This is a genomic window from Mesorhizobium sp. B4-1-1 (assembly GCF_006439375.1).
In the GTDB taxonomy this organism is placed as follows: domain Bacteria; phylum Pseudomonadota; class Alphaproteobacteria; order Rhizobiales; family Rhizobiaceae; genus Mesorhizobium.
In genome coordinates this window covers 168499-224044 of record NZ_VFTH01000007.1, presented here as the reverse complement: position 1 = coordinate 224044, position 55546 = coordinate 168499, and the positions used below count along the sequence as shown (strand labels likewise).

Genomic DNA, 55546 nt, shown 5'->3' with positions numbered 1-55546 from the left:
ATCGACCAGGCGAAGCCCTGGTTGAAGCCGAGCAGCGCGTTGGCGGCGACGATCCAGCCCCAGCTCGGTGCTGAGATGATGATGAACGGCACCGGCAGGCCGAACAGCCAGCCGAGGATCAGCACGCGCTTGCGGCCCCATCTGTCGGCGAGCTGGCCGGAGACGAGATTGGCGCATGCCTTGACCACGCCGAAGCTGACGATGAAGGACACGACCAGCGTGGTCGAGGCAACGCCGAACTCCTCCGCGCCGATCAGTGGCACCACGGTCCGCTCGATGCCGACCATGCCGCCGACGAAGGCGTTGATCAGCACCAGCAGCGAAAACTGCTTCCAGTTGGCCTTGAGGCCAAGCGCGACGGCGGGCGCCGCTGTGCTCAAGATTTCACCCCGGCGTTGACGGCCCGGGTCCGCGCTGCCTGCGGCGGCGGAGGAGGGATGTCGGCGGTCATGGCGGCCACGAACTCATCCTCGTCCTCGATGCGGAAGGCCTTGTTGAAGCGCCGTTCGAAGCCGATGGTCGATGTCGGCTTGCCGCTCAGCGAGCGGCCGCAGACAGAACCGGAATAGGCACCGGGCAGCACCTCGATGTGATCGGGCAATTCCTTCAGGCGGCGCACGCTGGCGTAGAGCGCGCGGGCGCCGTCCTCGGCGCTTGAAGCAAGCTCGGTGCGGCCGAGATCGCCGACCATCAGCGTGTGCCCGGTGAGCACGAACCAGGGTTCGGTCGATCGCGTCCGGTCGGTGACCAAAAGGCTCAAATGTTCCGGCGTGTGGCCCGGCGTATGCATGACGGTCGCCGTCACATTGCCAAGCTCCAGCACCTCGCCGTCCTTGACGCGCCGGAATGGGAAGTCGGCCGCAGCGCCTTCGAACAGCACGTATTCGGCGCCGGTCGCTTCGGCAAGCGTACGCCCCACCGAGATATGGTCGGCGTGGATATGCGTGTCGACGACATAGAGGATGCGCATGCCGGTCGCGCGCGCCGCCTCGACATAGGGCGCGATGTCGCCGAGCGGATCTACCACGGCCGCGGAAGCCTTGCCGCCGCAGCCGAACAGGTAGGAGGCGGCAACCGGGTCGCTATGCAGGAACTGTCTGAGAATCATCGCTTTTTCCTCCGAGCAGGCGAACGGCCGGGCAGCGTGCCCTGCTTGACAGTCCGAGCTGAAACTGTCATTCAATAATTCTATTGAATGACGATGCGTTAGTAAAAAGGCGATGTCAATCCGCAATCCGAAGCTGGCGCTGTACGAGCAGTTCGCGATCGTCGCCAAGGCGCTCGGCCATCCGCTGCGCCTGGAAATGATCGAGCATCTGGCGCAGGGCGCGCGCAGCGTCGAGGCGCTGGCGATCAAGCTGGGCCAGCCTGTCGCCAACATCTCCCAGCATCTGCAGGCGCTGCGCCGCGCCGGCATCGTCTCGGCCGAGCGCGACGGCAAGTTTGTCCGCTACGCACTCGCGGATGAAAGCGTGCTCTCCGCTTTCGCCTCGGTGCGCGGCGTCGCCGAGCGGCATCTTGCCGAGGTCGACCGCATCGTGCGCGGCTATTTCGACGCGCGCGACGACATGCGGCCGGTCACGCGCGAGGAGCTTCAGACGCTGATGCGCGATGGGCTGGTGACGCTGGTCGACGTTCGCCCGGCCGATGAATTCGCGCTCGGCCATGTCCCGGGCGCAATCAATGTGCCGTTGGGGGAAGTCAGGGCGTGGTCTGCCACCGTCGCTCCCGACCGGGAGGTCGTCGCCTATTGCCGCGGCCCGTGGTGTGTGATGTCCTTCGAGGCTGTCGCGGCGTTGCGCTCGCTCGGCCATTCCGCGCGCCGGCTGGAGGACGGCATGCCGGAATGGAGAGCTGCCGGCCTGCCGGTGGAAGTGGCGGCCTGATCGTGACCAATTGGACAGCGCGGAATGCTCGCAAGCGGATAGGCCGCTGAGCACCAATTGCAGACGCTTGGTGACAACATGGCGAATGCCTTGAGCGGGGCCGTGAGCCGATTAAGCAGGTCTCCGCCCTTTTCCGGGCAAACCATCTCGACCGCTTAGTAGGTGATCTTCGGGTACCAGCCGGTCCCGCGACCTTCCGGCGTCCAGTCCAGGACGTTCCACAGCATCATCAAGTCCGGCTCGGTTGTCGGGTCTTTGCCCGGATCGGCTGACTCGAAACCCAGCTCCGCGCCCCAGAAGTGCCGAATGGTTCCGTCGCGTCGGGTGAAGACGTTTTCGGCGGCGGTATCGGTCCCATCGTCCATGATCGCGTGGTAGTCCCGGCTAAAATTCCCGTTGACGTCGGCGTAGAAAGGCAGGTTCTTCCAGCCACGCTCTACCTTGAAGGCGATCTGCCGCTCGATGACCGAAAGGCCGACGACGGCGAGGGCGATTCGCTGGCGGAGGTGGTCGGCGTTGCCATCCAGGCAACTCAGGAGCGCGGTGCACATTGGGCAAGGGCGCTGGCGCTTGGGGCCATACATCCAGTTGTAGACGAACAGAGTGTCCTTATCGCCGAAGAGCTCCTCGAAGCCGACGGGATTGGCGCCGGCCACGCTACTGGCTTCGCCAATGAACTGATAGTCGCCCTTCACCTCGCCGCCAGGCGGCAAGGCGCGACGCTGGGCGGCGACGCGCGCGATGTGGCGGTTGAGTTCGATCTCCTCGATCAACAAGGCCTCGCGCGCCTTGCGGTACTCGACGCTCTCGTTCGGCTGGCGGGCGCGGTTCTTGTGAGCGATCGCAGCGGCGGGTTGCAAGGTGGAACCGTCGGCCATGACGTGTCTCCTTTCCAATCCCTTTCAACTGGTCACCCGCCTTGGGGTTCCGCCTGGATCGCTGCTGCGCGCGATACGCAGGCTGTCGTATTAAGCGGTACTTTATTGCGCTTCGTAGAGTTCCAACGGCAGTCCATCCGGGTCGCTAAAGAAGGTGAAGCGCCGATCCGTATATGGGTCGATCCGGATTGGCTCTACGGCAACGCCGGCGGCTTCCAGGCGCACAATCACGAGGTCGATGTTCCCCACAGCAAATGCCAGGTGCCGCAGCCCTGTCGCCTCTGGATAAGACGGCCGCGGCACCGGGTCAGGGAAGGAGAATAATTCCAACTGGGCGGATCCGATCCGCAGGTCGGCCTTCCAAGACTGCCGGTCCTCCCGATAGACCTCGCGGATCAGGTCCAGGCCTAGGAGCTCGACATAGAATCGTCGCGACCGATCGTAGTCGGTGCAGATAAGCGCGACGTGGTGAATGGCGTCCAGCATCTTTCGAACTCTAGCCAAGCCGGGCTTTTGGGCCAAGGTCAGAGCTGCCGCGCGGGGAAGTGCCATGTCCGCTTTTCGAGCGCAACATTTGCCCGAGGTAAACGTACGGCGCCTTTCAGGATTGGCTCGCGGTCGTTGCACGGCGACATTTGAGCGCGGCTGCCCTTCACGTCGCGGCAAATGTAAATTCGCTTCGGTCAGGGCCTGACATCCAGACGGCGGACAACCGTACCATGGCCCGCTTGGTCGCGGGCGGGCCATGGCGGTTGGGCTGCTGTGAAACTGCGGACTCTCAGTCCTTGGCGCGCTCGACATAGGAGCCGTCGGCGGTCATCACCACCACGCGCGTGCCGGCGGAGATATGCGGCGGCACGGCGGTGCGCACGCCGTTGGAGAGCATTGCCGGCTTGTAGGACGAAGACGCCGTCTGGCCCTTGGTGACCGGCTCGGTGTCGACCACCTCGAAGGTGGCGCGCTGCGGCAGCACCAGCGAGATCGGCACGCCGTTGAACTGCGCGAGCTGCACGGCCATGCCTTCCTGCAGATAGGGCGCCATATCACCGACCACGGCTTCCGAGGCCACGACCTGATCGTAGCTTTCCGGGTTCATGAAGTGAAAACCTTCGCCGTCGGAATAGAGGAAGGTGTGCTCGCGCTCCTCGACATAGGCGCGCTCGACCATTTCGGTCGTGCGGTAGCGCTCCGAGACCTTCACTCCGTCGCCGATGCGGCGCATGTCGAGCTGGGTCACCGGTGTGCCCTTGCCAGGGTGGATGTTTTCGGCAAAGAGGATGACATAGAGCTTGCCGTCCTTATCGACGACGTTGCCTTTGCGTAAGGAACTGGCGATGACCTTGACCACGGTATTCGATCCCATTCGAGTTTGTCGGCCTGCGGGCGTCGATTTCCGCGAAGCGGCGACGGCGGCCATCGCCTGCGCCCTAGCGCATCTTGCGCTGAACCGCCAGCCTGCCGAGCGATTTTCCTGCCCATGACCGCCGCCTCGCCCTGGTGGACGCCGCATATCCATGCCGACCGCCGGCCACGGCTGATGGCGCGCAATGCCATCGCCGCCGCCCTTCGCGGCTGGTTCGCGCAACGCGATTTCGTCGAGGTGACGACCTCGGCGCTGCAGGTTTCACCGGGCAACGAGGCGCACCTTGCCGCCTTCGCCACCGAGGCGATCGGGCCCGACACATTGCGCCGGCCGCTTTATCTCCACACGTCGCCCGAATTCGCCTGCAAGAAGCTGCTCGCCGCCGGCGAGGAACGCATCTTCAGCCTCGGCCCCGTCTGGCGCAACCGCGAGCGCGGGCCGCTGCATCACCCTGAATTCACCATGCTCGAATGGTACCGCGTCGGCGATCCGGTTGAACGCCTGATGGACGATTGCGCCGACTTCCTGGCGCTCGCCGCGGAAAAAGCCGGCGCCACAAGCTTCCGTTTCCGCGGTCGCGAGGCCGACCCGTTCGCCGAGCCGGAGCGGCTGAGCGTGGCCGAAGCCTTTACTCGATATGCAGGCATCGACCTTCTTGCGACCGTGTCGGTCGACGGCAGCACCGACCGCGACGCGCTTCACGAAGCGCTGGTCCGAGCCGGACTGCGCACCGCGCCCGACGACAACTGGGCCGACCTGTTCAGCCGGGTGATGGTCGAAAAGATCGAGCCGGCGCTGGGGCAGGGGCGCGCCACCGTCCTTTACGGCTATCCGATTTCGGAAGCGGCACTCGCCCGGCCGAGCGCCGAGGATCCGCGCGTCGCCGAGCGCTTCGAGCTCTATTGCTGCGGCGTCGAGCTCGCCAACGCCTTCGGCGAGCTCACCGACCCTGCCGAGCAACGTCGCCGCTTCATCGCCGAGATGGACGAGAAGGAGCGTGTCTATGGCGAGCGCTATCCGCTGGATGAGGATTTCCTCGCCGCCTTGGCCAACATGCCGCAAGCCAGCGGCTCGGCCCTCGGCTTCGATCGGCTGGTGATGCTGGCGACGGGGGCCGCAAGGATCGACGACGTGATCTGGGCGCCGGTGGCGTGATGTCAGCCGCCGTTGGCCTTTGAGTCAGGTCCGGATTTTCCCCGACTCTGCGAGGCCAGGAATTGTTTGTAACCTTTGCGCCCCATGCGGGCGCGCAAAGCCTCGCGCGTCTCGGCTTCTCCGCATGCCGCCAGGATCTCGTCGAAGTGATCGGCCAAAATATCCTGAATTGCAGGGTCGTTGAAATATGCGTTCAACGGAACCCCATCCGGCACGCTGGGGGCATCCATCAGGGTCCAGAAAGCACGTCCGTGGGTCGAGACAAAATCCCGGGCGCGTGAAGCCAGTTCGCGCACGATGGCGCTTCGCCGCGCGCACGAGCGCTGATGGGCGGCTTTGCTGAATGTCCTCAGGCCCGGCATGGAGGGCTGCGCGCCATGCACGTTGCTTCCGTGAATTCGGTACGCCGAAAGCGGAAGATCTATACAGGCCGAACCAGCCAAGGCATGCACGAACGGCATGAAATAATTGTCGGTCGCGGCATTGCCGACAACGGCCCGAGATGGCTTGCATCGGGCAAGGTAATGCCGCTTGTACATGTTCGCCGTTCCAGGCGACCAGTGCCAGCCGGGCTCGTGCGGTTCTATCACCGTGGACTGTTGCCAGAGCAGCTCGCGCTCTCGTCCTCCCAAGATCATGTGATCTGAATTTGAGCGATCGGGATTGAAGGGCCTGCCCACCCTGCGGTGCAGCAGCCATGCAAAACCGGAAGACAGCGGCCGCCCGGCATGATCGGTTTCAAGAACGCCGCTCGATGTTGCCGCGATCGTCGGGCAGTCGCGATGAAGCTGGGCATGGAAGGCCGCGAAGGTCGCGAACAGGAAATCGTCGGCGTCCATGATACAGACCAATTCCCCCGCCAGGCGATCCACGACGTCAAGGAACGCGCCCATCTGGTGCAGGTTGCTGTCCAGATATTCGAACGCCAGCCTGGGGTCGGTGTTCTCGAACCCCGCGATGACATCGCGGCTGTCGTCGGTCGAGGCGTTGTCGACGACGAGGCATTCGAAATCGTCATAAGTTTGCGACAGAACGCTCGATATCGCTTGGCCGACATAGCGCCCGTAATTGTGATTGATGATGAGGAAGCTGATTTTCGGCGCGGTCATTATCGTTTCGGCTTCCTCTTCAGGAAGGCGCGGAGATCGCGGGACAACGTTTTGCGAAGGACGCGCATCGGAATTCGGCCTCCGAAACCGGCTCTGAGAATAGATCTTGCCTGAGCGCCGGAAAATCGGGCCGTGACCTCCCTGCTGAATCCTTTGGCACCGAAGACAGACCTCAATTGCGGCGCGTTGCGCTTGAATATCTCGACCGCGATCTCATTGCTGAAATAGTCGCGCAACTTGTCAGGGTTTTCCCGTGTGACCCGGTCTACGACAGGCCAAAACTCTGCCCCCAGAAGCCAGTCGAAACGGTCGCTTTGTTCGATCAGGAACCTTACGCTTTCATATGTGAATTGCTCCAACTTGATAGTGTAATCTCTTGTTCCGCCACGCATGCCCTCGATGCTTTCACCGGTCGCGAAATAGTTGCTCGAGTGCAGGCGATAGCCGGACAAGGGCATGTCGATCAGCGCGCTGCCGGCTACCGCATGGCATATCGTATTGAAATAGCCGTCGGCCGACGCCATCCAAGGTTTGCCGCCATCGTCCAACCGCAACAGACGCAGGACCGAGGTGCGGAACATGTTGGCGCTGCCCGGCGCCCAGAGCCAGCCGATGTGCCACCGCGGTATGGTCGCCGTGCTGGCGTCGAGGAGCCGGTATTGCGACGGGGTGACGGTCGGCAGCCGCAGCACGGTCCGCTCACCTCGGAGGCCTCGTTGCGCGTCCGGTCTGTTCAACTGGAGTTGCTGGTACGAGGCCGTCAGGGCCGTGCCTGTCGAGTCCATCTCCGCGACGTTGGCCGAGGTGAAGCCGACGCTTCGTTGCAATGCCATATGCACCTGGATGTGCGTCGAAGCGTAGTTGTCGAACAGCACGTCATCCGCGTCCACGAAGGTGACGAACCCGCCATTCACCTTGTCCAAAGCCCACAGGGCGGCGCCGAGCTGGCCATGGTTCCGCGCCAGCGTCTCGACCCGGAAACGCGGATCGCCTTCTGCATGTCGGGCGATCACCTCCGCGCTGTCGTCGGTCGAGCCGTTGTTGATGACGATGCATTCGAAATGCGGATAGTCCTGCCGGCGTATGGAATCGATCGCGGCGCCGACATAGCGGCCGTAATTCCAGTTGATGACGACGAAGCTGACGAGCGGCGGCGACAGCGCGCCGCCGGCCAGTCCCTCGATGTCGCGTCCGGCGATCGTGAATGACTTGGTCGCGACGATCTCGCTCTTGCGAATGACGATCTGCTGGCCCCTGTGCAACAGCTCGTACTCTCCGGCGACCTGGCTCAGGAAGGCTTCGATCCCGGCCTCGGGGCGCCTGGCCGTCGGCAGATCCGGCCCCCACCGGTAATCGTCCAGGATCATCACACCGTCATTGTCGAGCAGGTCCCAGGCCAGTCGGGCGTCGCTGTAAGCGGACGTGGCGCAATGGTCGCCATCGACATAGATCACGTCGTATAGCCGGTGTTCGGCGGCAAGGCCCGGCAGGATCGTTACCGAGTGGCCCTTGCGTTTCTCGACCCGGCCGGCGAAGAGCTTGAGGTTGCGGTCGAAGCGCCGTTCGACCTCGGCCATGTCCGATTCATACTTCGAGCCAAGTCCGACATGCTCTTCGCTGCCCTGGAAGCTGTCCACGCAGGTGATGCGGGATTTTGGCAGGAACTGCAGGAAAAACAGCGCCGAACGGCCCTCGAACGAGCCGATTTCGAGCACCGCCGCCGCCGTGCCGGCTTTGTCGCCGAGAAGCTCCTCCCAAAGCTTCAGGTGATGGGAGGTCCAGTCATGGGTAAACTCTCCACCGACGAAATACTCCATCCTTCCCCCATAGGCTCGACCCTACTGACTTGACCCGTCAGCCCGGCGCCGAAGCGGGCACGCGGCCAAGCCCCCCGTCATGAGAGCGTGAAACGCTCTTCCAGCGATCGGAACCCCTTCCTGTCGCTTTTGGTCGCGGTATCCTGATTGTCCCGCGCCCATTGCACAAGCGGCAATGGAACAATAGATGGTGCGTCAGCATCCGGAGATGGTGCCTCAGCGTCCAGCGATGGGTGCCGTGGCGCGCACGAATGGACGCGCGGCCGGATCCGACCTGACAGACCGCGTGAACAAACAGGAACAACCGCATGACCGATAAGCTCGACGCAGCGAAATTGACCGATCGCGTCGCGGCCCTCGTCGAGGCTGCCAGGCGCGCCGGCGCCGACGCGGCCGACGCGGTCGCGGTCCGCGGCCGTTCGGCCGGCGTCTCGGTCCGGCTGGGCAAGGTCGAGGGCACCGAATCGTCGGAGAGCGAGGATGTCTCGCTGCGCGTCTTCGTCGGCCAGCGCGTGGCGAGCGTCTCGGCCACCGCCGCATCCGACCCGACTGCGCTTGCCGAGCGCGCGGTCGCCATGGCCAGGGTTTCGCCCGAGGATCCGTTCCAAGGTCTCGCCGATCCGGCGCTGCTCGCCCGCAATTTGCGCGATCTCGACCTCTTCGATCCGACCGAAGTTTCGGCCGACCAGCTCAAGGAAGCCGCCCTTGCCGCCGAAGCGGCCGCATTGGCGGTCAAGGGCGTCACCAATTCCGCGGGCAGCAGCGCCGGCGCCGGCCTGGGCGGCCTGGTTCTCGCCACCTCGCATGGCTTTGTCGGCCAGTATGTCGCCTCGCGTTTCTCGCGCTCGACCAGCGTCATCGCGGGTGAGGGCACGGCGATGGAGCGCGACTATGAATTCTCCTCGCGCCAGCATTTCGCCGATCTCGACGCACCGGAAGAGATCGGCCGCAAGGCCGGCGAACGCGCGGTGCGCCGCCTCGGCGCCCGCAAGGCGGCGACCGGCCCGGTCGACGTGGTGTTCGATCCGCGCGTCGCGCGCGGCATAGCCGGCCATCTGGCCGGCGCCATCAACGGCGCCGCGGTCGCCCGCAAGACCAGCTTCCTGCGCGACATGATGGGCAGAGAAGTGGCCTCGGCCGCCATCACCGTCACCGACGACCCTTTGCGGCGGCGCGGCCAGGCCTCGCGCCCCTTCGATGGCGAGGGCATCGAGGGCGAGAAGCTGCTGATGGTCGAGAAGGGCGTCTTGAACCACTGGTTCCTGTCGACCTCGGCCGCGCGCGAGCTCGGCCTCGTCACCAATGGCCGCGGCTCGCGCAGCGGCTCGTCGGTTTCGCCGTCCTCGACCAACTTTGCCATCGAGCCGGGCGGTCGTTCGCCGGAAGATCTGATCGCGTCGTTGAAGAGTGGCTTCTATGTCACCGAGGTGTTCGGCCAGGGCGTCGACATGGTGACCGGCGAATACAGCCGCGGCGCCTCCGGCTACTGGATCGAGAACGGCGCGTTGGCCTATCCGGTGGCCGAGGTCACGATCGCCTCGAACCTGAAGACCATGTTCCTCAACATGGTGCCGGCCAACGATCTCGACCGCAATTTCGGCACGGCGGCGCCGACGCTCCTGATTGAAGGGATGACCCTTGCCGGCGCTTGACCAGTTGACTTCGAATGAGGCCCGCGACGACCTCGCTCTGCTGCGCGAGGCCGCTCGCGAGGCTGGCGCCATCGCCATGCGTTATTTCGGCAACAACCCGCAGGTGTGGATGAAGGGCGGTACCTCGCCGGTAAGCGAGGCAGACCATGCGGTGGACGCTTATCTGCGCGAGACCTTGCTCCGGGCGCGTCCGGATTATGGCTGGCTGTCGGAGGAAACCGCCGACGACCATGCCAGATTGTCTGCCCGCCGCACCTTCGTCGTCGACCCGATCGACGGCACGCGCGGCTTTCTCGATGGCCTGCATTCCTGGTGCGTCAGCGTCGCCGTGGTCGAGGACGGGCGCTCGCTCGCCGGCGTGCTCGAATGCCCGGCCAAGCGCGAGACCTATTGGGCGCTGCCGGGCGAGGGCGCCTATCTCAACGACAAGCGCATCCATGTGCGGCCGCTGGGCGAAAGCGTCGATATCGGCGGCCCCAAGCCGCTGGTCGACTTGATGCCGCAGGCTTGGCAGGAAAGGCTGCGGCGGACGGCCTACATTCCTTCGCTTGCCTATCGGCTGGCGATGATCGCCGCAGGCAAGCTCGACGCGACCTTCGTCAAGCCGAGCGCGCATGACTGGGACATCGCCGCCGCCGATCTCATCCTTGCCGAGGCGGGCGGAGCATTGCTCGACCGTGCCGGCAAGCCGCCGCGCTACGCCGGCGAGGTGATCAATCACGGCGCGCTCGCCGCCGGCAGCGGCGAATTGCTCGGCGTGCTTGCCGGCGTCATTGCCGGGCTTGACGAAGGGTGAGGCGGCCGGCAGTTCCAAAACCGGCCGCTTTGGTCTAGACCTGTCACAATTCATGAATATGCGAAGGATCGGCATGACCGCGGAAGACGGAAAGAAGCAGCTTTTGCACCTGGTGTTCGGCGGCGAGCTGAAAAAGCTGGGTGGAACCGAGTTCCGCGATCTCGACTCTCTCGACATTGTCGGCATCTATCCTGACTATCAAACCGCGCTTGGCGCCTGGAAAGCCAAGGCGCAGGCCAGTGTCGACAATGCTCATATGCGCTATTTCGTTGTTCATCTGCACCGTTTGCTCGATCCAGAATCGAAGGTCGGCGGTTGACGTCGATGGAGCATGAAGCGGTGAAAGGGCCGACCCGGCGGCGCGCCGACAGACGCGGCGGAACGCGCACGCTGTGGCGGCGCATCCGCGAGCCGTTGGCGCAGTCGAGTTTCGTCAAGAACTTCATCGCCAGCCTGTTCGCCTGGTTCCTGCGGTTGATTCGCGTCACCAGCCCGCTCGTCGAAGGCTCGACCCGGGTCGCCGGCGGCGCTCATGCGCATCTTGAGCCGGGCATCATCGCGCTCTGGCACGGCCAGCATCTTTTGACCCCTGCCTATTACCCCGAGGGCCGGCCGCTGGTCGCCATGGTTTCGCGCAGCGCCGACGCCGAGCTCCAGGCGCTGATGATCGAGAAATTCGGCATCGAGGCGGTGCGCGGCTCCGGCGGCCGCGACAGTTCGAGGCATTTGGACAAGGGCGGCGCCAAAGCCTTGATCGCGCTGAGGAAGGCGCTCGTCGCCGGCAAGAACGTTGCCATGATCGCCGACATTCCGAATGGCACGCCGCGTGACGCGGGGCTTGGCATCGTTCTTCTGGCAAGGCTTTCCGGCCGGCCGATCCTGCCCTCGGCCATCGCCACCAGTCGTCGCAAAGTGCTGGAGAAGAGCTGGGACAAGACCACCATCAACCTGCCATTCGGCCGCTCCGCGGTTATCGTGGGGCCGCCGGTCTTCGTGCCGGCCGATGCCGACGAGGCCGAGATGGAGCGCAAGCGCCAGGAGGTCACAGCCTCTCTCAATGCCGCGACGGCCGAGGCCTATCGCCTCGTGGACGGCGGAAAATGAGCGAGCGTTGGGCACGCGCGGCCCTCACTGCCTACCGCTATGCGGGGGCGGCCGCCTATCCGCTGATCGGACCCTATGTCGCCTGGCGCGCCTCGCGCGGCAAGGAGGATCGCGTCCGCCGCCGCGAGCGCTACGGCGTTGCCGGCCGTCCCCGGCCGGAAGGGCCGGTGATCTGGATCCATGCGGCGAGCGTCGGCGAGACGATCGCGGTGGTGCCGCTGGTCGAGAGCATCCTCGACTATGGCGTCAACATCGTCCTGACCACCGGCACCGTGACCTCGGCCAAGGTCGCCGAAGAGCGTCTCGGCAGCCGCATCATCCACCAATATGTGCCGCTCGATCTCAAGCCAGCGGTAAGCCGCTTCCTCGATCACTGGCGGCCGGAACTGGCGATCATCGCCGAATCGGAAATCTGGCCGATGACCATCCTGGAACTTGGCGCCCGCAACGTGCCGCAGGTTCTGGTCAACGGCCGGCTGTCGGACCGCTCCTTCATGTCCTGGAAGAAGCGCTCCAGCGTTGCCGAGGCGCTGTTCGAGAACCTCGCCCATGTCATCGCCCAGTCGGATGTCGACGGCGAGCGCTTCCGCGCGCTCGGCGCCCGGCCCGTCACCGTCTCCGGTAACCTCAAGGTCGACACCAACCCGCCGCCCGTCGACGAGCGGGCTCTGGCCACCCTGCAGCGCCAGATCGGCGGTCGCCCGACCTGGGCGGCGATCTCGACCCATGACGGCGAGGAGGTGGTGGCTGCCGAGGTCCATGCCAGCCTGCACAAGCGCCATCATGGGCTCGTGACCATCATCGTGCCGCGTCACCCCGACCGCGCCGACGCGCTTGCCGCGCAGATTTCCGGCATGGGGCTGACGGTCGCACGGCGCGGCAAGGGCGACCGCATCTCGCCCGACACCGATATCCTTCTGGGCGATACGATCGGCGAAATGGGCCTTTATCTGAGGCTGACCGAGATCGCTTTCGTCGGCCGCTCGCTGACCTCGGAAGGCGGCCAGAACCCGCTCGAGCCGGCGATGCTCGAAACCGCCGTGCTTGCCGGTCGCAACGTGCAGAATTTCCGCGAGGCCTATCAGCGCCTGCTCGACAGCGGCGGCGCCAAGTTGGTGCGCGACCGCGACATGCTGACCGGTGCCGTCAATTTCCTTTTGACCAACGAAGCGGCGCGTCACGAGATGATGGCGGCGGGGGCCGCCACCGTCGACGAAATGCGCGGCGCGCTTGCCCGCACGCTGAAATCGCTGGAGCCCTATATCCAGCCTCTGGTCGTCAAGGCGCGCCTGAAAGGCGCAAACGGGCGCTAGCGCATGATGCCAAAAATCGGGACCGGTTTTTGGAAAAGTCCATGCGCGAAGCCGAGACGCATGGGGGAGGCGCGATGACCAGCGAAGCGCCACCCTTCTGGTGGGAAAGGCCGGACTGGCGCGTCTTCGCGTTGTCGCCGGCATCGGCGGTCTATGGGCTGGTCGCCGGCCGCCGCATGCGCCATGCCCCGCGCGAGAAGGTCGAGGCGCCGGTGTTGTGCGTCGGCAACCTTACCGTTGGCGGCAGCGGCAAGACCCCGGTCGCCATTGCCTTGGCCAAACAGGCCAGGCACATGCAACTCACGCCAGGCTTCCTGTCGCGCGGTCACGGCGGTTCTTTCGCCAAGCCGCATGTCGTCGACGCGCATCATGACGCCGCCAAGCATGTCGGCGACGAGCCGCTGCTTCTGGCCGAACATGCGCCCGTCGCGGTGACGGCGAACCGCGCCGCCGGCGCGAAGCTGCTCATCGAGGAACATGGCTGCGACTTCCTGATCATGGATGACGGCTTCCAGTCGGCGCGAATCCACATCGACTATGCGCTGGTCGTGGTCGACGCCCGCTTCGGCATCGGCAACGGCCGCGTCATCCCGGGCGGGCCGCTCCGCGCCAGGGTCGTCGACCAACTGGTCTTCACCAGCGGCTTGCTGAAGATGGGCGAGGGGGCCGCCGCCGATGGCGTCGTGCGCCAGGCGGCGCGCGCCGGCCGGCCAATCTTCCTGGCGCATGTCGAGCCGGCCAACTCGTCGCGCTTCGCCGGCGGGCGCTTCCTGGCCTTCGCCGGCATCGGCCATCCGGAGAAATTCTTCGACACGGTGCGCGGCGCGGGCGGCGAGGTCGCGCTGTCGCGAGCCTTCCCGGATCATCATTTCTACGCCCAGGACGAGCTTGCCGACCTCCTGGCGCTTGCCCGTCAGGAGGGACTGCGCCTCGTCACGACGGCAAAGGACGCCGCTCGGCTGCGCCATGGCGAGACGCCCGCCGGGTTCCTCGCCCAACTGGACGTGCTCGATATCGAGGCCGTGTTCGAGCTCGATCATGTGCCCGAACGCATAATCGACGAAACGCTCGACGCCTGGCGCCTGCGCAAGATGCGGGGCTAATGCATGTCGCGCAAAAGCGCAGCGGTTTTGCGACAACGACGTGCATGAAAACAAGACTTAAAACGGCGCCCGCCGTCAATTGCCGTCGATCACGCGGCGGAAGTAGCGAACCGTCTCGCCGAGCCCATCCTCGAGAGCGACGCGAGGGGACCAGTCCAACGTCGCTCGCGCCAGATCTATGTCGGGCTGGCGCTGGCGGGGATCGTCTTGCGGGAGGGGTTCGAACTCGATTTTGGACTTGCCGCCAACAAGGCTCAATACCAGTTCGGCCAGTTCCAGGATCGTGACTTCCGTCGGGTTGCCGACGTTGAGAGGGCCTACGAAATCGTCGGGCGTTGCCATCATCCGAACCATCGCGTCGACGAGGTCGTCAACATAGCAGAAGCTGCGCGTATGGCTTCCGTCGCCGTAGATTGTTATGGGGTCGTTCCGCAGGGCCTGGACGATGAAATTGCTGACCACGCGTCCATCCGACGGGTGCATACGGGGTCCGTAAGTATTGAATATGCGCACCACCTTGATGGGTAATTTCGACTGACGCCAGTAGTCGAAGAACAGCGCCTCGGCACATCTCTTGCCTTCGTCGTAGCAGCTGCGCGGCCCGATCGGATTGACGTGGCCCCAATAGGCCTCGGTCTGAGGATGGACTTGCGGATCGCCATAGACCTCGGATGTCGATGCCTGAAGGATCCTGGCTCCGGAAACGCATGCGAGGTCGAGCATGTTGATCGCCCCATAGACGCAGGTCCTGGTCGTCTCGATCGGAATGCGCTGATAGTGAACGGGCGAGGCTGGGCAGGCGAGATTGAAGATTTCTTCCGTTTCGACTTTGAGAGGCACGGTAACGTCGTGCCTGAGAAACTCGAAATGTGGATTGCCCAGAAGATGACCGATATTTTTCTCCGAGCCGGTCGAAAAATTGTCGGCACATATTACCTGGCGTTCCTGCGCCAGCAGCAGATCGCATAGATGCGAGCCGATAAAGCCGGCCCCACCCGTCACAAGAACCTTCACAATAGACCCCCGTACCCGTCGCCCTTTGCTGTCTATAGCCCCAGAAAGGCGAAAGTGTCAGCACTGAAACGACGAGCCATCGACGGGAAGGGAAGAAGTGGCTGCGGCTATACTGCGCGCCGCATCGCCTGCGGGATCGCCTCGTCGCGCTCGACATTGAGCTTGCTTTCGAAATCGAAATGCCAATCCCTGTCGCGCGGCTCGGAAGTCGAGGCGTCGCCGCGCCGCATGATAAGCAGCAGGCGAACAAAGATCTTGAGAGATTTTCTGAAGTCTTTCAGTGCCCTAAGCGGTCGAGATCGATGGCCGCGGCTTGCATGCTTATCCCCGCTTGCGCAATTCCGGGTGCATCTCGATCTCACGGGCAAGCGACACCGCGGCATTCACATAGGGCTCCTGCCGGGCGACGCTCCAATATTTGAGCTCGTCGAGCGGAATGTTCTCGCCCGTCACCGCACAGCGCACGAAAGAGCCGGGACTGGTGACCTGGAAGTCGCCGTCGAGATAACGGATCCGGGCTTCCCTGCCGCCCGGGCCTTCGAAACGGTTCATCATGAAAGGACGCTGCAGTTCATCGGGTTTCAATCGCCATAAATCGTAAGCAACGTCAAGCTTGACGCAATGCTCATCCGATATGGCTGCAGCGGCAAATGGTTCCGGAAGCCCGGCATGGACATCACACCGACCCGCTTGAACACGCTGATCAATGAGGCGCTCACCCCGCAGGCGGTGCCCTCGCCCAAGGCCGATCCGGCGACGGCGGCTTTGATCAAGACGCTGGTCCAGCCGCCGGCGCCCACGACGGGGCAGGCGGCGCAAATCGCGGCCCAGTCGCTGCAAAGCGCGCTGCCGCGCCCTGCGGTTCAGGCATCGCAACGCCTGTCGTCTTCCGAGGTCGAGGACGCCTACCGGGCCGTCATGGAGCCCGATGCCGCCACCGACGATACGCCGGCAAGACCCTCGACGGGCAAGGCGGCGACGGATACCGATCAGGCTCGACGCGGCTTCGTCCCGCCACCGGCAGCGGTTACCGACAATACGTCCAGGCCCGCGGTTGCGCCGCCGGCATCATCCACATTTTCGCCGGCTATCGCTTCCGCTTCAGCGCTGGTCGCGGCCAATGCCAACGCGCCTCAGCCGCGCGGTGCCTCCGTCCGCCCGGCTGGACATGCCCCGCGATCGGAATCCGCGCCGATATCCCTTTGGACGATCTCGGTTGTCACGGCCATCGTCTCGGCGGTGACGGCAACGATCACGGTGCTGCTGCTTCGCTAACCCTGCTCTAGACGTCGTCCTGCAGGAAGGCTTCGAGTTTTTCCGGAGCAAGCCCCGCCTGTTCGGCGATGCGCCTGGCAAGATCCGCCGCCGCCGCGCGCGGCCGGCCGACCGGGCGGTCCATCCAATAAGACACCGGATTGAGCGCAACGCGCCCATCGACGGCGACGACACGGCCGGATTGGACCTGGTCCGCCGTGAGCGGCGGTCGCGCCAGCGCGATACCCAGCCCGTGCGCCGCCGCGTCGAGCACCAGATTATAGTCTTCGAAACGCCGGTCCTGCGGGCGCGGGCGATAATCCACGTCCTGCGCCGCGAACCAGGCGCGCCAGCCCGACGCGTCGGAATCGTTGATGAGCGGGAACTTCAGCAGCCGGGCAGGATCGCCTTGCCCGATCTCCTTGGCGAATTCCGGCGAGGCGATGGGAAAAATCTGTTCCTCGAAAAGCTGCACCGAGACGCGGCCCGGGATGCGGCCGCGCCCGCAGCGCACCGAAAGGTCGATGCCTTCGTCGGCGAGGTCGGCCTGGCGGTTGTCGACGTCGAGCACGATGCGCAGCTTGGTCGGATGGTTCTCCAATGCGGCCATGCGCGGCATCAGCCACAGCCCGCTTACCGACGGGATCGAGGCCAGCCGCACCACGGCGGTGCCGCGCGGCTCGACCCAGCGGTCGGAGTTGAACGAGATCAGCGCGAAAGCCTCGGCGGTCCGCAAATGCAGGCGGTTACCCTCGATCGTCAGCGTCACGCCGCGGGCGTTGCGCTCAAACACCTTCAAGCCGAGCCAGTCCTCCAGTTTGGCGATCTGGCGGCTCACCGCGCCATGGGTGAGGTTGAGCTTTTCAGCCGCCGCGGAAAAACTCCCCGTACGCGCCGCCGCATCGAAGGCGCGCAAGGTTTCAAGCGGCAGTATCTGGTCAGAGCTGTGATCCATGCTCACAGCTGACCCTCGAATTGGTCGTTTGTCAATTGCCCGGCAATGGCGTTTTCTGCGTCCATGACACGGAAAGACGAGGTTACGGTAATGAACGCTTACACCGGCACGTTGAATGAGACACAGCGCATGGACACCACCGCTGCGGTCGCGGTGACGTTGACGGTCATCGGCTGGGCCTCGGCCTTCCCGGCGATCCGCGCCGGCCTTGCCGCTTTCCAGCCGCTGGAGTTAGGGGCGCTGCGCTTTGCCATCGCGGCGGTTCCGGCCGCCATCTTCCTCGCGGTGAAGCGCCCGGCTCTGCCCAGGATCGACGAATTGTGGCGCTTCGGCTTCGGCGGCGCCATCTTCGTCGCGCTCTACACCGCCATGCTCAATTTCGGCGAGCTCACCGTCTCGGCGGGCGCGGCCGGCTTCATCATCAATGTCAGCCCGATCTTCACCGCCATCATGGCGATGGCGCTGCTCGGCGAACGCTTCTCGCGTTTGGCGTGGCTCGGCACGGTCATTTCCTTTGCCGGCATCGGCATCATCGCGGTCGCGGACGGACACGGCCTGCATTTCAACGCCGGCGCGCTGCTTGTCCTGGGTTCCGCCCTGTGCTCCGCCGTCAACACCATCGTCCAGAAGCCGCTTTTTGCCCGCCATCATCCGCTGACGATTTCGGCCTCCAATATGGTGCTCGGCGCGCTCTGCCTGTCGCCGTTCCTGCCGGAAGCGTTTTCGCAGGCAGCGGTCGCCAACACCGCCGGTCTCGGCGCCGTCATCTATCTCGGCATCGTACCCTCGTTGATCGCCTATGCCGCCTGGGCGACCGCGCTGTCGCGCCTGCCTGCCGCCCGCGCCTCGAACTTTCTCTACCTCGTCTCGCCGACCTCCGCCTTGATCGGCTTCTTCTGGCTGGGCGAAGTGCCGTCGCTGCTCGGCATCCTCGGCGGCGCGCTGGCGCTGGGTGGCGTCGTCGTGGTGAATTTGAAGCGCTGATTCAATGGATTGTGACCGCTTCCAGACTCGAACCGACAAGTTGAGTTTGGCAACCAGGCGGCCCCTGTGATGCGGACGTGAGGCAAGCTATCCTGATCCGCCTTGACGGAGGGGATCGGTATGGGAAGAGGCTTCATTGCCACGGTTTTCTGCTTGCTGCTGCTGAGCGGGAAAGCCTTCGCGGGCTGGTACCAGGTGGAGAATTACGAAGGCTCCATCGGACCGAACCCGGTCCATCTCTCCCTGCAGCGCTATGCCAGCTTCGGCAGCGGCATCACCGTCGAGGGAAGCTATTTCTACGACGCCAGGCAAAGCCCCATTGCAATCTACGGCAAGGCGGACGGCCAAAGGCTCACGCTATGCGAAATCGCGGACGACAAGGAATTCGAGCGCGTGTTGGTGAGGGGGTCGAAGTCACCCGTCGACACCACCGGGTGTCCGTTCTCCCTCGAACTCGGCGAAGATGCCGCGACGGGAAACTGGAGCAAGGGCGCGGACAAATACCCCGTCACGCTGAAGAAGGTCGCGAGCCTTGACGACACCGGCGACTTGAAACTCGGCGGAACCGTCGAGATTCCGTTTTGGGCCGAGACGGCCACCGATCGGTTTGCCGGCATCTACACGAAATCCGACGCCGGCATCTGCATGACCGGACTGCGGGTCATCAACAAACGGAAAAGCAAGGCCGTTCAGGAAATCGGCTTCGATGACCCGGACTGCAACGCCGGCATGCTGATGACCCCCATCTACATGAATGTGCAGAAGTGGGTGGAGGGCGGCAAGGACATCATCGCGGTGAATTTCCGCGGTGGCGGCGCCGGCCACACCGAGGACTACGCCTTCAGTCCCAAGGCCAAAAAATACCGCAAAAGGAAATGATGCCGGTCGTCAGGCGCGCTCACCGTCGCCCGAACAGCCTTTCTATGTCGGCGAGCTTGAGCTCGATATAGGTCGGGCGGCCATGGTTGCAGGTGCCGGCCCCCGGCGTCGCCTCCATCTGACGCAGCAGCGCATTCATCTCCTCGGCCTTGAGCAGCCGGCCCGAGCGCACCGAGCCGTGGCAGGCCATGGTCGCGGCGATCTTGTCCAGCCGTTCCTTCAGCGTCTCGACGGTGTCGTTGTCGGCGATCTCGTCGGCAAGGTCGCGCACCAGCTGCTGCACATTGGTCTCGCCGAGCATGGACGGCGTCTCGCGCACCGCCACCGCGCCGGGGCCGAAGCGCTCGAGGCCGAGGCCGAATTTGGCGAGCGTGTCGGAATGCATGGCCAGCCGCTCGGCATCCTCTTCCGGCAGGTCGACGATCTCGGGCAAAAGCAGTATCTGCGAGGGTACCGCGCGCGCATGCAGCGCGTTCTTCAGCGCTTCATAGACCAGCCGCTCATGCGCGGCATGCTGGTCGACGATGACAAGCGAATCCCTCGTTTGGGCGACGATGTAGTTCTCATGCACCTGCGCGCGCGCCGCACCCAGCACCATGCCGAGCAGCGCCTCAGTCGGTTCGGCCATGCCGGCGCGGACATCGGCGCTGGCGAGCGGGCCGGTGTCGAAGGCGGCCTGCTCGTTTTCGGCAAAGCCGTTGGACCGCGGCCTTGGTTCGCCGTAGCCCATGTCGAGTGGTCGCTGCGCCGAGCGCAACGGATCGAAGCCTCCGGAGCCGGAAGCGTGATAAGCGGCCTCGTAGCTGCGATGGCCGTTGGCCGGGCCGGCATGCGAGTAGGGCGCCGCTCCCGGTCGGAATGCCGCCATCATGCCGGCGGCCCCCGTGGTCGCCGCGCGGATGCCGGCGCCGGCCAGCGCCTCGCGGATGGCGCCGACGATCAGCCCACGCACCAGGCCGGGATCGCGGAACCGCACATCGGCCTTGGCCGGATGCACATTGACGTCGACGGTCGATGGATCGAGCGACAGAAACAGCACGGTCACCGCATGTCGGTCGCGCGGCAGGACGTCGGCGAAGGCGCCGCGGATCGCGCCGGCGATCAACTTGTCGCGCACCGGCCGTCCGTTGACATAGGCATATTGCTGCAGCGCGTTCGCCCGTGTGTAGGACGGGATCGAGACGTGGCCGGCGAGGTGGACACCCTCCCGCGCGGCATCGATGGCAATGGCATTGTCGGGAAAATCCCTGCCCATCACCTGCGCGACGCGGGCAAGGCGACCTTCCGGCGTGTCGTCCGTAGCCGGCAGTTCCAGCGTCGAGCGGTCGGGACCGGCAAGCGTGAAGCGCACGGCCGGGAAAGCGATCGCGATGCGCTTCACCACATCGCCGGTGGCCGAGCTTTCGGCGCGCTCGCCCTTCATGAATTTCAGCCTGGCCGGCGTGGCGAAGAAGAGGTCGCGCACTTCGACCGTGGTGCCGCGATTGGCCGCCGCCGGCTTCACCGGTAAGACGCGGCCGCCGTCGATGCCGATCTCGGCTGCGCTGTCGCCGCTTGCCGTGCGCGAGCGGATCGACAGCCGCGCGACGGAACCGATCGAGGGCAGCGCCTCGCCGCGGAAGCCGAGCGAGCGGATGTCGTGGATGTCGTCGGAGAGCTTCGAGGTGCAGTGCCGCGCGATCGCCAGCGCCAGCTCCTTTTCAGGAATGCCCGAGCCGTCATCGGTGACGCGGATGAGGTTCAGCCCGCCGCCCGCCGTGACGACCTCGACCTTGCTGGCACCCGCGTCGAGCGCATTCTCGACCAGCTCCTTCACCACGCTCGCCGGACGCTCGATGACCTCGCCGGCGGCGATCTGGTTGATCATCGTTTCGGAAAGCTGGCGGATGGGCATGAGGGGACTATAGGCGGATTCGCGGCCGGTGGGGGAGGGGCAGAATGACGGCGTCGGTGGATCAGCTGGCGGCGCGGATCTCGCGCACCCCCTTGCGCAGCCGTCGCCGCAACAAGTTGCGCAGCGTCACGCCATCGCCGTAGCCGACCTTGGCCGCGATCTCCTCGACGCTGTCCGATGTGGTTTTCAAGAGATGCACCGCCTGTTCGACGCGCAGGTCCTGGAAGAAGGACAGCGGCGTCTTGCCCAGCACATCGTTGACGCGCCGTGACAGTGTGCGCTTGCTGGCGCCGAGCGCCGCGGCCGCCTCATCGAGGTTGAAACCGTCGGCAAGCCGTCCACGCGCCCAGCGTTCGAAGCGCTCGACCAGCGGATTCGAATGGGCAAGGTGATCTGAAATTGCGTAGGCAGATTGCAGCGGCCGGCTGTCGACGATCAGATATTTCGCGGTCAGCGCAGCGAGCTCCGGACTTGCCTGCCGGATCACCAGCAAAGCGAGATCGATATGGCCGAGCGCTGCGCCCGCGGTGACGAATTGGCCGTCATTGACCAGCATGCGCGAAGCGTCGAGCCGTATTCCGGGATAACGCTGCCTGAACATCGGCGCCAACCACCATGTCGTCGTCGATGGCCGTCCGTCGAGCAGGCCGCTTTCGGCGAGAACGAAGGTGCCGATGCACGCCGCGCCGATGCGTGTGCCGTCGCCGGCACGAGCCTGCAGCGCTTCGACCGCCGCGCCGACATCGCTCCGCTTCAGCGCGGCGCCCAGTGGCTCGGGCATTTTCTGGCCGAGGGCAGGGATCAAAAGCCAGTCGGGGGCTGGTTCGCTGCCAATCGGCACGACTGGCACTTGCATTCCCTGTGCGGTGCGCACGCTGTCGCTAACCCCCACGATGGTGGTGACGAAGCGGTTGGGCGGCGCCGGCAGCATGGCGGCGAGTTCGTTGGCCGTGCCGAAGACGTCCAGAACGCAGGCCAGCCCGGTGTCGAATGCGCCGTCGAGAACAAGTACGGAAATGTTCATGGCAGGAATGATATCAAAGAAGTCATTTCTGCCAATACTGTTTTCGCTTCAGTGCTGCGACCCTGCTCCGCGACGGTCGATCTGGCCGTGCACCGAAGGAGAGAAGAAATGATCAAGCTTGCACTGTTCGCCCGTTTCGAAGCCAAGCCCGGCAAGGAAAAGGACGTCGCCGCCTTCCTGCAGGCCGGGCTGCAGCTTGCCAACCGGGAGGCCGGGACGCCGATCTGGTTTGCCCTGCAGCTTTCGCCAAGCGTCTTCGGCGTTTTCGACGCCTTTCACGACGAAGCCGGGCGCGAGGCGCATCTCACCGGCGAGATCGCCAAGGCCTTGATGGCCAACGCAGAGACGCTGTTTGCCGGACCGCCGACCATCGACAGGATCGATGTGCTCGGGTTGAAGAACGACGGCTCGGTGTGAGCCTGTCGACGCACCGTGAACTGGCTATACGCCGGCTTGCGGTGCGCAGTTTCACGCCTGCGCCACCAGCCAATCCCTGACCCTACGCGCATTGTCACTGAGGTCGCGGTTCTTCGGCCAGATCACGTGGAAGCCGATGCCGGTCCGCATCACATGGTCGGTCACCGGCACCAGCAGCCCGGACGCAACCAGCCGCTCAACCAGATGCCGCCATCCGAGCGAGATGCCTTGTCCCTCCATCACCGCCTGGATCACCAACGCGTAATCGTTGATGCGCAACCCGCGCTCGGCATTGCGCAGGCTGGTTCCGGCGGACGCGAACCATTCGTCCCAGTTGGGCGCCTCGCGGTAGGGCTCCTCCAGATGGATCAGCCGGTGCGTGGCCAGTTCCTCGACCGTCTTCGGCTTGCCGAATTTGGCGAGATAGCTCGGTCCCGCGACCGGGAAGATCTCCTCGTCGGAGAGCGACAGCGAGTGATAGTCCGGCCAGTCGCGCGGCACGCCACCGCGCACGCCGAGCGGAATGCCCTCGGCGATGATGTCGAGATCGCGGTCGGCGGTCTGGATGCGCAGGTCGACGCCCGGCAGTTCGTCGCGGAACTGCTGCAGGCGCGGCATCATCCAGAACGAGCCGAAGGCTGTCGAGGCGGCAAGCGTCACGTGCCCGCCCGTCGCCTGCAGGCGCAGGTCCTCCGCCGATTTGCGGATATGCGACAGGCCGAGCGAAACGTCGGCATGGAAGCGCTCGCCGGCCTCCGTCAGAATCACCTGGCGGTGGCGCCGTTGGAAGAGCTTGGCGCCGAGCTGCTCCTCCAGGCCGCGCACGGCATAGGAGACGGCCGCCTGGGTCATGCCGAGTTCGCGTCCGGCGGCGGTGAAGCTCGACAGCCGGCCCGCGGCTTCGAAGACGATGAGGCTGCCGGCTGAGGGCAGGAGGTGGCGCAGGCTTCGCATAAGGTGAGCTTATACAGAAGATCAGGATTTTCCAGCGTCACAGCCATATTTTGCCTCGCTAACGTGAGTGGCGGGAAGAAGGAGGCTCCATGAACGCACCGGCCGTTGAATTGACCGAACAGACCCACCGCCGCGGCGGTGGCCGTCTTGGCCGCAAGGCGCTGAGAAGCGCGCCGATCGCGTCCTTCCCGACCCTTGTCCGCAATATCCCCGCTTATGAGATTGTGCCTGACGAGGCGGTGGAGCTGATCCACGAGGAATCGCTCAAGATCCTCGAGGAGGTGGGGTGCGAATTCCGCGACGACGGGGCGATCGAGCTCTGGAAAGCGGCCGGCGCCGACGTGCGGGAGACGCGTGTCCGCATCGACCGCGCTTTGCTGATGGAACTCGTCTCGAAGGTTCCGGCGGAATTCACGCTCAACGCGCGCAACCCCGAGCGCACCGTGCGCGTCGGCGGCAAGAACTCGATCTTCGTGCCGATGTATGGCGCGCCCTATATCCGCGACCTCGACAACAAGCGCCGTTACGGCACGCTCGCCGACCTCAACAATTTCCACAAGATGGCCTACATGGCGCCGGCGCTGCATTCGTCGAGCTCGGTCATCTGCGAGCCGATGGAAATCGCCGTGCCGAAGCGGCATCTCCACATCATCCATTCGGCGCTGAAACATTCCGACAAGCCGTTCATGGGCATCGTGACGTCGAAGGAACGCGCCGAGGACACGATGGCGATGGCTGGCATCGTCTTCGGCGAGGACTTCGTGCGCGACAACCCTGTGCTGGTGGCGATCACCAACTGCAATTCGCCGCTGGTGTGGGATGCCACGATGATCGACGCCATGCGGGTCTATGCCAGCCACAATCAGCCGCTGATCCTGGCGCCCTTCGCGCTGTGCGGCGCGTCGACCTCGGCCTCCGCCGTCGGGGCTGTGGCGCAGGTCAACGCCGAGGCGCTTGCCGGCGTGGCCCTGACCCAGCTCATCCGCCCGGGCTCGCCGCAGATCTACGGCCAATTCATGGTCACCGTCGACATGAAGACCGGCGCTCCGATGGGCGGCACGCCGGAGGCGGCCCAGATGATGTATCTGATGGGCGCGCTGGCCAGGAAATACAAATTGCCCTGGCGCACCTCCGGCTTCCATGTCGGCTCCAAGCTCAACGACGCGCAGGCCGGCTATGAGGCGAACATGCTGATGCATGCCGCGATCCTCTCCGGCGCCAATTACATCTGGCATTCCGCCGGCTGGCTGGAAGCGGGCCTCACCTGCGGCTATTCGAAATTCGCCACTGACTGCGAGCAGCTCGTCGGCTGGTACAAATATGCCGGCGGCGTGCCTTTCGACGATTTCAAGGAGGCGATGGCGGCGATCCGCGAGGTCGGTCCGCAAGGGCATTTCCTCGGCACGCAGCACACGCTCGAGCATTTCGAGAGCGCCTTCTTCATGCCCAACATCATGGACTTCAATTCCTTCGAGCAATGGAACGCCGAAGGCGCGAAGGACCACGATACGCGCGGCCGCGACAAGGCGCGCGCCATGCTCGCCGACTACCAGGAGCCGAAGCTCGACGAGGGCATTGCAGAGGGTCTCGCGGATTTGATCGCGCGGCGTGAGGAAAAGCTGCCGGACAGCGTTAGTTGATGGATAGCAGCGTTAGTTGAACCAAAACGGGCGAAGACTCGATCAAATCAATGGGAGAACGAGAATGACATTTTTCAGAAGCAATGGTGACCGGGTCCCGGCCGCTATCGAAGCGATGGCGGAGGAGGCGCGGGCGGGTCGTGTCGACCGGCGCGAATTCCTGGCTCTGGCGAGCGCCTTCGGCGCATCGACGGCTTTCGCCTATGGCATGCTCGGCCTTGCCGCGCCGACCAAGGCGCTCGCCGATGAGCCCAAGAAGGGCGGAACGCTGCATGTCGCGATGTCGGTCAAGGCGCAGAAGGACCCGCGCACCTATGACTGGACCGAAATGGCGAATGTCACCCGCACTTGGCTCGAACCGCTGGTGCGCTACACGCACCAGTTCACCTTCGAGCCGGTGCTGCTCGAAAGCTGGGACGTCAATGACGACGCCACCGAATACACGCTGCATCTGCGCAAGGGCGTCACCTGGAACAATGGCGATGCCTTCAACGCCGACGACGTGGTCGCCAATCTGAACCGCTGGTGCGAGAAGGGGGCGTCCGGCAATTCCATGGCCGCCCGTGTCGGCGCGCTGATCGACGCCAAGACCGGCAAGGCCAAGGATGGCGCGATCACCAAGGTCGACGACCACACGGTCAAGCTGAAGCTCAACGAAGCCGATATCGCCATCATCCCGGGCTTCACCGACTATCCGGCCCTGGTCGTGCACCGCGACTTCGACAAGGATGGCGCCGATCCGGTCAAGAAGCCGATCGGCACCGGAGCCTTCGAGCTGGTGTCTTATTCGGTGGGGTCGAAGGCGGTCGTCAAGCGCCGCGAGAACGGCAAGTGGTGGGGCGGCGAGGCGCCGCTCGACGGTGTGGAATTCATCGATTACGGCACCGACTTCAACGCGACGCTCAATGCCTTCGATTCCGGCGAGATCGATCTCGATTTCGAGACGCCGGCCGACTTCATCGATCCGCTCGACAAGATGGACCTGGTGAAATCGGAGGTGGCGACGGCAACCACGCTCGTTGCCCGCACCAACGTCACGCACAAGCCCTATGACGACAAGCGGGTGCGCAACGCGCTGCAAATGGCGGTCGACAACAACCAGGTGATGCAGCTCGGCTACAGTGGGCGCGGCACGGTCGGCGAGAACCACCATGTCAGCCCGATCCATCCCGAATACTACCCGCTGCCCAAGAAGGAGCGCGACGCCGCCGGCGCCAAGAAGCTGATGGCCGACGCTGGCCAGGCCGACTTCGAGCATGAGCTGATCACGGTCGAGGACGAATGGCAGAAGAATACCGGCGACGCGATCGCCGGCCAGTTGCGCGACGCCGGCATCAAGGTGAAGCGCACGGTGCTGCCTGGCTCGACCTTCTGGAACGACTGGACGAAATATCCTTATTCCATGACCATCTGGTACATGCGCCCGCTGGGCGTCCAGGTGCTGGCGCTCGGCTACCGTACCGGCGAGGCCTGGAACGAAACGGCCTATTCCAATCCGGATTTCGACGCCAAGCTCAAGGAGGCGCTGTCGCTCATCGACGTCGCCAAGCGCAAGGAGGTGATGAAGGATGTCGAGACGATCCTGCAGGATTCCGGCGTCATCATCCAGCCCTTCTGGCAGAAGCTCTACTGCCATATGAACAAGAAGGTGAAGAACTACACGATGCACCAGACCTACGAAATGGATTTCCAAAACGTCTGGCTGGATGCCTGAGCGCGCCTGGACTTCATGAGCCGCAAAAAAGCCGATATGCAGGATGCGTGGTGGCGATCTTGCCACCACGCCGCCGAACCTCCGGAGATCCTGCATGAAGCCGATAGTGCTTGCCGCTGCCATGTCGATGGCCTTCGACGCCGCGCTCGCCGGGCCGGCTTCCCACGCCGTGAAGTTCTTCTACGTGCCGGAAGTGAAGTTCGAGGCGGACGCCAAATATCGCGACCGCTTCACCGAGCCGGTCACCAGGCTGTTCGAAGCCAACGACAAGGCGCAGAAGGAGAAGCCCGACGAGGTGTCCTGCATCGATTTCGACCCCGGCCTCGACGCCCAGGATTTCGATCAGAAGACCCTGTCGAAGACGCTGAAGCTCACCGAGACCGTCAATGGCGATACGGCCGAGGTGACGGCCAACTTCAATCTTTTCCCGGAAGGCAATGACTCCAAACGCGAAATGGTGTGGTCGCTGAAGAAAGTGGACGGCAAGTGGAAGATCGCCGACATCACCTCCAAGACCAGCGACTGGAAGCTCAGCGCGCTGGAATGCGGCGCCTCGACGGAGTGATGCCGTGCTTCGTCGTCTTGTCCTTGCGCTGTCGAGCTTGTCGATGCTGGCCGCGGGGCTGAACGGCGGCGCCTCGGCGCAGGGGCTCTTCGGCGCGCCGCCGCCGAACGCGTCCTCGGGCGACAATGCGCCTGCGGACGACAAGTCGCCGCCTGCGGACGACAAGTCGCCGCCTGCGGACGACAAGTCGCCGCCTGCGGTCGATACCTCGCCGCCCGCCGCAACCCAGGCGCCGGAAAGCAAGCCGGCCGAACTGCCGCCGCCCGCGCCTGTCCTGCCTGGATCGCCGACGGCGGTGGTCAAGCCCTTCTACGACCATCTCGGGCTCGAGCTCGATCCGGCCCAGCGCAAGAACTTCGCCGATCCGGCGAAAACCGTGCTCGACAAGAGCGATGCGCTGCGCGCCTCGGGGCAGGGCGAATGCCTGGATCCCAACATGGCGCTCGACAATGCAGATTATGACAAGCTCGCCATCGACAAGAGCCTACGCACCATCGAGGCCGTCAATGGCGACCAGGCCAAGGTGGTCGTCGCCTTCGTCGTCGAAGGCCATCAGCATCGCCTCGAATGGAAGCTGAAGAAGATCGGCGGCGGCTGGAAGATCTCCGATCTTCTGTCGGTAACCGGCGAGTGGGCGCTCAGCCAGTACCAGTGCGAGTGATGGCGATCAGCTCAACCCCTTCCGCGATAAGGCGCGACGCCGGTATCCGGCAGCCAGACGTCCTTGGGCGGCGCGCCGGTCTGCCAGAAGACGTCGATGGGGATGCCGCCGCGCGGGAACCAGTAGCCGCCGACGCGCAGCCAGAGCGGCTTCGTCGCCTCGACGATGCGGCGGCCGATCATCACCGTGCATTCCTCATGGAAGGCGCCGTGGTTGCGGAACGAGGTCATGAACAACTTCAGCGACTTCGATTCCACCAGCGTCCGGTCGGGTGCGTAGTCGATAAGGATGTGGGCGAAGTCGGGCTGGCCGGTGACCGGACAGAGCGAGGTGAATTCCGGGCAAGTGAAACGCACGATCGCCGGCGGGCCGTCGCCGCGCTGGAACGGCACGGTCTCCAGGACCGCCTGTTCGGGGCCCTGTGGCGTCTCGACGTGCTTGCCGAGCTGGGTGAGGTTCTTGGCGTCGGTCATGGGCAACTCCTTGCTGCCGCCGACGGTTCTACGGGCGGCAGCGCAATCATTTGGCGCCGCGTTCAATCGGGCGCGGCGCGCTCATTAGCACAATTTGATTTTGAAACGGCAGGAAGAAGATGACCAGCAACGACCCGCTTCTCCAACCCTACCAGCTCAAGCACCTGACGCTGAAGAACCGGGTGATGTCGACCAGCCATGAACCGGCCTATTCCGAGGACGGCATGCCGAAGGAGCGCTACCGGCTCTACCACGCCGAAAAGGCCAAGGGCGGCATGGCGCTGACCATGACGGCGGGCTCGGCGATCGTTTCGCGCGACAGCCCGGCCGCCTTCGGCAATCTGCATGTCTATGACGACCGCATCGTGCCGTGGCTCGCCGAGCTCGCGGATGCCTGCCATGAGCATGACTGCAAGGTGATGATCCAGATCACCCATCTCGGCCGCCGCACGGGCTGGAACAAGGCCGATTGGCTGCCGGTGCTGTCGGCCTCGCCGGTGCGCGAGCCGGCGCATCGCGCCTTCCCGAAGACCATCGAGGGGTGGGACATCGAGCGCATCGTCGCCGACTATGCTTCGGCCGCGCAGCGCTGCCAGGCCGCCGGCCTCGACGGCATCGAGTTCGAATCCTACGGCCATCTGATGGATGGCTTCTGGTCGCCGCTGACCAACCATCGCGACGACGAGTTCGGCGGTTCGCTCGACAACCGGCTGCGCTTCACCGACATGGTGCTCGACGCGGTGCGCGCCGCGGTCGGCGAGAAATTCATCGTCGGTATTCGCATGGTCGCCGACGAGGATTTCGAAAAGGGCATCTCGAAGGAGGTGGGCGTCGAGATCGCCAAGCGGCTCGCCAATTCCGGCAAGGTCGATTTCCTCAACATCATTCGCGGCACGATCGAAACCGATGCGTCGCTGACCAAGGTCATTCCGGTGACCGGCATGCGCTCGTCGCCGCATCTCGATTTCGCCGGCGAGGTGAGGGCGGCGACGAAATTCCCGACCTTCCATGCGGCGCGCATTTCCGATGTCGCCACCGCCCGCCACGCCATCGCCACCGGCAAGCTCGACATGGTCGGCATGACGCGCGCCCATATCGCCGATCCGCATATCATCCGCAAAGTGATGGAAGGCCGCGAACATGAGATCCGCCCTTGCGTCGGCGCTACCTATTGCCTCGACCGAATCTATGAGGGCGGCGAAGCGCTTTGCGTCCACAACGCCGCGACCGGCCGGGAAGCGACCGTTCCGCACATTATCGCAAAGAGCGAAGGATCGAAGAAGAAAGTCGTGGTCGTGGGCGCCGGCGCCGGCGGTCTCGAAGCGGCTCGCGTGGCGGCCGAGCGCGGCCACCAGGTCATGGTGCTCGAAGCCTCCAGCCAGGCGGGCGGCCAGGTGCGGCTCGCCACGCAGAACCCGCGCCGCAAGGAGCTGATCGGCATCATCGACTGGCGGCTCGCCGAATTGGATAGGCTCGGCGTCGAGATCCGCTACGATACCTGGGCCGAGACGGACGATGTGCTGGCGCTGGCGCCCGATGTGGTGGTCGTGGCGACCGGCGGCCTGCCGCAGAACCCGCCGCTGACGGCCGGCGACAATCTCGTCACCTCGAGCTGGGACATCATGGCCGGCAGCGTCAAGCCGGCCGAGAACGTACTGCTTTACGACGACAATGGCGGCCATCAGGGCATGGGCGCCGCCGAGCTCATCGCCAACAGCGGCTCCAGGCTGGAGCTTGTCTCGCCCGAGCGCTTCTTCGCGCCGGAAATGGGTGGCCTGAACCACGTGCCCTACATGCGCGCCTTCCATGAAAAAGGCGTCACCGTCACCATCAACACCCGCCTGCGCTCGGTGCGGCGCGAGGGCAACCAACTCATCGCCGAGCTGGCATCGGACTTCGCCGATGGCTGGCGTGGCGAGCGGCGCGTCGACCAAGTGGTGGTCGAGCATGGCACAGCGCCGCTCGACGATCTTTATCTGTCGCTCAAGCCCCTGTCGAAGAATGGCGGCGCGGTCGACTATGAGCGGCTGGTGAGCGGCGGCGACATCTTCCCCGCGCGCAATGCCGAAGGCGGCTTCGTGATGTTTCGCATCGGCGACGCGGTCGCCTCGCGCAACATCCACGCCGCCATCTATGACGGCATCCGGTTCGGAATCCGGATCTGATTGGCTGGGGCATGATCCCCGAGATCATGCTCAAAAAACAGACGCGTAACGGACCATTGCAAGGAGAGCCACCTGCCGCTTCGGTCCGTTGCGCCGCGCCCGGTCGGTTTCGCCGGCCGTGCGATTTCAAAATAGCTTGGCAGTCGCCATGCAAAACACGGTGATGACCAGCAGCCCGCCGGCGATGCGTTCGCCTCTGGTCATTTTCGCCCGCAGCTGGGTCTGCGTCGCAGCGTCGGCGCCGGCAAGCTGCCTGCTGGCAGAGGCAACAAGCGCGCCCTGCACGCCGGCGGCGATCAGCGCCGTCAAAATGCCGAGCGCCAGCACCTTCTCCATCGGGCCGAACGCGCCCTCGTGGAAGAAATACCAGAGCAGTATGCCGGTCAGGAAAACTATGCCGGAGGCACCGAGCTGCGGCCGGATGAAACGCTCAGCCTTGATCTCCGGATCGCGGGCAACCGCTATGGTCGTGCCGGCCCAGAACACGCCGGCCATGACGTGCAGGCCGATGGTGACGATGTAGACATATTGCATGACCGCATTCCTCTCTGCCGCCCGCCGCGCCGCAGCTACGCCATCAATAAGACAAAGTTAGATATCTAACGATTAGATGTCAATGCATGAAGCCGAGTTCCACCTTGCCATTGCGTGCTCTACTGTCAGGTCATGACACCGTTTGACCGTCCACCCGTCGGCATGAATCTCGCACGCACCTCGAAGGTGGTGGCGCAGGCTTTCGATGCCGCGCTGGCCGAGGCTGGCGGCACGCTGCCGGTCTGGCTGACCTTGCTGTCGGTCAAGTCGAAGGAACTGGCCAACCAGCGCGAGCTTGCCGGCATGATCGGCATCCAGGGCGCGACGCTGACGCATCATCTCAACGCCATGGAAGCGCAAGGGTTGTTGACGCGCCGCCGCGATCCGGAAAACCGCAGGGTCCACCAGGTGGCGCTGACCGAGGCCGGCGAAACGCTGTTCGAAAAGCTCCGTCTCGCGGCCGTCGCTTTCGACAAGCGGCTGCGGGCCGGTATTCCCGACGACAAGCTCTCCGAATTCACGGAGGTGCTTGCGGCACTTAGGCGCAACGCCGAGCCGCCTCAGTCGTAACCCGCTATCGCGCCGAAGGCGTAGTGGCGCAACTTGAGCGCCGCGATCAACGCCGTCAGCTTCGCCTTGCCGTCGAAGGTGTCCTGGAACATCTCGTCATGCATGAGCAGGATCAGCTTGTTCGGCTTGGCGAAATGACCGTAGCCGAACAGATGATCGATCTCGCTGACCAGGTGGTCGACGCTCTGCACGGGCTTGCCGCTGTCCTCATGTACCCATTCGTGGTCCCAGCCATAGAGCCAGAAGCCCGACGCCGCGACGAATTCGTAGTCCGGATCCTCGCGCCCTGCCTCCGCCAGCCCCAGCGAATTGTCGTCCTTCGAGTAATTGGGCAGCCGGAACACGTCGCGTCCCGGCAGTCGCGCATGCACGGCCGGCTTCAAGCCCAGCACGGCATTCGCCCTGAGCATGTCGGCGACCACGCCTTCGGTGTCGCCGTAGAAATGCCGGTAGTGATTGTAGGCATGGCTGTAGCTGTGGTTGCCGATCGTCACCAGCGGCATCGATTTCGCCCGCTGCAGCAGCGCCCGGTTGGTGGCGTTCGCCTCGGCATGCATGCCGACCATGAACAGCGTCGCCGGCACCTGCTCGGCCTGCAGCACGTCGAGGATGTTGCTGGTGCCGTTCAGCGGCCCGTCGTCGAAAGTGAGATATACAGTGCGATCGGCGGCCAAAGCCGGCGACGCGACAAGCAGCAGAAGCGACAGGATAAAACGAAGCGGCATCCGCAGGAGCCGGTTGCGATCAATAGGCGGCCATTCCGACACCGGCGTGTCAAGCTTGTCGACGATCGCGCTAGGCCAAGCTGCCTTGCAGCACTTTCAGCTTCGCCTTCTTCGGGCTGCGCGCCAAAAGCCATTCGCGCGCCTTGTCCTGCGGCATCGGGAAGGCGATCGAATAGCCCTGCACCTGGTCGCAGCCGATCGCCATCAGCGAGTCGAGCTCCGCTTCGGTCTCCGCGCCTTCGGCGACAATCGAAATGCCGAGCCCCCGGGCAAGCTCGGTGATGGCGCGCACGATCTTGCTGTTGTCGCCGTTCTCGTTGATGTTCTGGACAAAGCGGCGGTCGATCTTCAGCCGGTCGATCTCGTTCGGATTGACGTGACTGAGCGAGGCATAGCCGGTGCCGAAATCGTCAAGTTCGAGATGCACCCCGGCGGCGCGGATATGGCGGAGCTTCGCGGCGATCCCGGTCTTCTCGTCGTCGAGGATGACGGATTCGACAATTTCCAGCGCCAGCTTCTGCGGCGCCAGCCCCACGCGCTCCAGCGTGCCGAACAAGAAGGCGTCGAAATCGGGCTCGCGCAACTCCGTGCCCGAGACGTTGACGGCGATGCGCCCGAAGTCGATGCCGGCGCGGTCCCATTCGGCGGCTTCCTCGATCGCCTTGCCGATGACGATGCGGCCGATATCCGGCATGAAGCCGCATTTCTCGGCGACCGGAATGAACTCGCCGGGCGAGATCATGCCGCGCGTCTCGTGCCTCCAGCGCACCAACGCCTCGATGCCGCTGATCTTGCCGCTGGTCAGCGACACCTGCGGCTGGAAATAGACCTCGAAGCTCTTATTGGCGATCGCCGTGCGGATGTCCTGTTCGAGCTGCTTGCGATAGTCGAGCTCGCGGCGCAGTTCCTCGGAGAAGAAGGAGAAATTGCCGCCGCCAAGCTTCTTGGCGGAATAAAGCGCGAGATCGGCATGGACGAGCAGGTCCTGCGCGTTGTCGGCGTCGACCGGATAGACCGCTATGCCGGCGCTGGCTCCGGGCATGATGGTCGTGCCCTGGAACGTGATCGGCTCGTTGATCTCGTCGAGGATGCGGTTGGCCAGCGCATGGATGTCCTCGGTGGTGCCGGCGCCGTTGAGGATCATGACGAACTCGTCGCCGCCGAGCCTGGCGCAGAGATCCGACGCGCGGCAGGAATCGCGCATGCGCTGCGCCGTCACCACCAGCACATAGTCGCCGGCGGCGTGGCCAAGCGTGTCGTTGATCTGCTTGAAGCGGTCGAGATCGAGCTGGATCACCGCAAGGCGCTCGCGGCGGCGGTGCGCCCCCTTGATCAGCGTGTCGAAATGGTCGGTGAGGAAGGTGCGGTTGTGCAGTCCGGTCAGGCCGTCATGCACGGCGATGAAGGCCATCGAGTTGCGGGCGTCGACCAGTTCGCGCGTCTTGCGCAGGATGGCGTTGGACATCGGCCGGAAGATGAACAGCGCCACCAGCACGATGACGCCGAGGGTGGCGAAGAACAGCGTGCGATGCAGGTCGAGGATGTTGCTTGATTTTTCGTCGGCGAAGGCGCTGATGCGCTGGCCGAGCGCGGCATAGCCGGACATTGTCGCGTTGGCGACGGAGGCGTCGAGGCCGACGCGTTCGCCGCCGCCTTTGTAGCCGTCGTTCTGCATGCCAAGCTGCGACGCGAAGGACGAGACCAGCCTGTCGCCATTGGCGACGAGGCCGACCGAGAAGTAGTCGAGGTGGAAAGGCTTGCTGAACAGCACGTATTCGATCGACTTCGGGTCGTTGCGCGCCGGCGAGAGCGGGTCGGCGCCGGTCTCCTTGAGCAGCCGGTCGTAGTTGGTCTCGAACTCGCCCGTCGCCTGCTTGAGCGCGGTGACCAGTGCCGGCTGCTTGTCGCGCGAGGCGCCGCCGGTGGCGCTGGCCAGGAAGACGATGCGCTGCGACAGCGCCTTCTGCGTCGAGACGATGTCGAGCAGCGCATGGTTGTGCTGCTGCTGCGCCATCAATTGCTGCAGAAGAATGAAGGAAGCCACCACCATGGCGGCGATGATCGTCAGCGCCAGCCAGTACCCGGTCTTGATGAGCAGGATCAGCTTGCGTGAAACGCTCTGCACTGGCTGCTGCGACATAACTTGCTGACCCCTCCGGTCGACGGATTCCTGCCCTGGATTCGTGGCGGGAAAACGCTTGCCTTGAAAGAGTTAACAGGTCGGCAAGGGGCGCTGGCGGCATGCGCGGCGGCGCGGCAAAGCTCGCAAGATGGTTATCACGTCCTTTCCCGCTCACCCCATTTTTGATCGTATCGCGGCCGCGCCTTCGCAGAGGATTGCGACCGGGCTTTCGCGGCGCCACCGAAGCGGTCGCTTTTGCGATGGATTTTTTGCAGCCATGGCGCGACAGTCCGGCCTCGAACCGAACAGGGCCGGACCATGAGCAAAGCATTCCTTTCCCACATCGACAGCGAGCTCCAGGGCCTCAAATCGGCCGGGCTCTACAAGTCCGAGCGGGTGATTTCCTCGATGCAGTCCGCCGAGATCGAGGTCGGCGGCGAAAAGGTGCTGAATTTCTGCGCCAACAACTATCTCGGCCTCGCCGATAGCCCGGATTTGCGCGACGCGGCAAAGCACGCGCTCGACCGCTACGGCTATGGCATGGCCTCGGTGCGCTTCATCTGCGGCACGCAGGAGGAACACAAGGAACTCGAGGCGACGATCTCGTCCTTCCTCGGCATGGACGACACCATCCTCTACTCCTCCTGCTTCGACGCCAATGGCGGCCTGTTCGAGACGCTGCTCGGCGAGGAGGACGCCATCATTTCGGACGCGTTGAACCACGCCTCGATCATCGACGGAGTCCGGCTCTCCAAGGCCAAGCGCTTCCGCTACGCCAACAACGACATGGGCGATCTCGAAGCGCGGCTGAAGGAGGCGAAGGACTGCCGCTTCCGGCTGGTCGCCACCGACGGCGTGTTCTCGATGGACGGCATCATCGCGAATTTGCACGGCGTCTGCGACCTCGCCGAGAAATACGACGCCATGGTCATGGTCGACGACAGCCATGCGGTCGGCTTCGTCGGCAGGAACGGTCGCGGCTCGGCCGAGCATTGCGGCGTCGAGGGCAGGGTGGACATCATCACCGGCACGCTCGGAAAAGCGCTGGGCGGCGCCTCCGGCGGCTACACGTCGGGCAAGAGCGAGGTGGTCGACTGGCTGCGCCAGCGCTCGCGGCCCTATCTCTTCTCCAACACGCTGATGCCGGCGATCGCCGGCGCCTCGATCAGGGTGTTCGACCTGATCCGCAATGGCGACGCGCTGCGCCAGCGCCTATATGCCAATGCGGATCGGTTCCGGTCCAGGATGGGCAGGCTCGGCTTCACGCTGGCCGGCGCCGACCACCCGATCATCCCGGTGATGCTGGGCGACGCCGCACTGGCGCAGGAGATGGCGGCGCGCATGCTGAAGCGCGGCATCTATGTCATCGGCTTCTCCTTCCCGGTGGTGCCTAAAGGCCAGGCGCGCATCCGCACGCAGATGTCGGCTGCCCACTCCAGCGCCGACATCGACCGCGCGGTCGAGGCGTTCGGCGCTATCGGCAAGGAACTTGGCGTCATTTCCTGAACGGCCGGCGACCAGAAAGCGATTCCGCATCTAGAGATTCGAAGGGCAAAAGAATGTCGAACATGATGAAGGCGCTGGTGAAGGCCAAGGCCGAGCCGGGCATCTGGATGGAAGAGGTGCCGGTGCCGGAGATCGGCCCCAACGACGTGCTGATCAAGGTCAAGAAGACCGCGATCTGCGGCACCGACGTCCATATCTACAATTGGGACCAGTGGGCGCAGAAGACGGTGCCGGTGCCGATGGTGACGGGCCACGAATTCGTCGGCACCGTTGCCGACTACGGCGCCGCGGTCACCGAATATAAGGTCGGCCAGCGCGTCTCGGGCGAAGGCCATATCGTCTGCGGCCATTGCCGCAACTGCCGCGCGGGCAGGGGGCATCTCTGCCGCAACACGCTGGGCGTCGGCGTCAACCGCCCCGGCGCCTTCGGCGAGTATCTGGCCATCCCGCAGCACAATGTCGTGCCGATCCCCGACGACGTGCCGGACGAGATCGCGGCGATCTTCGATCCGCTCGGCAATGCGGTACACACCGCATTGTCCTTCGATCTCGTCGGCGAGGACGTGCTGGTCACCGGCGCCGGGCCGATCGGCATCATGGGCGCGCTGGTCGCGCAATGCGTCGGCGCGCGCAAGGTCGTCATCACCGATATCAACCCGGTGCGGTTGGATCTGGCGCGAAAACTCGGCGTCCAGCACGTCGTCGACGCCTCGAAGGAAAAGCTGCGCGACATCATGCCGTCGATCGGCATGACCGAAGGTTTCGACGTCGGGTTGGAGATGTCGGGCGCCGCCCCCGCCTTCCGCGACATGATCGACACCATGAACAATGGCGGCAAGATCGCCATCCTCGGCATCGCGCCCACCGGCTTCGAGATCGACTGGAACAAGGTGATCTTCAAGATGCTGCATCTGAAAGGCATCTACGGCCGCGAGATGTTCGAGACCTGGTACAAGATGATCGCGCTCGTGCAGGGGCCGCTGGATGTCTCGGGGTTGATCACGCATCGTATCGGCATCGATGACTATCAGGCCGGGTTCGATGCGATGCGGAGCGGGAGTTCCGGTAAGGTCGTGATGGACTGGTAGCTGATTAGAAACGCCGGCGGGACTAGAGGGGGGCGAAGGATCGCTACGAAGGTGATATTACGCCTTCCAGCGCAGCCACACCCTTCGCTATCGCCGCCCGTTCCTCCGCATTCAATCTCGCCAGCAATTCCCTTTCAAACGCTTTCGCCAGCGGCACCATCTCGCGATAGGCCGCGAGCCCCGCCTTGGTCAGCACCAGGTGCTCGACGCGCCGATCCTTCTCGTCCGGCATGCGCGTCAGCCAGTGCCGCCGTTCAAGCTCCGCCACCGCGCGCGACACCTTGGTCTTGTGCATGGCCGACTGCTCTCCGAGTTCCGTCGCCGTCATCGTTCCGCGTTCACCCAGCCCGGAAAGCGTGCGCCATTCCGGCCGCGTCAGACCGTGGCGCTCCTTGTAGATGCGCGAGAACTCGCGGCTGACGGTGTCGGCAAGCCGGTAGAGCCGGTAGGGCAGGAAGCTTTCCAGCTCGAGGATATCCGGTTCCATGGAGTGCTCCCGGGGTGCAACACAGCCGTTGATAGTTACATTTTCAATGGTTACAAATGAAACCAGTTTGGTCAACATCGCCGGCAAGCCTCGCTTAGCGAAGGCCGACAAGCCGGGATCAGGGAGGATCGGATGGGCTTTTCCTACATGCCGGGCTTCGGCAATGATTTCGAGACCGAGACGCTGCCCGGCTCGCTGCCGCAGGGTCGCAACTCGCCACAGCGGCCGGCCTACGGGCTCTATGCCGAGCAGCTGTCGGGCTCGCCCTTCACTGCGCCGCGTGGCACCAACGAGCGCTCCTGGCTCTACCGCATTCGCCCGAGCGTGAAACACACCGGTCGCTTCCGGGGCGCGAGTAACCCCTTGTGGAAGACCGGGCCCAGTATTGGCGACCATGAGTTGGCGCTCGGTCAGTATCGCTGGAACCCGACGCCGATGCCCGGCGAGCCGACGGATTTCATCTCCGGCATGCGCACCTTCACCACGGCCGGTGACGCGGTCGGCCAGTCAGGCATGGCCGCGCACGTCTATGTCGCCAACCGCTCGATGGTGGACGACCACTTCTTCAACGCCGACGGCGAATTGCTGGTCGTGCCGCAGATAGGCGCGCTGCGCTTTGTCACCGAAATGGGTGTGATCGAGCTTCGGCCCGGCGAGATCGCCGTGCTGCCGCGTGGCCTCGTCTTCAAGGTCGAGCTCGCCGACAAGGAAGCGCGTGGTTATGTCTGCGAGAATTACGGCGCCAAGTTCACCATGCCCGACCGCGGCCCGATCGGCGCCAATTGCCTGGCCAATCCGCGCGACTTCAAGACGCCCTGCGCCTGGTTCGAGGAGAAGGAGACGCCGTGCCGGCTGATCGTCAAATGGTGCGGCGCCTTCCATGTCACCGAACTCGGCCATTCGCCGCTCGATGTCGTCGCGTGGCACGGCAACTACGCGCCCTACAAATATGATCTGGCGACGTTTTCGCCGGTTGGCGCCATCCTGTTCGACCATCCCGACCCGTCGATCTTCACAGTTCTGACGGCGCCGAGCGGCGAGGAGGGCACTGCCAATGTCGACTTCGTCATCTTCCCGCCGCGCTGGCTGGTGGCGGAAAACACCTTCCGGCCGCCCTGGTATCACCGCAACATCATGAGCGAGTTCATGGGCCTGATCCACGGCCAGTACGACGCCAAGGAAGAAGGCTTTGTCCCCGGCGGCATCAGCCTGCACAACCAGATGCTGGCGCATGGGCCGGACGCGTCGGGCTTTGAGAAAGCCACCCGCGCGGAGCTGAAGCCGGTGAAGCTCGACCACACCATGGCTTTCATGTTCGAGACGCGCTTTCCGCAGATGCTGACGCGCTACGCCGCCGAGCTCGGCACCTTGCAGGAGAACTATATCGACTGTTGGGCCGATCTGAAGAAGCGTTTTAACGGCACGCCGGAAGGTGACTGGTCTTGAGTGCCGAAAACGTGGATCGGCTCGTCCTGCTCGGCTCCAAGGGCGGCCCGGCAGTCCGGCCGGGCGGACCTTGGCCGAGTTCGTCGCTGCTCGCAATCGGCGGGCGCACCATCGTTGTTGATTGCGGGCTGGGCGTCACGCGCGGCCTGGTCGATGCCGGCATGAGCCTCAAGGCGCTCGACCTGATCTTCATCACACATCTCCATTCCGACCATCTTCTCGAGCTCGGGCCGCTGATCCACACCGCATGGACGGCGGGTTTGGCGACACCCGTGACGGTCTACGGGCCGTCAGGCACCCACGGCCACTGGCTGCATTTCTGCCGGGCGATGGAGTTCGACATCGAGATCCGCATCGTCGATGAGGGGCGGCCAGATATACGCGAACTGGTCTCCGTCAAGGAATTCGGCGAGGGGACCATCCTGGCGGAGGGTGGCCTGGCGGTGACGGCGCTGCGCGTCGACCATCCGCCGGTGATCGACTGTTTCGCGCTGCGTTTCGAGCATGGCGGCAGAAGCGTGGTGTTTTCCGCCGACACGGCGTTCTTTCCGCCGCTGGCCGATTTTGCCAAAGGGGCCGATGTCCTCGTCCACGAGGCCATGCTGGAGGAAGGTGTGGAAAGGCTGGTCGCTAGGACCGGCAATGGCGCTCGGCTGAAAGAGCACCTTTTCGCCAGCCACAGCCTCGCCGAGGAGGCGGGCCACATCGCCAGGGACGCCGGCGTGAAGCGACTGGTGCTCAACCACCTCATTCCGGCCGACGATCCCGCGATCGGCGAGGCCGACTGGGTCGCCGCCGCTAGGAAATCGTGGGCCGGTGACTTGACGATTGCCCGAGACGGCCTTGTTGTGGGGTTAAGCGGTCAGAAGGCCGCGTCAGGAGAGGAAACCGCATGAAGCTTGCCACATTGAAGAACGGGACGCGCGACGGGAAGCTGGTCGTGGTCTCGCGCGATCTGACGCGGTTCACCGACGCTTCCTTCCTGGTGCCGACGCTGCAGGCGGCGCTCGACGACTGGCGCCGCATCGCCCCGCATCTGGCGGCGATGGCGGAATCGCTGGAGACCAACGCGGTGCCGTCGGCGCGCTTTCATGAACATGACGCGCATTCGCCATTGCCGCGCGCCTATCAATGGGCGGACGGTTCGGCCTATGTGAACCATGTCGAGCTGGTGCGGAAGGCGCGCGGCGCCGAGATGCCAGCGAGCTTCTGGACCGATCCGCTGATCTACCAGGGCGGCTCGGACTCCTTCATTGCGCCGCGCGATCCGATCCGCATGGCGGACGAAGCCTTCGGCATCGACCTGGAGGCGGAGGTCGCCGCCGTCGTCGACGATGTGCCGATGGGCGCCAGTCTGGAACAAGCGAAGGAGGCAATCCGCCTAATTATGCTGGTCAACGACGTCACGCTGCGCGCCGTCACCGGGCCGGAACTGGCAAAAGGGTTTGGCTTCTTCCAATCGAAACCCTCTTCGGCCTTCTCGCCGGTCGCGGTCACGCCGGATGAACTGGGCGATGCCTGGGATGGTGGCAAGGTCAATCTCGCGCTGCTGGTCGATGTCAACGGCAAGCCGTTCGGCCGCGCCAATGCCGGCGTCGACATGACCTTCGATTTTCCGGCGCTGATCGCCCATGCCGCCAAGACGCGGCCGCTCGCCGCCGGCACCATCATCGGCTCGGGCACCGTCTCCAATAAGCTCGATGGCGGGCCTGGCAGGCCGGTTGCGGCGGGCGGCGCCGGCTATTCCTGCATCGCCGAGCTGCGCATGATCGAGACCATCGAGAACGGTGAGCCGAAGACGCCTTTTCTGCGTTTCGGCGACATGGTGCGCATCGAGATGAAGGACAGGGCTGGACATTCGATCTTCGGCGCCATCGAGCAGAAGGTCGAGAAATACGAGAGGTGAGGGAGCATTGAGGCGGTGACCATGCTGGAGCATCTGCGCCGCATGGCGCGCAACAATCTCTGGTCGAACGACCGGCTCTCTCGTGCCGTGCTGGCGCTTCAGCCTGGTGAGCTCGAGGCCGGGCGCACCAGCTTCTTTCCGTCGATCAGGGAGACGCTCAATCACATCCTGGCAGTCGACCTTCTCTATCTCGACTTCCTGACGGATGGAGGCCGTGGTGCCGCAGCCTACGACGACTACGTTCCGTTCGACGATGCGGCGAGCCTGGCGGCGGCGCAGGCCGACTTCGACCGCCGGCTGATTGCCTTCTGCGATCGCTTGTCCGAAGCCGATCTCGACCGCCGCGTCATCACCGACCGGCGCGAGGACGGCATGATCCCCGAAAAGATCGGTGACCTCCTCGCCCATCTCTTCCTGCACGACATCCATCACCGCGGCCAGGTGCATGCCATGCTTTCCGGCACTTCCGTTCCGCCGCCGCAATTGGATGAGTTTCTGCTCGATTACGACATCAAGCTGAGGAAGGACGAGGTCGAGCGGCTGAGATTGTGAACGAGTGAGTATGCTTCGGGAGTTATCGTAGTTACGAAAATTATTGACTTAATTATTGTCGGTACATAAATTCTTACGAAGATCGTTGCTTGGATTCGCCGCGTTGGACGAGGAGTTTTTTCTTGCGTCGACGATTCGAGCGGCCAAAACCGGCCGTTTCATGGCGATTGGTCGGATGGTCGGCGGTGTTGTTGCCGTAGTCTTTGCCCGGCTTGGCTCTGAAGGCGTCTCGATAGTTTCAATGCGGCCGGCCAATCAAACGGAACGGAGATTGTTCGATGGCGAAAGCTAAGCCGAACGCTGCAAAGCCCGAGAAGGAATTCAAGGCAGGCAAGGGCTTCACCAAGGAAGATTGGGATGCGGTTTCGGACAATCCCGAATGGACCGAGGAGGATTTTCGGAATGCCAGTCCCTTCGCCGACGTGTTTCCATATCTTGCCGAAAGCATTCGCCGCTCGCGCGGTCGCCGGCACTCGACAATCCGAAGAAACAGGTCACGCTGCGCCTCGACAGCGATGTGGTCGCCCGCTTCCGTGCCGGCGGACCGGGCTGGCAGAGCCGGATAAACGAGATTCTGCGGAAGGCCGCCGGCCTTTAGGATAGCCGGCGGTCTGGTCCTTCGGCCGGTTACGCCGCCTTGCCATCCAGCTTGATCACGCCACGCTTGATCTGGTCCTGCTCGATCGACTCGAACAAGGCGCGGAAATTGCCCTCGCCAAAGCCTTCGTCGCCCTTCCTCTGGATGAACTCGAAGAAGATCGGCCCGATGACGGTCTTGGAGAAGATCTGCAGCAGGATCTTGGTCGTGCCGCCGTCGACGACGCCTTCGCCGTCGATGAGGATGCCGTGCTTCTTCATGCGCTCGATCGGCTCGTCATGGCCGTTCACACGGGTCTGCGACATCTCGTAATAGGTGTCGGGTGGGCCGGGCATGAACTTCAGCCCGTTGGCGGCGAGCTTGTCGGTGGCCTCGTAGATGGCGTCGGTGCCGACGGCGATATGCTGGATGCCCTCGCCATTATACTTCTTCAGATACTCGGCGATCTGGCTGGTCTCGTCCTTGGACTCGTTCAGCGGAATGCGGATCTTGCCGCAGGGCGAGGTGATGGCGCGACTGACCAGCCCGGTGATCTTGCCGTCGATGTCGAAGAAATGGATCTGCTTGAAGCCAAACAGGTCGCGGTAGAAATCCCACCACTTGTCCATGTTGCCGCGATAGACATTGTGGGTGAGGTGGTCGAGGAAATAGAAGCCGACGCCTTCCGGCTTCGGGTCGCGCGCGGCCAGCCATTCGAACTCGCCGTCATAGGCCGAACCCTTTTCGCCATAGGCCTCGATGAAATAGAGCAGCGAGCCGCCGATGCCGACGATGGCCGGCACGTCCAACGCCTTGTCGGTGCCTTCATAGGGCATGGCGCCCTTGGCGACGGCGTGGTCGAAAGCGTGCCTGGCATCGACCACGCGCCAAGCCATCGAGGCGGCGCAGGGGCCGTGCTTTTCGACGAACTTCATCGCATGCGAGCCGGGCTCGGCGTTGACGACATAGTTTATGTCGCCTTGGCGCCACACGGTGATGTCCTTGCTGCGATGCCTGGCCACCGCCGTATAGCCCATGCGGGTGAAAAGCTCGGCGAGTTTTTCGGGCTCCGAATGCGCGAACTCGACGAATTCGAAACCGTCGGTGCCGGCGGGGTTTTGCTTGTTGATCCTGGCGGGTGGGGCGTCGTGCGGGAAGGGGCCCATGGCAGTCTCCGAAAGCTGTTGCGGCCGTGCTCGGCCAACTTTCACGATGATAGCGCGGAGCGTCCGCACGGTGCTTGCATTCAACCGCTTGAAATGCTCATCTTGCGCGCAAATTGTGCATGATTGGAGAAAAATCCATGGATGATGCGCGCATTGACCGATTTGACCGCAAGATATTGGCGCTTTTGCAGGATGATGCGCGATACACCAACAACGATCTGGCAGAGCGCGTGAACCTCTCGCCCTCGCAATGCTCGCGCCGCCGCCTGCGGCTGGAGGATGATGGCTATATCAAGGGCTACCGTGCCGTGCTCGACCGCGATCGTCTGGGCTTTTCGCTGGTCAACGTCATCTCGGTGACTTTGGCCACCCACAACCGAGACAATGCGCGGCGCTTCGGCGAACTGGTGGCGCGGCTGCCGGAGGTGCAGGAGGCGCACGCGCTGACCGGCGAGATGGATTACATCCTGAAGGTGGTGACGCCCGACCTCAAATCATTGTCCGAGTTCGTCAACGGCGTGCTCTTGCCGCACGAATCCGTGCAGCACGTGAAGACGGCGATCGTGCTGGAGACGCTCAAGGAAACCGGTGCGCTGCCGATTTAGTTCTTGGGTGGTATTGGATACGCTGGCGGGACAGCGCCCTCCTGTGAGATCGGCCTGCCGCGACGCCCGTCACCCCCGCTGCTGCTGGATCAGCCCGTAAAGGTTGGTGCAGCGCGCGCCTGAACGGCAATAGGCGAACACCGGGCCTTCGAGTTCGTCGAGCGCGGCAGCCTGGTCCTCGACATTGTCCATGGTGATCTGGCCGCTGATCACCGGGATATAGCGGAAGCCGAGCCCGGCTGCCTCGGCCGCGGCCTGGACGCTCCCGGCGGAAGGCTGGCCGGGCTGCTCATCGTCCGGCCGGTTGCAGATCACGCTCTTGAAGCCGGCGTCCTTGATGGCGGCAATGTCCTGCGGCTGGATCTGGCCGGAGACCGAATAGTCGTCGCTGATCTGGCGGTATTCCATGATGTCGTCCTCGCAATCTCTTTGGCCGCAGTCATGCCACCGTGTGGCAGGAGCGGCAATCCGTACCAGCGGATTTCCCTGCCAAATAGAGAATGCCGGCCGGAAAATCCAACCGTCGGCATTTTACCTTCTCCCCGTTCACGGGGAGAAGGTGCCCGAAGGGCGGATGAGGGGCAGCGCCGGCGTCGAATGTTTCGCCGGGCTGCACGTCAGCTTCCCAGGATCGCGCCTTTGATCTGCGTGATGTTGTTGTGCATCATGTCGATATAGGTCGACGCCGGGCCATCGGACGCCGACAGCGCATCCGAATAGAGCGTGCCGCCGACCTTGATGCCGGTCTCGCCGGCGATCTGCTCGATCAGCCGCGGATTGGTGATGTTTTCCACGAAGATCGCCGTCGCCTTGTCCTGCTTCACCTGTTCGACCAGCTTGGCGACATCGGCGGCCGACGGCTCGGAATCGGTCGAGATGCCCTGCGGGGCCAGGACGGTCAGCCCGTATGCGCGCTCGAAATAGCCGAAGGCGTCATGCGAGGTTATGACCACGCGCTTGGCTTCCGGGATCGACTGGATCGTTGCCTTCACTTCGCTTTCCAGCGCGTCGAGCTTGGTGGTGTAGGCGGCGGCATTGGCCTTGTAGCTGTCGCAGCCCTCGCTATCGGCCGTGCAGAACGCCTCGGCGATGTTCTTCACATAGATCTTGGCGTTGGCGATCGACTGAAAGGCGTGCGGATCGGTGACCGTCTTGCCGCCGCCGGTGTCCGCGCCTTCGGCCGCGTCGGCATCGGCGAATTCCGGCTTGAAGTCGATCGGCGTCACGCCTTTGGTCAAGGTGACGATCGAGGCCTTGGTGGCGCTGGCGTCGACCAGGCGCTGCAGAAAACCTTCGAAATGCAGGCCGTTGACCAGTACGACGTCGGCTTTAGCCATCGCAACCGCGTCCGCCGGGCTCGGCTCATAGACATGCGCGTCGCCGTCCGGCCCGACGATGGTGGTGATGTTGACACGGTCGCCGCCGACATTCTTCGCAAAATCGGCAATCACGGTGAAGCTCGCCACGACCTTGAGCGGCGCCGCGAAGGCGGAGGGCGCTGCAAAGACGCTTAATGTTATAACGCTCAACGCCAGCGCGACACGGAAGGATTTCAGCATTGGGTGGCCTCCTTGCTTGGGGATTGGGGTCAGGCGGTTCGGTGTCGGTGATGCACGATGCGGGCGCTCAGCACGCCGCGCGTGCCGAACAGGACCGAGCAGAAATAGACGACGCCGGCCGAAAGGATGATCGCCGGGCCCGAGGGCAGCGAGGCGTGATAGGACAAAAGCAGTCCGGCGATGCAGGAGGCAAAGCCTATCAGTACCGCCAGCACGCACATCGGCTCCACGCGCACCGTCCAGAAGCGGGCGGCGGCGGCCGGTAGCATCATCAGCCCGACCGAGAGCAGCGTGCCCAAAGCCTGGAAGCCGCCGACGAGGTTGAGCACGACGAGGCCGAGGAAGATGAAATGCACCGGGCTGCCCATGCGGCTCACCGAGCGCAGGAACAGCGGATCGAGGCACTCGGCGACCAGCGCGCGCCAGAAGACGGCGAGGCAGGCGAGCGTCACCACCACGATGCCGCCGATCAGGATGAGCGCCTCATTGTTGAGCGCCAGCACCGTGCCGAACAGCACATGCATGAGGTCGACGCTGGAGCCGCGGATCGACACCATCAGCACGCCGACGGCCAGCGAGATGAGATAGAAGGCCGCCATCGAGGCGTCCTCGCGCTGGATGGTGAAGCGTGACACGGCGCCCGCGCCGAGCGCCACGATGATGCCGGCGATCAGTCCGCCGACGGTCATCGGCAGGATTTCGAGGCCATAAAGCAGGAAGCCGGCGGCGGCGCCCGGCAGGATGGCATGCGCCATGGCGTCGCCCGACAGGCTCATGCGCCGCAGCATCAGGAAGACGCCCACAGGGCAGGCGCCGAGCGACAGCATCAGCGAGCCGAACAGCGCCCGCTGCATGAAGGCGAAGTCGGCGAAGGGCGCGATGAACAGGCCGTAGAGGAAATCCATCACGCCGTCCTCGGTCCGGGGCCATGCTGGTGATCATGCGCATGATCATGATGGCCGTGCCCATGGTCATGGGCGTGATCATGCCCGCTCGGCTCGCACCAGGGCGCGTTCTCTTCCCACGCCTCGTGGAAGCGCCGCGCCTCGAGCAGGTTTTCCGGCCGCAGCGTTTCCCGCGTCTCGCCCCAGGCGACCGGCTGACGGGCAAGCAGCAGCGTCTCCGGGAAATTCTGCCGCACGAGATCGAGGTCGTGCACGACGACCATGATCGTCCGCTCCTCGCCATGCCAGCGTTTGATCAGGGCAATCAGGTCGCCGACGGTCTTGGCGTCGACCGCGTTGAACGGCTCGTCGAGCAGGATGAGGTCGGCGTCTTGCAAAAGCACGCGGGCAAACAGCGTGCGCTGCAATTGGCCGCCGGAGAGCGTGTCGATCGGCCGCTTCTCGAAGCCGCCGAGCCCGACCGCCGTCAGCGCCCTGCTGACGGAGTCGCGGTCTTCCCTGGTGTAGCGGCCGAGCATGCCGCGCTTCGGCCACAGCCCCAGCGAGACCAGGTCGACGACACGCGCCGGAAAGGAGCGGTCGAGCTCCGACTGCTGCGGCAGATAGGCGGTGCGCACCCCGGGCATACGGACCACCGCGCCTTCCATCGGCTTCAGCACGCCCACGATGCCCTTCATCAGCGTCGACTTGCCCGAACCGTTGGCGCCGACCACGGCGGTCAGCGAGCCTTTGCGGACGATGCCGTTCAAATGATGGATGGCCGGGTGGCTGTTGTAGCCCAGCGTCAGGTCGCGGAAGGTCAGGCAGGCATTGGTCATAGACGTCGGTCCGCGAAATCGAGTGCGTCGTCGATATGTGATGTTATTACATTAGTCAACACGCCAGCCCGGTGCAATTGTGTCACGACCGGTCAACTCGCCGTATAGGCGAGCCGTTCGAGACGGACATTGGCTCAATTGGTTTCGCGTCCGCGGCCTTGCCCCGCGCCGGCCCGGACTCTAAAGAGCAGCGACTACCACAACGAAGGAACCTCCAATGAGCATTCGTCGCATCGATGTCGGCCCGCGCATGAGCCAGATCGTCATCCACGGCAACACCGTCTATCTGGCCGGCCAGGTCGGCGAGTCCGGCGGCAACGTCGCCTCGCAGACGCGCGATATCCTGAAGACCATCGACGAATTGCTGGCCAAGGCCGGCACCGACAAGACCAAGATCGTGCAGGCGATCATCTGGCTGGACGACATGAAGACCTTCGCCGAGATGAACGCGGAATGGGACAAGTGGGTGCCGCAGGGCCATACGCCGGCCCGCGCCACCGGCGAAGCCAAGCTCGCCACCCCGGAGTATCTGGTCGAGATCATTGTCACGGCGGCGCTGTAAGGCGCCGACTTTCCCTTCTTCCGCAAGGGGAGAAGGGAACAGCGCTATCCCTGCGACGGCGTGAACCGCGCCACCAGCGTGTGGCTCTCGGCCGGATAGACAAACCGCACATGCGTCACCGGGTGCTCGGCGCTCCAGGTCCGGCGTTCGACCACCAGGCAGGGCGCGCCCGGGTCGATGTCGAGCGCGTCGGCGATTGTCTCGTCGGCGGCCATGGCGCGGATGCGGTGCTCGGCCTCGCTCCACGGCACGCGGCCGATCAGCCAGGGGCCCGGCGCAATGTCGGCAAATTCCTCCTCGCTGGCCTCGGCCACGGCTGAGAGATTGATCAGCCGCTGCTCGAGCGCGAACGGCCGTTCGCCGGCAAAATGCAGACCTTCCAGCGCAAGCACCTGACCTGATGCGGAAAGCCCAAGCAGCGCGCGGTCCTCGGCGCTGCTGCGCCGCTTGAGGCGTTCCAGCCGCTCATAGCGATAGGGCAGGCCGAGCGCCTCGACCTCGATCCGGATGTCGTGCAGTTCCAGCACCGCTGCCTGCGACTGCGGCTGGCGTACGAAACTGCCGGAGCGGCGGCGGCGCTCTATCAATCCGGCCTTGGCGAGTTGCGACAGCGCCTTGTTCACAGTCATGCGCGAGCAATTGTATTGGGCCGTCAGCTCATGCTCGAACGGAATGCGGTGGCTAGGCGCCCAGGCGCCTGACAGGATTTTCTCGCGGATATCGGACAGGATGCGCTGATGCAGCGAGAGGATCTCGCCGCCCTCGACATCATCCGTTTCGACAAGGCTCATCGGATGGTCCTGCTCAGGTTTGTGACAATGCGGTCATGACTTCGCGGAACCGCGCCGCGACCGCGTCGCGCTTCGCATGCCTGCCGCCGCTGACCTGTTTCTTGCCGTGTATCCAGACACAGTCGACCTTGCTGCCATTGGCAAAGATCCAGGCGTCGAGGATCGCGTCGCCCGATTTGCCGGCAAGTGAGGGATGGTCTGCGTCAAGCGAAACGAGATCGGCTGGACCGCCTGCGGCAATCCGCGACGGGCCGGCGCCGAGCGCCTGGCTGCCGCCGTCGAGCGAAGCGTCGAACAGCGCGCGTCCCGTGGATCCGCCGGCGCGGGCCAGCACATTGCGAGCGCGGTGGGCGAGGCGCTGCGAATATTCGAGCTGCCTCAACTCGTCCGGCAGACCGATCAGCACATTGGAATCGGAGCCGACGCCAAAGCGGCCGCCATGCTCGATGAACAGCGGCGCGGCAAACGTGCCATCGCCGAGATTGGCCTCGGTGATAGGGCAGAGCCCGGCGATGGCGCCGCTTTTGGCCATGGCGATCGTTTCGGCCTCGGTCATATGCGTGGCGTGGATCAGACACCAGCGCCCGTCTACCTCGGCGTTGGCAAGCAAGAACGCGACCGGACGCTTGCCCGACCAGGTAACGCAGTCCTCGACTTCCTTCACCTGCTCGGCGACATGGATATGGATCGGCCCGTTCGGCGCCATCGCTGCGACGGCCTTGAGCTCGTCCGGCGTTGCGGCGCGCAGGCTGTGCGGCGCGACACCGACGACAGGCTGCTCCAATGGGCGAACGCCATCGCGAGCTTTCTCAAGCAGTCGTCCGAAACGCTCGACATCATTGATGAATCGCCGCTGGCCTTCATTCGGTGCCGCGCCGCCGAAGGCGGAGTGGGCGTAGAAGACCGGCAGCAGCGTCAGCCCGATGCCGGTCTCGGCGGCCGCGGCGGCGATCCGCTCCGCCATTTCCGCGATATTGGCGTAAGGCTGTCCGTCTCGGTCGTGATGCAGGTAATGAAATTCGCCGACGCGCGAGAAGCCGGCCTCCAGCATTTCGACATAAAGCTGTGACGCGACCGCCTCGACTTGGTCCGGTGTCATCGACAGCGCGAAGCGGTACATCACCTCGCGCCAGCTCCAGAAACTGTCGGCCGAAGGGCCGCGCAGCTCGGCAAGACCCGCCATGCCGCGCTGGAAGGCGTGGCTGTGCAGGTTAGGCATGCCGGGCAGGATGATGGCATGGCGCTCGTCGCCGGCTTGCGCGGAAGCGCCGGCCTTGACCGTCGAGATGCGGCCGCCGTCGAAAGCGATCCTCACATTGCTCTGCCAACCGCCAGGCAGCAGTGCCTGTTCCGCAAAGATCGCCGTCACCTTTATCTCCGAATCTCGATGCGAGAGCGACATTACCACTTGCGCCGCTTTTCGATATGTATATACATAATCGTCATCCAAGCAAACGGAAAAGAAGATGGGTGGAGCAAACAACAAGAGCGGCCTTCGGGTCTGGCGCAATGCGCGCCTGGCGACCATGGCCGGGGGCGCGGCTGGCCTCGGCATCGTCGAGAAAGGCGCGGTCGCCGCGCATGACGGGCTTATTGTCTATGTCGGTCCCGAGGCCGACATGCCGACCGCTGCCGGGCAGGGCGCCGAAACCGTCGATTGCAAAGGCCGCTGGATCACGCCCGGCCTGATCGACTGCCACACCCATCTTGTCTATGCCGGCAACCGCGCCAACGAGTTCGAGATGCGACTGGCCGGCGCCACTTATGAAGAAGTGGCGCGCGCTGGGGGCGGCATCGTCTCCTCGGTCAAGTCGCTGCGCGCCGCCAGCGAGGACGAGCTGGTCGCTGAGACGCTGCCGCGTCTCGACGCGCTGATGGCCGAAGGCGTAACCACCGTAGAGGTGAAATCGGGATACGGCCTCGACCTCGAGAACGAGAAGAAGTCGCTGCGCGCCGCCCGCCGGCTGGGCAATGAGCGCCCTGTCACGGTCCGCACGACTTGTCTTGCCGCCCACGCGCTGCCGCCCGAAGCCGAAGGCGACAAGGACGCCTTCATCGATCTCGTCTCCGGCACGATCCTGCCGGAAGTCGCCGCCGAAAAGCTCGCCGACGCCATCGACGGTTTTTGCGAGGGCATAGCCTTTTCGCCCGAACAGATGGCGCGCGTCTTCGACAAGGCCAAGGCACTTGGCCTGCCCGTAAAACTGCACGCAGACCAACTCTCCAACCTGCATGGCGCGGCCCTTGCCGCCCGCTATGGCGCGTTGTCGGCCGACCATCTCGAATATACGGACGAGGAGGGCGCCGCGGCGATGGCCAGGGCCGGCACCGTGGCGACGATCCTGCCCGGCGCCTACTACTTCATCCGCGAGACGAAGAAGCCGCCGGTCGATCTCTTCCGCCGCCAAGGCGTGAAGATGGCTGTCGCCACCGATTCCAATCCCGGCACCTCGCCGCTCACCTCGCTGCTGCTCACCATGAACATGGCCGCGACGCTGTTCGGCATGACTGTCGACGAATGCCTCGCCGGCGTCACCCGCGAGGCCGCGCGTGCGCTGGGGCTTCTCGACAAGACCGGCACTTTGGAAACCGGCAAATCGGCCGATCTCGCCATCTGGGACATCGAGCGCCCGGCCGAACTCGTCTACCGCATGGGCTTCAATCCGCTCCATGCCCGTATCTGGAGAGGACAATGACCGAACTGACCCTGACGCCCGGCAACGCGACGCTTGCCGACTGGCGCGCCATCTATCGCGGCGCCGTGCCGAAGCTTGACGCCGCTTGCCGGCCGAAGATCAAGGCCAGCGCCGAGGCGGTCGCCCGCATCGTCGCCAAGGGCGAGCCGGTCTATGGCATCAACACCGGCTTCGGCAAGCTCGCCAGCGTCCGCATCCCGGCCGACGATCTCGAAACCCTCCAGCGCAACATCGTGCTTTCGCATGCCGCCGGCGTCGGCGAGCCGATGCCCGTCGCCGTTGTGCGGCTGATGATGGCGCTGAAACTCGCCAGCCTGGCCCAGGGCGCCTCCGGCGTGCGCCCTCAGACCATCGAATTGCTGGAAGCCATGCTCGCCAACGACGTCATCCCCGTCGTGCCCGCGCAAGGCTCGGTCGGCGCGTCCGGCGACCTTGCGCCGCTCTCGCATATGACCGCGGTGATGATCGGCGTCGGCGAGTGTTTCACGCCGCATGGCCGCTTCCCGGCCAAGGTCGCGTTCGTCTCGCATGGGCTGGAGCCGGTGACATTAGGCGCCAAGGAGGGCCTTGCGCTGCTCAACGGCACCCAGTTCTCGACCGCCTATGCTCTGGCCAGCCTGTTCGAGGCCGAGGTGCTCTACCAGTCGGCGCTGGTCGCCGGCGCGCTGTCGACCGACGCGGCACGAGGCTCCGATGCGCCTTTCGATCCGCGCATCCATCTTTTGAGAAAGCATCGCGGCCAGATCGAAACGGCGGATGCGCTCCGCAATCTCATGGCCGGCAGCGCCATTCGTGAATCGCACCGTGTCGGTGACGAGCGCGTGCAGGACCCGTACTGCCTGCGTTGCCAGCCGCAGGTGATGGGCGCCGCGCTTGACGTGCTGCGCAAGGCGGCCGACACGCTTGAGACCGAAGCCAATGGCGTCACCGACAATCCACTGATCTTCGCCGAAGACGACACGGCGCTTTCGGGCGGCAATTTCCATGCCGAGCCGGTGGCCTTCGCCGCCGACATGATCGCGCTTGCCGTCTGCGAGATCGGCTCGCTGTCGGAACGGCGCATCGCCATGCTGGTCGATCCGGCGCTGTCCGGCATGCCGGCCTTCCTGACGCCGAAGCCCGGCCTGAACTCGGGTTTCATGATCCCGCAGGTGACGGCCGCGGCGCTTGTCTCGGAAAACAAACAGAAGGCCTATCCGGCAAGCGTCGATTCGATCCCGACCTCGGCCAACCAGGAAGATCATGTCTCGATGGCGGCGCACGGCGCGCGCCGGCTGCTCGGCATGATCGAGAACGCCACCGCCGTCATCGGCATCGAGCTCCTGGCAGCCACGCAAGGCTGCGATTTCCACGCGCCGCTTGCCTCGAGCGAAGCACTGGAAGCGGTGCGCAAGCTGGTCCGGGCCGAAGTGCCGCATCTCGACAATGACCGCCATTTCCATCCCGACATGGAAAAGGCGATCGCCATGGTGCGCAGTGGCGCCACCGTGAAGGCGGCGAGCATTGTCGCGCTGCCGTCGATTGCGGGAGCGGCGTGATGGCAACGCCGTCCTGGCTCACCGTCACCCAAGGCACCGCGCCGCTGTTGGTCTCGATCCCGCACACCGGCATCGATCTTGCCGGCCTGGATAACCGGCTGGTCTCGACGTGGCTCGGCCAACGCGACTGCGATTGGTGGATCGACAAGCTCTACGATTTTGCGACCGATCTCGGCGCGACTGTCGTACATACCGCGATCTCGCGCACCGTCATCGACGTCAACCGCGATCCGTCGGGCGTTTCGCTCTATCCCGGGCAGGCGACGACTACCCTTTGCCCGACGGACACTTTTGATGGCGATCCGCTCTACCGCATGGGTGATGAGCCGACGCCGGCCGAGATCGACCAGCGCCGCGAGACTTATTTCAAGCCTTATCACACCGCCCTGCAGGCCGAGATCGATCGGCTGCGCGGCATGCACGACAAGATCGTGCTCTACGACTGCCATTCGATCCGCTCGGTGCTGCCGCGGCTGTTCGAAGGCACGCTGCCAGTCTTCAACCTCGGCACCAATGACGGCAAGAGCACCGATCCTGTGCTGCAGCAAAAGGTTGCCGCCATCCTCGCCGCGACCGGCGAGACCTGGGTGGTCAATGGCCGCTTCAAGGGCGGCTGGATCACCAGAAGCTTCGGCCGGCCTGAAAATGGCGTGCACGCGCTGCAGATGGAGCTCTCCAACCGCGGTTACATGCGTGAGCCGTCGGAAAGGGGTTCGCCGGAAAATTGGCCGGTGCCTTACGACGCCACCTACGCAGCGCCGATCCGCGCCACGCTGAAAACCATCCTCGAAACCGCCATTGAATGGGCCGGGCGCTGAGGCGCCGCCTTACTCGAAAGGGACAATGATGAACGATCCCCGTCACAACATCCGCGAAGTGCGCAGCCCCCGCGGCGACAAGCTCAACGCGCGCTACTGGACGACCGAGGCGCCGCTGCGCATGCTGATGAACAACCTCGACCCGGAGGTCGCCGAGAATCCGAACGAATTAGTCGTCTATGGCGGCATCGGCCGGGCCGCGCGCACCTGGAACGATTTTGACCGCATCGTCGCGTCGCTGAAGACGCTAGGCGAGGACGAGACGCTGCTGGTGCAGTCCGGCAAGCCGGTCGGCGTCTTCAAGACCCATTCCAACGCGCCGCGCGTGCTCATCGCCAACTCCAACATCGTGCCGCATTGGGCAACCTGGGAGAAGTTCAACGAGCTCGATAGGAAGGGCCTGATGATGTACGGCCAGATGACGGCCGGCTCCTGGATCTATATCGGCACGCAAGGCATCGTGCAGGGCACATACGAAACCTTCGTCGAGGCCGGCCGCCAGCACTACAACGGCAACCTCAAGGGCAAGTGGATCCTGACCGGCGGCCTCGGCGGCATGGGCGGCGCCCAGCCTCTGGCCGCCGTCATGGCCGGCGCTTGCTGCCTGGCCATCGAATGCAATCCGGACTCGATCGATTTCCGCCTGCGCACCCGTTATGTCGACGAAAAGGCCGAGACGCTCGACGAAGCGATGGAAATGATCGACCGCTGGACCAAGGCCGGCGAGGCAAAGTCGGTCGGCCTGCTCGGCAACGCGGCCGAGATCGTGCCGGAGATGTTCAGGCGCGGCATCCGTCCCGACATGGTCACCGATCAGACCTCGGCGCACGACCCCATCAACGGCTATCTGCCCAAGGGCTGGACGATGGCCGAATGGCGCGAGAAGCGCGTCTCGGACCCCAAGGCCGTCGAGAAGGCCGCCCGCGCTTCGATGCGCGAGCACGTCGAGGCGATGGTGGCGTTCTGGAACGCCGGCGTGCCGACGCTCGACTACGGCAACAACATCCGCCAGGTCGCCAAGGACGAAGGCTTCGAGAACGCTTTTGCCTTCCCCGGCTTCGTGCCGGCCTATATCCGGCCGCTGTTCTGCCGCGGCATCGGTCCGTTCCGCTGGGCGGCACTGTCCGGCGATCCGGAGGATATCTACAAGACCGACGCCAAGGTGCGCGAGCTGACCCCCGGCAACACCCATCTGCACAATTGGCTCGACATGGCGCGCGAGCGCATCTCGTTCCAGGGGCTGCCGGCGCGCATCTGCTGGGTCGGCCTCGGCGACCGCCACCGGCTCGGCCTGGCCTTCAACGAGATGGTGGCCAAGGGCGAGCTCAAGGCGCCGGTCGTCATCGGCCGCGACCACCTCGATTCCGGCTCTGTCGCCTCGCCGAACCGCGAGACCGAAGCGATGAAGGACGGCTCGGACGCCGTTTCCGACTGGCCGCTGCTCAACGCGCTGCTCAACACCGCATCGGGCGCCACCTGGGTGTCGCTGCACCATGGCGGCGGCGTCGGCATGGGCTTCTCGCAGCATGCCGGCATGGTGATCGTCGCCGACGGCACGGCGGATGCAGCCAAGCGCTTGGAGCGCGTGCTGTGGAACGACCCGGCGACCGGCGTCATGCGTCATGCCGATGCCGGCTACGACATCGCCATTGAGTGCGCCAAGGAGCACCAGCTCAACCTGCCGGGCATCCTGGGCTAGAGCATGATGCCGAAAAGTGTGAAGCGGTTTTCGGACAACATCATGCTCCCAACCAAAAAGACAGAGCCGGATGATTTCAGGTCGAATCGACTTGAAATCGTCCGGGG

General features: G+C 64.4%; 57 protein-coding genes and 1 pseudogene (1 of these 58 cut by a window edge). 32 read left to right on the top strand and 26 right to left on the bottom strand.

The features are described 5' to 3' along the window. Both FJW10_RS12950 and FJW10_RS12945 read right to left on the bottom strand, forming a co-directional pair. Positions 1 to 380, bottom strand: the beginning of a protein-coding gene (locus tag FJW10_RS12950; protein ID WP_246674239.1) for an MFS transporter. Its footprint begins 883 nt before the window's first position; only the first 380 of its 1263 coding nucleotides appear in the window; it begins with the start codon at positions 378 to 380; its stop codon lies beyond the left edge, outside the window. Continuing rightward, positions 377 to 1108, bottom strand: coding sequence for an MBL fold metallo-hydrolase (locus FJW10_RS12945; protein WP_140900386.1), 732 nt, complete (start codon positions 1106 to 1108; stop codon positions 377 to 379). Before FJW10_RS12945 ends, FJW10_RS12950 begins: the two co-directional genes overlap by 4 nt. 112 nt (positions 1109 to 1220) lie before the next feature. Here FJW10_RS12945 and FJW10_RS12940 point away from each other — a divergent pair, with 112 nt between their 5' ends. Further along, positions 1221 to 1886, top strand: coding sequence for a metalloregulator ArsR/SmtB family transcription factor (locus FJW10_RS12940; protein WP_140900385.1), 666 nt, complete (start codon positions 1221 to 1223; stop codon positions 1884 to 1886). 155 nt (positions 1887 to 2041) lie between these two features. Here FJW10_RS12940 and FJW10_RS12935 read toward each other — a convergent pair whose 3' ends face one another. The 3 genes from FJW10_RS12935 to efp form a co-directional block, all read right to left on the bottom strand. Beyond that, positions 2042 to 2764, bottom strand: a complete 723-nt coding sequence (locus FJW10_RS12935) for a DUF899 family protein (RefSeq protein ID WP_140900384.1) — start codon at positions 2762 to 2764, stop codon at positions 2042 to 2044. Between the two features lie 102 nt (positions 2765 to 2866). After that, complete coding sequence (locus tag FJW10_RS12930) at positions 2867 to 3250, bottom strand: VOC family protein (protein WP_140900383.1); 384 nt, start codon at positions 3248 to 3250, stop codon at positions 2867 to 2869. 292 nt (positions 3251 to 3542) lie between these two features. Next, positions 3543 to 4112, bottom strand: a complete 570-nt coding sequence (efp, locus tag FJW10_RS12925) for an elongation factor P (protein ID WP_140542739.1) — start codon at positions 4110 to 4112, stop codon at positions 3543 to 3545. 129 nt (positions 4113 to 4241) lie between these two features. On the opposite strand from efp, the gene epmA reads away from it, so the two are divergent. Beyond that, a complete protein-coding gene (epmA, locus tag FJW10_RS12920; RefSeq protein WP_140900382.1) occupies positions 4242 to 5282 on the top strand; it encodes an EF-P lysine aminoacylase EpmA in 1041 nt (346 codons plus the stop codon). Positions 5283 to 5284: 2 nt separating this feature from the next. Here the strand turns inward: epmA and FJW10_RS12915 are convergent, their stop codons facing one another. Together FJW10_RS12915 and FJW10_RS12910 are read right to left on the bottom strand one after the other, a co-directional pair. Continuing rightward, positions 5285 to 6391, bottom strand: a complete 1107-nt coding sequence (locus FJW10_RS12915; protein ID WP_140900381.1) for a glycosyltransferase family A protein — start codon at positions 6389 to 6391, stop codon at positions 5285 to 5287. Then, positions 6391 to 8106, bottom strand: a complete 1716-nt coding sequence (locus FJW10_RS12910; RefSeq protein WP_181177512.1) for a glycosyltransferase — start codon at positions 8104 to 8106, stop codon at positions 6391 to 6393. Before FJW10_RS12910 ends, FJW10_RS12915 begins: the two co-directional genes overlap by 1 nt. Before the next feature lie 410 nt (positions 8107 to 8516). Between FJW10_RS12910 and FJW10_RS12905 the strand changes: the two genes are divergently transcribed. From FJW10_RS12905 to lpxK, 6 genes are all read left to right on the top strand, one after another. Continuing rightward, positions 8517 to 9860 (top strand): TldD/PmbA family protein, encoded by a 1344-nt coding sequence (locus tag FJW10_RS12905; RefSeq protein ID WP_140900379.1) that lies wholly within the window; start codon positions 8517 to 8519, stop codon positions 9858 to 9860. Continuing rightward, positions 9847 to 10656 carry a 3'(2'),5'-bisphosphate nucleotidase CysQ gene (locus FJW10_RS12900; protein WP_140900378.1) on the top strand — a complete coding sequence of 270 codons (810 nt, stop codon included), beginning with the start codon at positions 9847 to 9849 and terminating at the stop codon, positions 10654 to 10656. The genes FJW10_RS12905 and FJW10_RS12900 overlap by 14 nt, the downstream gene beginning before the upstream one ends. 73 nt (positions 10657 to 10729) lie before the next feature. Then, positions 10730 to 10975: a DUF4170 domain-containing protein gene (locus FJW10_RS12895; RefSeq protein WP_140836792.1), complete on the top strand. Its 246-nt coding sequence runs from the start codon at positions 10730 to 10732 to the stop codon at positions 10973 to 10975. A 5-nt stretch (positions 10976 to 10980) separates the two neighbouring features. Further along, entirely contained in the window at positions 10981 to 11760 is a 780-nt protein-coding gene (locus FJW10_RS12890; RefSeq protein ID WP_140900377.1) for a lysophospholipid acyltransferase family protein, read from the top strand. Further along, on the top strand, positions 11757 to 13073 hold the full coding sequence (gene waaA, locus FJW10_RS12885) for a lipid IV(A) 3-deoxy-D-manno-octulosonic acid transferase (RefSeq protein ID WP_140900376.1): 1317 nt from the start codon (positions 11757 to 11759) through the stop codon (positions 13071 to 13073). The genes FJW10_RS12890 and waaA overlap by 4 nt, the downstream gene beginning before the upstream one ends. A gap of 74 nt (positions 13074 to 13147) precedes the next feature. Next, positions 13148 to 14176: a tetraacyldisaccharide 4'-kinase gene (lpxK, locus tag FJW10_RS12880; protein ID WP_140900408.1), complete on the top strand. Its 1029-nt coding sequence runs from the start codon at positions 13148 to 13150 to the stop codon at positions 14174 to 14176. A 75-nt stretch (positions 14177 to 14251) separates the two neighbouring features. Here the strand turns inward: lpxK and FJW10_RS12875 are convergent, their stop codons facing one another. The 3 genes from FJW10_RS12875 to FJW10_RS12870 form a co-directional block, all read right to left on the bottom strand. Beyond that, the gene (locus FJW10_RS12875) at positions 14252 to 15190 is read right to left on the bottom strand and encodes a UDP-glucuronic acid decarboxylase family protein (protein WP_246674238.1); all 939 of its coding nucleotides are present in this window, start codon (positions 15188 to 15190) and stop codon (positions 14252 to 14254) included. A 107-nt stretch (positions 15191 to 15297) separates the two neighbouring features. Beyond that, positions 15298 to 15420: a hypothetical protein gene (locus tag FJW10_RS30945; RefSeq protein WP_281405123.1), complete on the bottom strand. Its 123-nt coding sequence runs from the start codon at positions 15418 to 15420 to the stop codon at positions 15298 to 15300. A 91-nt stretch (positions 15421 to 15511) separates the two neighbouring features. After that, complete coding sequence (locus FJW10_RS12870; protein WP_040986608.1) at positions 15512 to 15745, bottom strand: DUF2093 domain-containing protein; 234 nt, start codon at positions 15743 to 15745, stop codon at positions 15512 to 15514. A gap of 114 nt (positions 15746 to 15859) precedes the next feature. Here FJW10_RS12870 and FJW10_RS12865 point away from each other — a divergent pair, with 114 nt between their 5' ends. Further along, on the top strand, positions 15860 to 16465 hold the full coding sequence (locus FJW10_RS12865) for a hypothetical protein (protein WP_140900374.1): 606 nt from the start codon (positions 15860 to 15862) through the stop codon (positions 16463 to 16465). 7 nt (positions 16466 to 16472) lie between these two features. Here the strand turns inward: FJW10_RS12865 and FJW10_RS12860 are convergent, their stop codons facing one another. Beyond that, positions 16473 to 17399, bottom strand: coding sequence for a LysR substrate-binding domain-containing protein (locus tag FJW10_RS12860; protein WP_140900373.1), 927 nt, complete (start codon positions 17397 to 17399; stop codon positions 16473 to 16475). Positions 17400 to 17489: 90 nt separating this feature from the next. Between FJW10_RS12860 and FJW10_RS12855 the strand changes: the two genes are divergently transcribed. Further along, positions 17490 to 18383 carry an EamA family transporter gene (locus FJW10_RS12855; protein ID WP_140900372.1) on the top strand — a complete coding sequence of 298 codons (894 nt, stop codon included), beginning with the start codon at positions 17490 to 17492 and terminating at the stop codon, positions 18381 to 18383. 120 nt (positions 18384 to 18503) lie between these two features. Further along, on the top strand, positions 18504 to 19262 hold the full coding sequence (locus tag FJW10_RS12850; protein WP_140900371.1) for a hypothetical protein: 759 nt from the start codon (positions 18504 to 18506) through the stop codon (positions 19260 to 19262). 19 nt (positions 19263 to 19281) lie between these two features. Here FJW10_RS12850 and mutL read toward each other — a convergent pair whose 3' ends face one another. Next, positions 19282 to 21156: a DNA mismatch repair endonuclease MutL gene (gene mutL, locus FJW10_RS12845; protein ID WP_140900370.1), complete on the bottom strand. Its 1875-nt coding sequence runs from the start codon at positions 21154 to 21156 to the stop codon at positions 19282 to 19284. A gap of 61 nt (positions 21157 to 21217) precedes the next feature. Next, a complete protein-coding gene (locus FJW10_RS12840; protein ID WP_140836752.1) occupies positions 21218 to 22180 on the bottom strand; it encodes a helix-turn-helix domain-containing protein in 963 nt (320 codons plus the stop codon). Positions 22181 to 22288: 108 nt separating this feature from the next. Between FJW10_RS12840 and FJW10_RS12835 the strand changes: the two genes are divergently transcribed. After that, the gene (locus FJW10_RS12835; protein ID WP_140641219.1) at positions 22289 to 22597 is read left to right on the top strand and encodes an antibiotic biosynthesis monooxygenase; all 309 of its coding nucleotides are present in this window, start codon (positions 22289 to 22291) and stop codon (positions 22595 to 22597) included. A gap of 51 nt (positions 22598 to 22648) precedes the next feature. On the opposite strand, the gene FJW10_RS12830 is transcribed toward FJW10_RS12835, so the two are convergent. Further along, on the bottom strand, positions 22649 to 23551 hold the full coding sequence (locus FJW10_RS12830; RefSeq protein ID WP_140656429.1) for a LysR substrate-binding domain-containing protein: 903 nt from the start codon (positions 23549 to 23551) through the stop codon (positions 22649 to 22651). 89 nt (positions 23552 to 23640) lie between these two features. Here FJW10_RS12830 and FJW10_RS12825 point away from each other — a divergent pair, with 89 nt between their 5' ends. The 4 genes from FJW10_RS12825 (at position 23641) to FJW10_RS12810 (ending at position 28131) form a co-directional block, all read left to right on the top strand. Beyond that, positions 23641 to 25191: a trimethylamine methyltransferase family protein gene (locus FJW10_RS12825; protein ID WP_140900369.1), complete on the top strand. Its 1551-nt coding sequence runs from the start codon at positions 23641 to 23643 to the stop codon at positions 25189 to 25191. Positions 25192 to 25255: 64 nt separating this feature from the next. Then, entirely contained in the window at positions 25256 to 26905 is a 1650-nt protein-coding gene (locus FJW10_RS12820; protein WP_140900368.1) for an ABC transporter substrate-binding protein, read from the top strand. A 94-nt stretch (positions 26906 to 26999) separates the two neighbouring features. Continuing rightward, the gene (locus FJW10_RS12815) at positions 27000 to 27470 is read left to right on the top strand and encodes a DUF3828 domain-containing protein (protein WP_140900367.1); all 471 of its coding nucleotides are present in this window, start codon (positions 27000 to 27002) and stop codon (positions 27468 to 27470) included. Between the two features lie 4 nt (positions 27471 to 27474). After that, positions 27475 to 28131 carry a hypothetical protein gene (locus FJW10_RS12810; RefSeq protein ID WP_140900366.1) on the top strand — a complete coding sequence of 219 codons (657 nt, stop codon included), beginning with the start codon at positions 27475 to 27477 and terminating at the stop codon, positions 28129 to 28131. An 11-nt stretch (positions 28132 to 28142) separates the two neighbouring features. Here FJW10_RS12810 and queF read toward each other — a convergent pair whose 3' ends face one another. Continuing rightward, entirely contained in the window at positions 28143 to 28604 is a 462-nt protein-coding gene (gene queF, locus FJW10_RS12805; RefSeq protein ID WP_140900365.1) for a preQ(1) synthase, read from the bottom strand. 119 nt (positions 28605 to 28723) lie between these two features. On the opposite strand from queF, the gene FJW10_RS12800 reads away from it, so the two are divergent. Next, on the top strand, positions 28724 to 30769 hold the full coding sequence (locus FJW10_RS12800; protein ID WP_140900364.1) for an NADH:flavin oxidoreductase: 2046 nt from the start codon (positions 28724 to 28726) through the stop codon (positions 30767 to 30769). A 126-nt stretch (positions 30770 to 30895) separates the two neighbouring features. Here FJW10_RS12800 and FJW10_RS12795 read toward each other — a convergent pair whose 3' ends face one another. Next, positions 30896 to 31303: a hypothetical protein gene (locus tag FJW10_RS12795; protein WP_140836728.1), complete on the bottom strand. Its 408-nt coding sequence runs from the start codon at positions 31301 to 31303 to the stop codon at positions 30896 to 30898. 162 nt (positions 31304 to 31465) lie between these two features. Between FJW10_RS12795 and FJW10_RS12790 the strand changes: the two genes are divergently transcribed. Next, positions 31466 to 31873 carry a MarR family winged helix-turn-helix transcriptional regulator gene (locus FJW10_RS12790; RefSeq protein WP_246674237.1) on the top strand — a complete coding sequence of 136 codons (408 nt, stop codon included), beginning with the start codon at positions 31466 to 31468 and terminating at the stop codon, positions 31871 to 31873. Here FJW10_RS12790 and FJW10_RS12785 read toward each other — a convergent pair. After that, complete coding sequence (locus FJW10_RS12785; RefSeq protein WP_140900362.1) at positions 31864 to 32598, bottom strand: polysaccharide deacetylase family protein; 735 nt, start codon at positions 32596 to 32598, stop codon at positions 31864 to 31866. The genes FJW10_RS12790 and FJW10_RS12785 overlap by 10 nt on opposite strands. A gap of 70 nt (positions 32599 to 32668) precedes the next feature. Continuing rightward, positions 32669 to 34738, bottom strand: a complete 2070-nt coding sequence (locus FJW10_RS12780; RefSeq protein ID WP_140836717.1) for an EAL domain-containing protein — start codon at positions 34736 to 34738, stop codon at positions 32669 to 32671. 300 nt (positions 34739 to 35038) lie between these two features. Here FJW10_RS12780 and FJW10_RS12775 point away from each other — a divergent pair, with 300 nt between their 5' ends. Both FJW10_RS12775 and tdh read left to right on the top strand, forming a co-directional pair. After that, positions 35039 to 36226 carry a glycine C-acetyltransferase gene (locus tag FJW10_RS12775; RefSeq protein ID WP_140900361.1) on the top strand — a complete coding sequence of 396 codons (1188 nt, stop codon included), beginning with the start codon at positions 35039 to 35041 and terminating at the stop codon, positions 36224 to 36226. Positions 36227 to 36279: 53 nt separating this feature from the next. Then, complete coding sequence (tdh, locus tag FJW10_RS12770) at positions 36280 to 37314, top strand: L-threonine 3-dehydrogenase (protein WP_140783480.1); 1035 nt, start codon at positions 36280 to 36282, stop codon at positions 37312 to 37314. A gap of 43 nt (positions 37315 to 37357) precedes the next feature. On the opposite strand, the gene FJW10_RS12765 is transcribed toward tdh, so the two are convergent. Next, positions 37358 to 37801, bottom strand: coding sequence for a MarR family transcriptional regulator (locus tag FJW10_RS12765; RefSeq protein WP_140900360.1), 444 nt, complete (start codon positions 37799 to 37801; stop codon positions 37358 to 37360). 132 nt (positions 37802 to 37933) lie between these two features. Between FJW10_RS12765 and hmgA the strand changes: the two genes are divergently transcribed. The 6 genes and pseudogenes from hmgA (at position 37934) to FJW10_RS12735 (ending at position 42303) form a co-directional block, all read left to right on the top strand. Further along, a complete protein-coding gene (gene hmgA / locus FJW10_RS12760; protein WP_140900359.1) occupies positions 37934 to 39247 on the top strand; it encodes a homogentisate 1,2-dioxygenase in 1314 nt (437 codons plus the stop codon). Continuing rightward, positions 39244 to 40143 carry an MBL fold metallo-hydrolase gene (locus tag FJW10_RS12755; protein WP_140900358.1) on the top strand — a complete coding sequence of 300 codons (900 nt, stop codon included), beginning with the start codon at positions 39244 to 39246 and terminating at the stop codon, positions 40141 to 40143. Before hmgA ends, FJW10_RS12755 begins: the two co-directional genes overlap by 4 nt. Next, positions 40140 to 41153, top strand: a complete 1014-nt coding sequence (locus FJW10_RS12750; RefSeq protein WP_140900357.1) for a fumarylacetoacetate hydrolase family protein — start codon at positions 40140 to 40142, stop codon at positions 41151 to 41153. Before FJW10_RS12755 ends, FJW10_RS12750 begins: the two co-directional genes overlap by 4 nt. 15 nt (positions 41154 to 41168) lie before the next feature. Further along, the gene (locus tag FJW10_RS12745; RefSeq protein WP_140835436.1) at positions 41169 to 41705 is read left to right on the top strand and encodes a DinB family protein; all 537 of its coding nucleotides are present in this window, start codon (positions 41169 to 41171) and stop codon (positions 41703 to 41705) included. Between the two features lie 85 nt (positions 41706 to 41790). Beyond that, the gene (locus FJW10_RS12740) at positions 41791 to 41997 is read left to right on the top strand and encodes a hypothetical protein (protein WP_246674236.1); all 207 of its coding nucleotides are present in this window, start codon (positions 41791 to 41793) and stop codon (positions 41995 to 41997) included. Next, positions 41984 to 42303, top strand: a pseudogene (locus FJW10_RS12735) (BrnA antitoxin family protein). Before FJW10_RS12740 ends, FJW10_RS12735 begins: the two are co-directional and overlap by 14 nt. Positions 42304 to 42332: 29 nt before the next feature. Here the strand turns inward: FJW10_RS12735 and hppD are convergent. Continuing rightward, the gene (gene hppD, locus FJW10_RS12730; RefSeq protein ID WP_140900355.1) at positions 42333 to 43448 is read right to left on the bottom strand and encodes a 4-hydroxyphenylpyruvate dioxygenase; all 1116 of its coding nucleotides are present in this window, start codon (positions 43446 to 43448) and stop codon (positions 42333 to 42335) included. 137 nt (positions 43449 to 43585) lie between these two features. Between hppD and FJW10_RS12725 the strand changes: the two genes are divergently transcribed. Next, on the top strand, positions 43586 to 44053 hold the full coding sequence (locus tag FJW10_RS12725) for an Lrp/AsnC family transcriptional regulator (protein WP_140900354.1): 468 nt from the start codon (positions 43586 to 43588) through the stop codon (positions 44051 to 44053). 69 nt (positions 44054 to 44122) lie between these two features. Here the strand turns inward: FJW10_RS12725 and FJW10_RS12720 are convergent, their stop codons facing one another. The 4 genes from FJW10_RS12720 to aztA all read right to left on the bottom strand — a co-directional run bounded on the left by FJW10_RS12720 (position 44123) and on the right by aztA (position 47335). After that, entirely contained in the window at positions 44123 to 44461 is a 339-nt protein-coding gene (locus tag FJW10_RS12720) for a TIGR01244 family sulfur transferase (RefSeq protein ID WP_140835441.1), read from the bottom strand. Between the two features lie 209 nt (positions 44462 to 44670). Continuing rightward, positions 44671 to 45612, bottom strand: coding sequence for a zinc ABC transporter substrate-binding protein AztC (aztC, locus tag FJW10_RS12715; protein WP_140900353.1), 942 nt, complete (start codon positions 45610 to 45612; stop codon positions 44671 to 44673). Positions 45613 to 45641: 29 nt separating this feature from the next. Continuing rightward, positions 45642 to 46517 carry a zinc ABC transporter permease AztB gene (gene aztB / locus FJW10_RS12710; RefSeq protein ID WP_140900352.1) on the bottom strand — a complete coding sequence of 292 codons (876 nt, stop codon included), beginning with the start codon at positions 46515 to 46517 and terminating at the stop codon, positions 45642 to 45644. Then, entirely contained in the window at positions 46517 to 47335 is an 819-nt protein-coding gene (gene aztA, locus FJW10_RS12705; protein WP_140900351.1) for a zinc ABC transporter ATP-binding protein AztA, read from the bottom strand. Before aztA ends, aztB begins: the two co-directional genes overlap by 1 nt. 217 nt (positions 47336 to 47552) lie before the next feature. Between aztA and FJW10_RS12700 the strand changes: the two genes are divergently transcribed. Beyond that, positions 47553 to 47897, top strand: coding sequence for a RidA family protein (locus tag FJW10_RS12700; RefSeq protein WP_140900350.1), 345 nt, complete (start codon positions 47553 to 47555; stop codon positions 47895 to 47897). Between the two features lie 44 nt (positions 47898 to 47941). On the opposite strand, the gene hutC is transcribed toward FJW10_RS12700, so the two are convergent. Then, the gene (hutC, locus tag FJW10_RS12695; RefSeq protein ID WP_140900349.1) at positions 47942 to 48688 is read right to left on the bottom strand and encodes a histidine utilization repressor; all 747 of its coding nucleotides are present in this window, start codon (positions 48686 to 48688) and stop codon (positions 47942 to 47944) included. 13 nt (positions 48689 to 48701) lie between these two features. Further along, complete coding sequence (locus FJW10_RS12690; RefSeq protein WP_140900348.1) at positions 48702 to 50057, bottom strand: formimidoylglutamate deiminase; 1356 nt, start codon at positions 50055 to 50057, stop codon at positions 48702 to 48704. 97 nt (positions 50058 to 50154) lie between these two features. On the opposite strand from FJW10_RS12690, the gene hutI reads away from it, so the two are divergent. The 4 genes from hutI to hutU are packed head-to-tail and all read left to right on the top strand — an operon-like array spanning position 50155 to position 55439. Next, positions 50155 to 51384, top strand: a complete 1230-nt coding sequence (gene hutI / locus FJW10_RS12685; RefSeq protein ID WP_140900347.1) for an imidazolonepropionase — start codon at positions 50155 to 50157, stop codon at positions 51382 to 51384. Beyond that, positions 51381 to 52922 (top strand): histidine ammonia-lyase, encoded by a 1542-nt coding sequence (gene hutH, locus FJW10_RS12680; protein ID WP_140900346.1) that lies wholly within the window; start codon positions 51381 to 51383, stop codon positions 52920 to 52922. Before hutI ends, hutH begins: the two co-directional genes overlap by 4 nt. Further along, on the top strand, positions 52922 to 53740 hold the full coding sequence (hutG, locus tag FJW10_RS12675; protein WP_140835449.1) for an N-formylglutamate deformylase: 819 nt from the start codon (positions 52922 to 52924) through the stop codon (positions 53738 to 53740). Before hutH ends, hutG begins: the two co-directional genes overlap by 1 nt. Before the next feature lie 25 nt (positions 53741 to 53765). After that, complete coding sequence (hutU, locus tag FJW10_RS12670) at positions 53766 to 55439, top strand: urocanate hydratase (RefSeq protein WP_181177511.1); 1674 nt, start codon at positions 53766 to 53768, stop codon at positions 55437 to 55439. The last annotated feature ends 107 nt before the right edge of the window (positions 55440 to 55546 follow it).

Excerpts from the sequence above, each read along its gene's own strand:
- FJW10_RS12945 (WP_140900386.1), bottom strand. The coding sequence starts at position 1,108 with ATGATTCTCAGACAGTTCCTGCATAGCGACCCGGTTGCCGCCTCCTAC.
- FJW10_RS12940 (WP_140900385.1), top strand. The coding sequence starts at position 1,221 with ATGTCAATCCGCAATCCGAAGCTGGCGCTGTACGAGCAGTTCGCGATC.
- FJW10_RS12935 (WP_140900384.1), bottom strand. The coding sequence starts at position 2,764 with ATGGCCGACGGTTCCACCTTGCAACCCGCCGCTGCGATCGCTCACAAG.
- FJW10_RS12930 (WP_140900383.1), bottom strand. The coding sequence starts at position 3,250 with ATGCTGGACGCCATTCACCACGTCGCGCTTATCTGCACCGACTACGAT.
- epmA (WP_140900382.1), top strand. The coding sequence starts at position 4,242 with ATGACCGCCGCCTCGCCCTGGTGGACGCCGCATATCCATGCCGACCGC.
- FJW10_RS12915 (WP_140900381.1), bottom strand. The coding sequence starts at position 6,391 with ATGACCGCGCCGAAAATCAGCTTCCTCATCATCAATCACAATTACGGG.
- FJW10_RS12905 (WP_140900379.1), top strand. The coding sequence starts at position 8,517 with ATGACCGATAAGCTCGACGCAGCGAAATTGACCGATCGCGTCGCGGCC.
- FJW10_RS12895 (WP_140836792.1), top strand. The coding sequence starts at position 10,730 with ATGACCGCGGAAGACGGAAAGAAGCAGCTTTTGCACCTGGTGTTCGGC.
- FJW10_RS12890 (WP_140900377.1), top strand. The coding sequence starts at position 10,981 with ATGGAGCATGAAGCGGTGAAAGGGCCGACCCGGCGGCGCGCCGACAGA.
- waaA (WP_140900376.1), top strand. The coding sequence starts at position 11,757 with ATGAGCGAGCGTTGGGCACGCGCGGCCCTCACTGCCTACCGCTATGCG.
- lpxK (WP_140900408.1), top strand. The coding sequence starts at position 13,148 with ATGACCAGCGAAGCGCCACCCTTCTGGTGGGAAAGGCCGGACTGGCGC.
- FJW10_RS30945 (WP_281405123.1), bottom strand. The coding sequence starts at position 15,420 with ATGCGGCGCGGCGACGCCTCGACTTCCGAGCCGCGCGACAGGGATTGG.
- FJW10_RS12870 (WP_040986608.1), bottom strand. The coding sequence starts at position 15,745 with ATGATGAACCGTTTCGAAGGCCCGGGCGGCAGGGAAGCCCGGATCCGT.
- FJW10_RS12865 (WP_140900374.1), top strand. The coding sequence starts at position 15,860 with ATGGACATCACACCGACCCGCTTGAACACGCTGATCAATGAGGCGCTC.
- FJW10_RS12860 (WP_140900373.1), bottom strand. The coding sequence starts at position 17,399 with ATGGATCACAGCTCTGACCAGATACTGCCGCTTGAAACCTTGCGCGCC.
- FJW10_RS12855 (WP_140900372.1), top strand. The coding sequence starts at position 17,490 with ATGAACGCTTACACCGGCACGTTGAATGAGACACAGCGCATGGACACC.
- FJW10_RS12850 (WP_140900371.1), top strand. The coding sequence starts at position 18,504 with ATGGGAAGAGGCTTCATTGCCACGGTTTTCTGCTTGCTGCTGCTGAGC.
- mutL (WP_140900370.1), bottom strand. The coding sequence starts at position 21,156 with ATGCCCATCCGCCAGCTTTCCGAAACGATGATCAACCAGATCGCCGCC.
- FJW10_RS12840 (WP_140836752.1), bottom strand. The coding sequence starts at position 22,180 with ATGAACATTTCCGTACTTGTTCTCGACGGCGCATTCGACACCGGGCTG.
- FJW10_RS12835 (WP_140641219.1), top strand. The coding sequence starts at position 22,289 with ATGATCAAGCTTGCACTGTTCGCCCGTTTCGAAGCCAAGCCCGGCAAG.
- FJW10_RS12830 (WP_140656429.1), bottom strand. The coding sequence starts at position 23,551 with ATGCGAAGCCTGCGCCACCTCCTGCCCTCAGCCGGCAGCCTCATCGTC.
- FJW10_RS12825 (WP_140900369.1), top strand. The coding sequence starts at position 23,641 with ATGAACGCACCGGCCGTTGAATTGACCGAACAGACCCACCGCCGCGGC.
- FJW10_RS12820 (WP_140900368.1), top strand. The coding sequence starts at position 25,256 with ATGACATTTTTCAGAAGCAATGGTGACCGGGTCCCGGCCGCTATCGAA.
- FJW10_RS12815 (WP_140900367.1), top strand. The coding sequence starts at position 27,000 with ATGAAGCCGATAGTGCTTGCCGCTGCCATGTCGATGGCCTTCGACGCC.
- queF (WP_140900365.1), bottom strand. The coding sequence starts at position 28,604 with ATGACCGACGCCAAGAACCTCACCCAGCTCGGCAAGCACGTCGAGACG.
- FJW10_RS12800 (WP_140900364.1), top strand. The coding sequence starts at position 28,724 with ATGACCAGCAACGACCCGCTTCTCCAACCCTACCAGCTCAAGCACCTG.
- FJW10_RS12795 (WP_140836728.1), bottom strand. The coding sequence starts at position 31,303 with ATGCAATATGTCTACATCGTCACCATCGGCCTGCACGTCATGGCCGGC.
- FJW10_RS12790 (WP_246674237.1), top strand. The coding sequence starts at position 31,466 with ATGAATCTCGCACGCACCTCGAAGGTGGTGGCGCAGGCTTTCGATGCC.
- FJW10_RS12785 (WP_140900362.1), bottom strand. The coding sequence starts at position 32,598 with ATGCCGCTTCGTTTTATCCTGTCGCTTCTGCTGCTTGTCGCGTCGCCG.
- FJW10_RS12780 (WP_140836717.1), bottom strand. The coding sequence starts at position 34,738 with ATGTCGCAGCAGCCAGTGCAGAGCGTTTCACGCAAGCTGATCCTGCTC.
- FJW10_RS12775 (WP_140900361.1), top strand. The coding sequence starts at position 35,039 with ATGAGCAAAGCATTCCTTTCCCACATCGACAGCGAGCTCCAGGGCCTC.
- tdh (WP_140783480.1), top strand. The coding sequence starts at position 36,280 with ATGTCGAACATGATGAAGGCGCTGGTGAAGGCCAAGGCCGAGCCGGGC.
- FJW10_RS12765 (WP_140900360.1), bottom strand. The coding sequence starts at position 37,801 with ATGGAACCGGATATCCTCGAGCTGGAAAGCTTCCTGCCCTACCGGCTC.
- hmgA (WP_140900359.1), top strand. The coding sequence starts at position 37,934 with ATGGGCTTTTCCTACATGCCGGGCTTCGGCAATGATTTCGAGACCGAG.
- FJW10_RS12750 (WP_140900357.1), top strand. The coding sequence starts at position 40,140 with ATGAAGCTTGCCACATTGAAGAACGGGACGCGCGACGGGAAGCTGGTC.
- hppD (WP_140900355.1), bottom strand. The coding sequence starts at position 43,448 with ATGGGCCCCTTCCCGCACGACGCCCCACCCGCCAGGATCAACAAGCAA.
- FJW10_RS12725 (WP_140900354.1), top strand. The coding sequence starts at position 43,586 with ATGGATGATGCGCGCATTGACCGATTTGACCGCAAGATATTGGCGCTT.
- FJW10_RS12720 (WP_140835441.1), bottom strand. The coding sequence starts at position 44,461 with ATGGAATACCGCCAGATCAGCGACGACTATTCGGTCTCCGGCCAGATC.
- aztC (WP_140900353.1), bottom strand. The coding sequence starts at position 45,612 with ATGCTGAAATCCTTCCGTGTCGCGCTGGCGTTGAGCGTTATAACATTA.
- aztB (WP_140900352.1), bottom strand. The coding sequence starts at position 46,517 with ATGGATTTCCTCTACGGCCTGTTCATCGCGCCCTTCGCCGACTTCGCC.
- aztA (WP_140900351.1), bottom strand. The coding sequence starts at position 47,335 with ATGACCAATGCCTGCCTGACCTTCCGCGACCTGACGCTGGGCTACAAC.
- FJW10_RS12700 (WP_140900350.1), top strand. The coding sequence starts at position 47,553 with ATGAGCATTCGTCGCATCGATGTCGGCCCGCGCATGAGCCAGATCGTC.
- hutC (WP_140900349.1), bottom strand. The coding sequence starts at position 48,688 with ATGAGCCTTGTCGAAACGGATGATGTCGAGGGCGGCGAGATCCTCTCG.
- hutI (WP_140900347.1), top strand. The coding sequence starts at position 50,155 with ATGGGTGGAGCAAACAACAAGAGCGGCCTTCGGGTCTGGCGCAATGCG.
- hutH (WP_140900346.1), top strand. The coding sequence starts at position 51,381 with ATGACCGAACTGACCCTGACGCCCGGCAACGCGACGCTTGCCGACTGG.
- hutG (WP_140835449.1), top strand. The coding sequence starts at position 52,922 with ATGGCAACGCCGTCCTGGCTCACCGTCACCCAAGGCACCGCGCCGCTG.
- hutU (WP_181177511.1), top strand. The coding sequence starts at position 53,766 with ATGATGAACGATCCCCGTCACAACATCCGCGAAGTGCGCAGCCCCCGC.